This is a genomic window from Streptomyces sp. NPDC004065, assembly GCF_044903565.1.
In the GTDB taxonomy this organism is placed as follows: Bacteria; Actinomycetota; Actinomycetes; order Streptomycetales; family Streptomycetaceae; genus Streptomyces.
The window spans coordinates 62,877-118,439 of record NZ_JBJDQT010000019.1 but is presented as its reverse complement, the minus strand read 5'-3'; the positions used below and the strand labels follow the sequence as shown (position 1 = coordinate 118,439).

53 protein-coding genes (2 of these 53 running past the window's edge) are annotated in these 55,563 nt (G+C 74.5%); 18 read left to right on the top strand and 35 right to left on the bottom strand.

All coding sequences use genetic code 11. From position 1 onward, the window contains the following. The 5 genes in view from ACI2LW_RS20825 to ACI2LW_RS20805 are tightly spaced (at most 59 nt apart) and all read left to right on the top strand, a layout consistent with a single transcriptional unit that may run on beyond the window. Positions 1–299, top strand: the 3' portion of a protein-coding gene (locus tag ACI2LW_RS20825) for a ferric reductase-like transmembrane domain-containing protein (RefSeq protein ID WP_404732684.1). It extends 1,057 nt beyond the left edge of the window; the window shows 299 of its 1,356 coding nt (coding positions 1,058–1,356); its start codon lies beyond the left edge, outside the window; it ends in the stop codon at positions 297–299. A gap of 43 nt (positions 300–342) precedes the next feature. Next, a complete protein-coding gene (locus ACI2LW_RS20820) occupies positions 343–864 on the top strand; it encodes an FMN-binding protein (protein WP_404732683.1) in 522 nt (173 codons plus the stop codon). A gap of 59 nt (positions 865–923) precedes the next feature. Further along, positions 924–2,306 carry a ferric reductase-like transmembrane domain-containing protein gene (locus ACI2LW_RS20815; protein ID WP_404732682.1) on the top strand — a complete coding sequence of 461 codons (1,383 nt, stop codon included), beginning with the start codon at positions 924–926 and terminating at the stop codon, positions 2,304–2,306. Between the two features lie 28 nt (positions 2,307–2,334). Then, the gene (locus ACI2LW_RS20810; RefSeq protein ID WP_404732681.1) at positions 2,335–3,135 is read left to right on the top strand and encodes an FMN-binding protein; all 801 of its coding nucleotides are present in this window, start codon (positions 2,335–2,337) and stop codon (positions 3,133–3,135) included. A 55-nt stretch (positions 3,136–3,190) separates the two neighbouring features. Next, positions 3,191–3,928: an FAD:protein FMN transferase gene (locus tag ACI2LW_RS20805; protein WP_404732723.1), complete on the top strand. Its 738-nt coding sequence runs from the start codon at positions 3,191–3,193 to the stop codon at positions 3,926–3,928. A 132-nt stretch (positions 3,929–4,060) separates the two neighbouring features. Here the strand turns inward: ACI2LW_RS20805 and ACI2LW_RS20800 are convergent, their stop codons facing one another. From ACI2LW_RS20800 to argC, 5 genes are read right to left on the bottom strand one after another with little or no spacing between them, the layout of a single operon-like run. After that, a complete protein-coding gene (locus tag ACI2LW_RS20800) occupies positions 4,061–4,612 on the bottom strand; it encodes an arginine repressor (RefSeq protein WP_404732680.1) in 552 nt (183 codons plus the stop codon). Positions 4,613–4,619: 7 nt separating this feature from the next. Beyond that, positions 4,620–5,816: an acetylornithine transaminase gene (locus ACI2LW_RS20795; RefSeq protein WP_404732679.1), complete on the bottom strand. Its 1,197-nt coding sequence runs from the start codon at positions 5,814–5,816 to the stop codon at positions 4,620–4,622. Further along, positions 5,813–6,721, bottom strand: coding sequence for an acetylglutamate kinase (gene argB, locus ACI2LW_RS20790; protein WP_404732678.1), 909 nt, complete (start codon positions 6,719–6,721; stop codon positions 5,813–5,815). The genes ACI2LW_RS20795 and argB overlap by 4 nt, the downstream gene beginning before the upstream one ends. Further along, positions 6,718–7,872 (bottom strand): bifunctional glutamate N-acetyltransferase/amino-acid acetyltransferase ArgJ, encoded by a 1,155-nt coding sequence (argJ, locus tag ACI2LW_RS20785; RefSeq protein ID WP_404732677.1) that lies wholly within the window; start codon positions 7,870–7,872, stop codon positions 6,718–6,720. The genes argB and argJ overlap by 4 nt, the downstream gene beginning before the upstream one ends. Continuing rightward, positions 7,869–8,897 carry an N-acetyl-gamma-glutamyl-phosphate reductase gene (gene argC, locus ACI2LW_RS20780; protein WP_404732676.1) on the bottom strand — a complete coding sequence of 343 codons (1,029 nt, stop codon included), beginning with the start codon at positions 8,895–8,897 and terminating at the stop codon, positions 7,869–7,871. Before argC ends, argJ begins: the two co-directional genes overlap by 4 nt. Before the next feature lie 246 nt (positions 8,898–9,143). Here argC and ACI2LW_RS20775 point away from each other — a divergent pair, with 246 nt between their 5' ends. Then, positions 9,144–9,587, top strand: a complete 444-nt coding sequence (locus ACI2LW_RS20775; protein ID WP_404732675.1) for a DUF6314 family protein — start codon at positions 9,144–9,146, stop codon at positions 9,585–9,587. Here ACI2LW_RS20775 and ACI2LW_RS20770 read toward each other — a convergent pair. From ACI2LW_RS20770 to ACI2LW_RS20760, 3 genes are all read right to left on the bottom strand, one after another. Then, entirely contained in the window at positions 9,569–10,162 is a 594-nt protein-coding gene (locus ACI2LW_RS20770) for a histidine phosphatase family protein (RefSeq protein ID WP_404732674.1), read from the bottom strand. The two genes, ACI2LW_RS20775 and ACI2LW_RS20770, sit on opposite strands and share 19 nt — an antisense overlap. Positions 10,163–10,277: 115 nt before the next feature. Continuing rightward, positions 10,278–10,715 (bottom strand): GNAT family N-acetyltransferase, encoded by a 438-nt coding sequence (locus ACI2LW_RS20765; protein WP_404732673.1) that lies wholly within the window; start codon positions 10,713–10,715, stop codon positions 10,278–10,280. 133 nt (positions 10,716–10,848) lie between these two features. Then, positions 10,849–12,294: a PLP-dependent aminotransferase family protein gene (locus ACI2LW_RS20760; RefSeq protein ID WP_404732672.1), complete on the bottom strand. Its 1,446-nt coding sequence runs from the start codon at positions 12,292–12,294 to the stop codon at positions 10,849–10,851. On the opposite strand from ACI2LW_RS20760, the gene ACI2LW_RS20755 reads away from it, so the two are divergent. Together ACI2LW_RS20755 and ACI2LW_RS20750 are read left to right on the top strand one after the other, a co-directional pair. Continuing rightward, positions 12,293–13,330: a DMT family transporter gene (locus tag ACI2LW_RS20755; protein WP_404732671.1), complete on the top strand. Its 1,038-nt coding sequence runs from the start codon at positions 12,293–12,295 to the stop codon at positions 13,328–13,330. The genes ACI2LW_RS20760 and ACI2LW_RS20755 overlap by 2 nt on opposite strands. Positions 13,331–13,447: 117 nt before the next feature. Beyond that, on the top strand, positions 13,448–13,660 hold the full coding sequence (locus ACI2LW_RS20750) for a DUF1918 domain-containing protein (RefSeq protein ID WP_404732670.1): 213 nt from the start codon (positions 13,448–13,450) through the stop codon (positions 13,658–13,660). Between the two features lie 276 nt (positions 13,661–13,936). On the opposite strand, the gene ACI2LW_RS20745 is transcribed toward ACI2LW_RS20750, so the two are convergent. Then, positions 13,937–15,271, bottom strand: a complete 1,335-nt coding sequence (locus ACI2LW_RS20745) for a glycoside hydrolase family 10 protein (RefSeq protein WP_404732669.1) — start codon at positions 15,269–15,271, stop codon at positions 13,937–13,939. Positions 15,272–15,441: 170 nt separating this feature from the next. Between ACI2LW_RS20745 and ACI2LW_RS20740 the strand changes: the two genes are divergently transcribed. Then, on the top strand, positions 15,442–16,302 hold the full coding sequence (locus tag ACI2LW_RS20740) for a 3-hydroxybutyryl-CoA dehydrogenase (protein ID WP_404732668.1): 861 nt from the start codon (positions 15,442–15,444) through the stop codon (positions 16,300–16,302). A 176-nt stretch (positions 16,303–16,478) separates the two neighbouring features. Here the strand turns inward: ACI2LW_RS20740 and ACI2LW_RS20735 are convergent, their stop codons facing one another. From ACI2LW_RS20735 to infC, 9 genes are all read right to left on the bottom strand, one after another. Further along, entirely contained in the window at positions 16,479–17,009 is a 531-nt protein-coding gene (locus tag ACI2LW_RS20735; RefSeq protein ID WP_404732667.1) for an NUDIX hydrolase, read from the bottom strand. A 95-nt stretch (positions 17,010–17,104) separates the two neighbouring features. Next, positions 17,105–18,445 carry a transcriptional regulator gene (locus tag ACI2LW_RS20730; protein ID WP_404732666.1) on the bottom strand — a complete coding sequence of 447 codons (1,341 nt, stop codon included), beginning with the start codon at positions 18,443–18,445 and terminating at the stop codon, positions 17,105–17,107. Positions 18,446–18,800: 355 nt separating this feature from the next. Next, positions 18,801–21,305, bottom strand: coding sequence for a phenylalanine--tRNA ligase subunit beta (gene pheT, locus ACI2LW_RS20725; protein ID WP_404732665.1), 2,505 nt, complete (start codon positions 21,303–21,305; stop codon positions 18,801–18,803). Then, a complete protein-coding gene (gene pheS / locus ACI2LW_RS20720; protein WP_404732664.1) occupies positions 21,305–22,426 on the bottom strand; it encodes a phenylalanine--tRNA ligase subunit alpha in 1,122 nt (373 codons plus the stop codon). The genes pheT and pheS overlap by 1 nt, the downstream gene beginning before the upstream one ends. A gap of 174 nt (positions 22,427–22,600) precedes the next feature. Further along, on the bottom strand, positions 22,601–23,737 hold the full coding sequence (locus ACI2LW_RS20715) for an ATP-binding protein (RefSeq protein WP_404732663.1): 1,137 nt from the start codon (positions 23,735–23,737) through the stop codon (positions 22,601–22,603). A 50-nt stretch (positions 23,738–23,787) separates the two neighbouring features. Then, on the bottom strand, positions 23,788–24,651 hold the full coding sequence (locus ACI2LW_RS20710; protein WP_404732662.1) for a TrmH family RNA methyltransferase: 864 nt from the start codon (positions 24,649–24,651) through the stop codon (positions 23,788–23,790). Between the two features lie 171 nt (positions 24,652–24,822). Then, a complete protein-coding gene (gene rplT / locus ACI2LW_RS20705; protein ID WP_006141703.1) occupies positions 24,823–25,206 on the bottom strand; it encodes a 50S ribosomal protein L20 in 384 nt (127 codons plus the stop codon). Between the two features lie 113 nt (positions 25,207–25,319). After that, entirely contained in the window at positions 25,320–25,514 is a 195-nt protein-coding gene (gene rpmI / locus ACI2LW_RS20700; RefSeq protein ID WP_007829094.1) for a 50S ribosomal protein L35, read from the bottom strand. 108 nt (positions 25,515–25,622) lie between these two features. Then, positions 25,623–26,279, bottom strand: coding sequence for a translation initiation factor IF-3 (gene infC / locus ACI2LW_RS20695; protein WP_404732722.1), 657 nt, complete (start codon positions 26,277–26,279; stop codon positions 25,623–25,625). A gap of 450 nt (positions 26,280–26,729) precedes the next feature. Between infC and ACI2LW_RS20690 the strand changes: the two genes are divergently transcribed. Next, entirely contained in the window at positions 26,730–27,125 is a 396-nt protein-coding gene (locus tag ACI2LW_RS20690) for a DUF1844 domain-containing protein (RefSeq protein WP_404732661.1), read from the top strand. 38 nt (positions 27,126–27,163) lie between these two features. On the opposite strand, the gene ACI2LW_RS20685 is transcribed toward ACI2LW_RS20690, so the two are convergent. Continuing rightward, positions 27,164–27,919, bottom strand: coding sequence for an SseB family protein (locus ACI2LW_RS20685; RefSeq protein WP_404732660.1), 756 nt, complete (start codon positions 27,917–27,919; stop codon positions 27,164–27,166). Between the two features lie 375 nt (positions 27,920–28,294). Between ACI2LW_RS20685 and ACI2LW_RS20680 the strand changes: the two genes are divergently transcribed. Next, positions 28,295–29,119: a serine hydrolase gene (locus tag ACI2LW_RS20680; protein ID WP_404732659.1), complete on the top strand. Its 825-nt coding sequence runs from the start codon at positions 28,295–28,297 to the stop codon at positions 29,117–29,119. Here ACI2LW_RS20680 and mycP read toward each other — a convergent pair. Both mycP and ACI2LW_RS20670 read right to left on the bottom strand, forming a co-directional pair. Beyond that, positions 29,112–30,281, bottom strand: a complete 1,170-nt coding sequence (gene mycP / locus ACI2LW_RS20675) for a type VII secretion-associated serine protease mycosin (RefSeq protein ID WP_404732658.1) — start codon at positions 30,279–30,281, stop codon at positions 29,112–29,114. The two genes, ACI2LW_RS20680 and mycP, sit on opposite strands and share 8 nt — an antisense overlap. Beyond that, positions 30,278–31,234, bottom strand: a complete 957-nt coding sequence (locus tag ACI2LW_RS20670; RefSeq protein ID WP_404732657.1) for a hypothetical protein — start codon at positions 31,232–31,234, stop codon at positions 30,278–30,280. The genes mycP and ACI2LW_RS20670 overlap by 4 nt, the downstream gene beginning before the upstream one ends. 1,083 nt (positions 31,235–32,317) lie before the next feature. Between ACI2LW_RS20670 and ACI2LW_RS20665 the strand changes: the two genes are divergently transcribed. Further along, positions 32,318–33,520 (top strand): amino acid deaminase/aldolase, encoded by a 1,203-nt coding sequence (locus ACI2LW_RS20665; RefSeq protein WP_404732656.1) that lies wholly within the window; start codon positions 32,318–32,320, stop codon positions 33,518–33,520. A 155-nt stretch (positions 33,521–33,675) separates the two neighbouring features. Here ACI2LW_RS20665 and ACI2LW_RS20660 read toward each other — a convergent pair whose 3' ends face one another. The 4 genes from ACI2LW_RS20660 to ACI2LW_RS20645 form a co-directional block, all read right to left on the bottom strand. After that, on the bottom strand, positions 33,676–34,653 hold the full coding sequence (locus ACI2LW_RS20660; protein WP_404732655.1) for a DUF2510 domain-containing protein: 978 nt from the start codon (positions 34,651–34,653) through the stop codon (positions 33,676–33,678). Between the two features lie 41 nt (positions 34,654–34,694). Further along, complete coding sequence (locus tag ACI2LW_RS20655) at positions 34,695–35,486, bottom strand: 3-oxoacyl-ACP reductase (RefSeq protein ID WP_404732654.1); 792 nt, start codon at positions 35,484–35,486, stop codon at positions 34,695–34,697. Then, a complete protein-coding gene (locus ACI2LW_RS20650; protein WP_404732721.1) occupies positions 35,483–36,838 on the bottom strand; it encodes an aldehyde dehydrogenase family protein in 1,356 nt (451 codons plus the stop codon). Before ACI2LW_RS20650 ends, ACI2LW_RS20655 begins: the two co-directional genes overlap by 4 nt. Positions 36,839–37,095: 257 nt before the next feature. Further along, positions 37,096–38,466, bottom strand: a complete 1,371-nt coding sequence (locus ACI2LW_RS20645) for a glutamine synthetase family protein (protein WP_404732653.1) — start codon at positions 38,464–38,466, stop codon at positions 37,096–37,098. Between the two features lie 112 nt (positions 38,467–38,578). Between ACI2LW_RS20645 and ACI2LW_RS20640 the strand changes: the two genes are divergently transcribed. Next, positions 38,579–39,316 carry a FadR/GntR family transcriptional regulator gene (locus ACI2LW_RS20640; RefSeq protein ID WP_404732652.1) on the top strand — a complete coding sequence of 246 codons (738 nt, stop codon included), beginning with the start codon at positions 38,579–38,581 and terminating at the stop codon, positions 39,314–39,316. Positions 39,317–39,454: 138 nt separating this feature from the next. Then, positions 39,455–40,195 (top strand): gamma-glutamyl-gamma-aminobutyrate hydrolase family protein, encoded by a 741-nt coding sequence (locus ACI2LW_RS20635; RefSeq protein ID WP_404732651.1) that lies wholly within the window; start codon positions 39,455–39,457, stop codon positions 40,193–40,195. Between the two features lie 7 nt (positions 40,196–40,202). On the opposite strand, the gene ACI2LW_RS20630 is transcribed toward ACI2LW_RS20635, so the two are convergent. Then, positions 40,203–41,153 carry a LysR family transcriptional regulator gene (locus ACI2LW_RS20630; protein WP_404732650.1) on the bottom strand — a complete coding sequence of 317 codons (951 nt, stop codon included), beginning with the start codon at positions 41,151–41,153 and terminating at the stop codon, positions 40,203–40,205. 70 nt (positions 41,154–41,223) lie between these two features. Between ACI2LW_RS20630 and ACI2LW_RS20625 the strand changes: the two genes are divergently transcribed. Continuing rightward, entirely contained in the window at positions 41,224–42,420 is a 1,197-nt protein-coding gene (locus tag ACI2LW_RS20625; protein ID WP_404732649.1) for a TDT family transporter, read from the top strand. Here ACI2LW_RS20625 and ACI2LW_RS20620 read toward each other — a convergent pair. From ACI2LW_RS20620 to ACI2LW_RS20605, 4 genes are all read right to left on the bottom strand, one after another. Continuing rightward, entirely contained in the window at positions 42,332–43,108 is a 777-nt protein-coding gene (locus tag ACI2LW_RS20620) for a helical backbone metal receptor (RefSeq protein ID WP_404732648.1), read from the bottom strand. The two genes, ACI2LW_RS20625 and ACI2LW_RS20620, sit on opposite strands and share 89 nt — an antisense overlap. Continuing rightward, positions 43,108–43,674, bottom strand: coding sequence for a helix-turn-helix domain-containing protein (locus ACI2LW_RS20615; protein WP_404732647.1), 567 nt, complete (start codon positions 43,672–43,674; stop codon positions 43,108–43,110). Before ACI2LW_RS20615 ends, ACI2LW_RS20620 begins: the two co-directional genes overlap by 1 nt. A gap of 566 nt (positions 43,675–44,240) precedes the next feature. Beyond that, positions 44,241–46,067: an ABC transporter permease/substrate binding protein gene (locus ACI2LW_RS20610; RefSeq protein WP_404732646.1), complete on the bottom strand. Its 1,827-nt coding sequence runs from the start codon at positions 46,065–46,067 to the stop codon at positions 44,241–44,243. Next, positions 46,060–47,145: a glycine betaine/L-proline ABC transporter ATP-binding protein gene (locus ACI2LW_RS20605; RefSeq protein ID WP_404732645.1), complete on the bottom strand. Its 1,086-nt coding sequence runs from the start codon at positions 47,143–47,145 to the stop codon at positions 46,060–46,062. The genes ACI2LW_RS20610 and ACI2LW_RS20605 overlap by 8 nt, the downstream gene beginning before the upstream one ends. 193 nt (positions 47,146–47,338) lie before the next feature. Here ACI2LW_RS20605 and ACI2LW_RS20600 point away from each other — a divergent pair, with 193 nt between their 5' ends. Continuing rightward, positions 47,339–48,268 (top strand): 5'-3' exonuclease H3TH domain-containing protein, encoded by a 930-nt coding sequence (locus ACI2LW_RS20600; protein ID WP_404732720.1) that lies wholly within the window; start codon positions 47,339–47,341, stop codon positions 48,266–48,268. A gap of 118 nt (positions 48,269–48,386) precedes the next feature. Further along, a complete protein-coding gene (locus ACI2LW_RS20595; RefSeq protein ID WP_404732644.1) occupies positions 48,387–49,232 on the top strand; it encodes a siderophore-interacting protein in 846 nt (281 codons plus the stop codon). Between the two features lie 352 nt (positions 49,233–49,584). Here the strand turns inward: ACI2LW_RS20595 and ACI2LW_RS20590 are convergent, their stop codons facing one another. The 3 genes from ACI2LW_RS20590 to ACI2LW_RS20580 form a co-directional block, all read right to left on the bottom strand. Then, positions 49,585–50,361 (bottom strand): ABC transporter permease, encoded by a 777-nt coding sequence (locus ACI2LW_RS20590; RefSeq protein ID WP_404732643.1) that lies wholly within the window; start codon positions 50,359–50,361, stop codon positions 49,585–49,587. Further along, a complete protein-coding gene (locus tag ACI2LW_RS20585) occupies positions 50,358–51,452 on the bottom strand; it encodes an ABC transporter ATP-binding protein (RefSeq protein ID WP_404732642.1) in 1,095 nt (364 codons plus the stop codon). Before ACI2LW_RS20585 ends, ACI2LW_RS20590 begins: the two co-directional genes overlap by 4 nt. Positions 51,453–51,681: 229 nt before the next feature. Further along, positions 51,682–52,329 carry a PadR family transcriptional regulator gene (locus ACI2LW_RS20580; RefSeq protein WP_404732641.1) on the bottom strand — a complete coding sequence of 216 codons (648 nt, stop codon included), beginning with the start codon at positions 52,327–52,329 and terminating at the stop codon, positions 51,682–51,684. 134 nt (positions 52,330–52,463) lie between these two features. Here ACI2LW_RS20580 and ACI2LW_RS20575 point away from each other — a divergent pair, with 134 nt between their 5' ends. Then, positions 52,464–53,414, top strand: a complete 951-nt coding sequence (locus ACI2LW_RS20575; protein WP_404732640.1) for a pseudouridine synthase — start codon at positions 52,464–52,466, stop codon at positions 53,412–53,414. A 73-nt stretch (positions 53,415–53,487) separates the two neighbouring features. Here the strand turns inward: ACI2LW_RS20575 and ACI2LW_RS20570 are convergent, their stop codons facing one another. Then, the gene (locus tag ACI2LW_RS20570) at positions 53,488–55,044 is read right to left on the bottom strand and encodes a cytochrome P450 (RefSeq protein ID WP_404732639.1); all 1,557 of its coding nucleotides are present in this window, start codon (positions 55,042–55,044) and stop codon (positions 53,488–53,490) included. Between the two features lie 165 nt (positions 55,045–55,209). Then, positions 55,210–55,563, bottom strand: partial view of a GTP-binding protein gene (locus tag ACI2LW_RS20565; RefSeq protein WP_404732638.1) — the 3' portion only. It continues 267 nt past the right edge of the window; 354 of the gene's 621 nt are visible here — the last part of the coding sequence; its start codon lies off the right edge, out of view; its stop codon occupies positions 55,210–55,212.

Genomic DNA, 55,563 nt, shown 5'->3' with positions numbered 1-55,563 from the left:
CCCTGCCCGGCCGGGTCACCCTGCTGTACCGGGCGCGCACGGCGCGGGACCTGGCGCTCGGCGGGGAGTTGGAGGCCATCGCGCGCCGGCGCGGGGAGCGGGTGCTGTACGCGCTCGACGGCCCGCGCGGGGAGCGTCCGCGGTTCACCGCCGAGTCGCTGCGCGCCGCCGTGCCGGACCTGGCCGGGCACGACGTGTACCTGTGCGGCCCGCACTCCTTCGCCCAGGACCTGTACGAGGTGCTGCGCGCCGCCGGGGTGCCCGACCGCCGTATCCACCACGAGTCGTTCGAACTGTGAGGACCGCGAGGATGGTCGGGACTGTGAGGACTGTGAGGAAGCCGTGCACGCGCTGAGCAAGCGGAGCCCGCTGCGCCGGGCGGTCCTGGCGGGCGCGGCCACCGTCTCCGGGCTGGTGATGCTGCTGTCGCTGAAGCCGCACACCCCGCCGGAGACCACCGCCGCGCCCGCGCCCGTCCCCTCCAGCGGTCCGGGCGCCATCACCGGGTCCGGCGGCTCCACCGGGCCGGCCGGACCGGGCGGTGCGCAGGGTCCGGGCGGTTCGTCCTCCGGTGGGAAGGCGAGGGTCAGCGGCACGTACACGGGGGAGACGGCGCAGACCCGGTGGGGCCCCGTGCAGGTGCGGATCACCGTCGAGAAGGGGAGGATCACCGACGTCACCGCGGTCGCCTACCCGACGGGCAACCCACGCGACCAGGAGATCAACGGCTACGCGGTACCCCGGCTGCGCGGCGAGGCGCTGACGGCGCAGAGCGCCGGCATCGACGCGGTGTCCGGGGCGACGTACACAAGTGACGGGTACAAGCGGTCGCTTCAGTCCGCGCTGGACTCGGCGGGGCTCTGAACACGCGGCGCATCCGGCGCGTATCTGTGGGCCAAGGGTCAAATCCCGACGGAGGAACCGTGACCACCACGCTCGCAGGAGGCCGCGCCGCCCGGCGCCAGACGATGCGGCGCATCCGGCCGCGCCGCTCCCCCGCCGTCCCGTTGCTGCTCGCCGTCTGGGCGGGCGCGGCGGCCGTCATCTGGCTGTGGTGGATGAACACCCCGTCCATCGCCGACACCAACGGGAAGATCCTGAACGCGGGCCGGATCACGGGTCTGCTGGCGGGCTATCTGATGGCGCTGGTGGTGCTGCAGATGGCGCGCGTGCCCGCGCTGGAGCGGCGGGTCGGCTCCGACCGGGTGGCCCGCTGGCACGCGATGAGCGGCCGCTACACCCTCTGCCTGGTCCTCGCGCACGTCTTCCTGATCATGTGGGGCTACGCGCTGCAGGCCGGCAAGTCGCTCGGCGACATCGTGCAGCAGACGATCGACTCCATCAATCAGCTGCCCGACATGGGCAAGGCGGCCGTCGGCACCGGCCTGTTCGTCGTGATCGGGCTGGTCTCGATCGGCCCGGTGCGCCGCCGGATGCCGTACGACACCTGGTACCACGTGCACCTGTTCACGTACGTCGCGGTGTTCCTGACGTTCTGGCACCAGATCACCACCGGCAACGACTTCGCGGTCGAGCCGATGGCCAAGACCTTCTGGTACGGCCTGTACGGCGCGGTCACCGCGATGGTGCTCTGGTACCGCGTCATCACCCCGGTCCGGCTGAACCTCCGGCACCGGATGCGGGTCGAGGCGGTCATCGAGGAGACGCCGGGCATCGTGTCGGTGCTGATCGGCGGCCGCAGGCTGCACCGGATCGGCGCGGAGGCCGGGCAGTTCTTCCGCTGGCGGTTCCTGGCGCCGGGGATGCGGTTCAGCTCGCACCCGTACTCGCTGTCGGCGGCGCCCCGCCCGGATCTGCTGCGCATCACGGTGAAGGCGATCGGCGACCACAGCGCGCGGCTGCGCGAACTGACGCCCGGCACCCGGGTGTGGGCGGAGGGCCCGTACGGCGCGCTGACCGCCGCCCGGCGCAGCCGCGGCAAGGTGCTGCTGGTGGCGGGCGGGGTCGGCATCACCCCGATGCGGGCGCTGTTCGAGACGCTGCCCGGCGCGGCCGGCGACATCACGCTGCTGTACCGGGCCAACAGCACCCAGGACCTGGCGCTGTGGGACGAGCTGGCGAAGATCGCCGACGAGCGCGGCGCCCGGCTGATGTACGCGGTCAACAGCCCGGACGGCGAGCGCCCCGACATCTCCGCCGAGTCCCTCAAGCGGAAGATCGCCGACATCGACCGCCACGACGTCTTCATGTGCGGCCCGCCCGGTTTCGCGCAGTCGGTGTACGAGGCACTGCGCGGCGCGGGAGTCCCCGCCCGCCGTATCCATCACGAGTCGTTCGAGATGTGAGCGACGGGACTTCAGGAGATCCGAAGCGATGAGGAAGAGCCACCCCATCCGGCGTGCGGTGCTGGCGGGTGCCGCCACGGTGTCCGGGATCGTGCTGCTGCTGTCGTTGAAGCCGGCCTCGGACCCGGCCGCCGCGTCGGCGGCCGGAGCGGCTCCGCAGCAGACGGCGGCGGCCCAGGACGCGCCGCAGGGAGGCAGCGGGGCGCAGAAGACGGGCACGCGGACGGTCACCGGTGACGCGGCCGCGACCCAGTACGGCGCCGTGCAGGTCCGGCTGACCGTGAGCGACGGCAAGGTCGTCAAGGCGGAGGCGGTGCAGGCGCCCAAGGGCGGGCTCAGCGACCAGAAGACCGCCCAGGCCGTGCCCAAGCTCAACCAGGAGGCCGTGGCGGCCGGCAGCGCCGACATCGACGCCGTCTCCGGGGCCACCTACACCAGCGAGGGCTACAAGAAGTCGCTGCAGTCGGCGCTGGACAAGGTGAAGGCGTCCGCCGGTGCCGGCGGTTCCGGTTCCGGTTCCGGCGGGGCGAACCCGGGCGGCTCCGGCGCCGCGCAGGCGCGCACCGTGACCGGCAAGGCCGCGCAGACCCAGTACGGGCCGGTCCAGGTACGGATCACGGTCGACGGTGGCAAGATCGTCAAGGCGGAGGCGGTGCGGGCGCCCAAGGGCGGACTCAGCGACCAGAAGACCGCCCAGGCCGTGCCCAAGCTCAACCAGGAGGCCGTGGCGGCCGGCAGCGCCGACATCGACGCCGTCTCCGGAGCCACCTACACCAGCAACGGCTACCGCCAGTCGCTCCAGTCGGCGCTGGACCAGGCCGGTGGCTGAAGCGGTGGCCGAGCCGGCACAGGCTCCCGCCGCGGTGCGGCACGCGGAGGAGGTCATGGGGACCGTCTTCTCCTTCGACGTCCGCGGCGGGGATCCGGACGCGGTCCAGGCGGCGCTGCGCGAGGCGGTGGGCCAACTGCACCGCGTCAACGAGGTGTTCAGCACCTACCGCGACGACAGCCAGGTCTCCCGGCTGGCCCGTGGCGAGCTGGCCGTCGTGGAGTGCGACCCGGAGGTCGCCGAGGTGCTCGAGCTGGGCGCCGAGGCGGAGCGGGCCAGCGACGGCTGGTTCAGCCTGCGCTACCAGGGGGAGCTGGACCCCACGGGCGTCGTCAAGGGCTGGGCGGCCGAGCGGGCGGCCCGGCTGATCGCGGCGGCCGGGGTGAGCGGCGTCAGCGTCAACGGCGGCGGCGACGTACAGCTGATCGGCGCCCCGCAGGCGCAGCGGCCGTGGCGGGTCGGGGTGTCGGACCCGTTGCGGCCGGGCGGGCTGGCGGCGGTGATCTCCTCGGCGGGCGCCTCGGAGCTGGCGGTGGCCACCTCGGGCACGGCCGAGCGCGGCGCCCATGTCGTCGATCCGCGCACGAGGCGCTCGGCGGTCACCGACCTGGTGTCGGTCACGGTGGTCGCGCCCCGTCTGACCTGGGCGGACTGCTGGGCGACGGCCGCGTTCGCGATGGGAGCCCGCGAGGGGCTCGCCTGGCTGGAGTCGCTGCCGGACGTGGAGGGCCTGCTGATCACGGCGGGCGACGAGGTGCGGTGCACCGGGGGGCTGGCCCGGCGGCTGGGCTGAACGACCGCCCGGAAACGACCGCCGGCACCCGGCGGCCGGGTCTCCCCCGGGTGCCGGGTTCCGGGTGCCGTGTGCCCGGTGCCGGAAGGTTCCGGGCGCTCGGGCCGCCGTCAGGGCCGTTCCGGGCCGCCGTCAGTGGCCGTTCTGGGCCAGTCTCAGCAGGTGGTCCGCGAGGGCCTGCCCCCCGCTGGGGTCCCGGCTGATCAGCAGCAGGGTGTCGTCGCCGGCGATCGTGCCGAGGATGTCGTGCAGTTCGGCCTGGTCGATGGCGGAGGCCAGGAACTGCGCCGCCCCCGGAGGGGTGCGCAGGACCACGAGGTTCGCCGACGCCTCCGCGGAGATCAGCAGCTCCTGCGACAGCCGCCGCATCCGCTCCTCCTTGGCGGACTCCCCGAGCGGCGCGCGCGGGGTGCGGAAGCCGCCCTCGCTCGGTACCGCGTAGATGAGGTCGCCGTCGGTGTTGCGGATCTTGACCGCGTTCAGCTCGTCCAGGTCCCGGGAGAGCGTCGCCTGGGTGACGCTCAGCCCGTCGTCGGCCAGCAGCTTCGCCAACTGGCTCTGCGAGCGCACCGGTTGCCGGTTGAGGATGTCCACGATCCGGCGGTGGCGTGCGGTGCGGGTCTGCGGCACGGCGGGCCCGGAGGCCGCGGCGTCGGTGTGCCCGTGGTCCTGCGCCTGACTCATCGTCGTCTCATTCTCCGGATCGTCCGTCCCCGTGGGCCACGTCCAGGACGCCGGGCAGCGCTGCGAGGAAGGCGTCCACCAGGTCGTCGCCGAGGTTCAGCGGCGGCATCAGCCGTACGACGTCCGGGGCGGGCGCGTTCACCAGGAAGCCGGCCTCCTGAGCCGCCTGCTGCACCCGTGCGGCCAGCGGCTCGGTGAGCACGATACCCAGGAGCAGTCCGGCGCCACGGACATGGTCGGCCAAGGGGTGGCCGATCGCCTCGATTCCGTCGCGCAGCCGCTCGCCCTGCCGCTTGACGTTGTCCAGCAGGCCCTCGTCCGCGATGGTGTCCAGGACCGCCAGTCCCGCGGCGCAGGCGACCGGGTTGCCGCCGAAGGTGGTGCCGTGCTGGCCGGGCCGCAGCAGTCCGGCGGCCCGGCCGAAGGCGACGGTGGCGCCGAGCGGCAGGCCGCCGCCCAGGCCCTTGGCGAGCGTGACGACGTCCGGCAGGACGCCCTCGTGGGCCTGGTACTCGAACCAGGAGCCGGTACGGCCGATGCCGGTCTGCACCTCGTCGAGGACCAGCAGCGATCCGGTGGCCGCGGTGATGGCCCGGGCCGCCTTCAGATAGCCGGCCGGGGGCACCACGACCCCGTTCTCGCCCTGGATCGGCTCGATGATCACCAGGGCGGTCTCCTCGGTCACGGCGGCGGCGAGCGCCTGGGCGTCGCCGTAGGGCACATGCGTGACCTCGCCGGGCAGCGGCAGGAACGGCTCCTGCTTGCCGGGCTGGCCGGTCAGCGCGAGGGCCCCCATCGTACGGCCGTGGAAGCCGCCGTCGGTGGCGACCATACGGGTCCGCCCGGTGAGCCGGCCGATCTTGAAGGCGCCCTCGTTGGCCTCGGCGCCGGAGTTGCAGAAGAACACCCTGCCGTCGCGGCCGAAGAGCTGCAGCAGGCGTTCGGCGAGGGCGACCGGCGGTTCGGCGATGAACAGGTTGGAGACATGGCCGAGGGAGGCGATCTGCCGGCTCACGGCCTCCACGACCGCCGGGTGGGCGTGGCCGAGGGCGTTGACCGCGATGCCGCCGACGAAGTCGGCGTACTCCTTGCCGTCGGCGTCCCACAGCCGGGCGCCCTGGCCACGCACCAGGGGCAGGCGCGGAGTGCCGTAGTTGTCCATGAGCGCGCCCTGCCAGCGCGCGGTCAGTTCCCGGTTGCTCATGACTCCCCCTGTTCGTCCGGCACCACCATGGTGCCGATGCCCTCGTCGGTGAAGATCTCCAGCAGGATGGAGTGCTGGACGCGCCCGTCGATGACGCGGGCGGTGGTGACGCCGTTGCGCACGGCGTGCAGGCAGCCCTCCATCTTCGGGACCATGCCGGAGGACAGCTCCGGCAGCAGCTTCTCCAGCTGGCTCGCGGTCAGACGGCTGATCACCTCGTCGGAGTTCGGCCAGTCCTCGTAGAGGCCCTCGACGTCGGTGAGGACCATGAGGGTCTCGGCGCCCAGTGCCGCAGCGAGTGCCGCGGCAGCCGTATCGGCATTGACGTTGTAGACATGTCCGTCGTCCTGGGAGCGGGCGATAGAGGAGACGACCGGGATGCGGCCGTCGGCGAGCAGGGCCTCGATGGCGCCGGTGTCGATCTCGGTGATCTCCCCCACCCGCCCGATGTCGACCGGCTCGCCGTCGATCTCGGGGGTGTGCTTGGTGGCGGTGATGGTGCGCGCGTCCTCGCCGGTCAGGCCCACGGCGAGCGGCCCGTGCCGGTTGAGCAGTCCGACCAGCTCCCGCTGGACCTGCCCGGCCAGCACCATCCGTACGACGTCCATGGCGTCCTCGGTGGTGACGCGCAGGCCGGCCTTGAACTCGCTGACGATGCCGTGCCGGTCCAGGGCCGCGCTGATCTGCGGGCCGCCGCCGTGCACGACGACCGGCTTGAGCCCGGCGTGCCGCAGGAAGACGACGTCCTGGGCGAAGGCGGCCTTGAGGTCGTCGTCCACCATGGCGTTGCCGCCGAACTTGATGACCACGGTCCTGCCGTGGTGCCGCGTCAGCCAGGGCAGCGCCTCGATGAGGATCTGGGCCTTGGGGAGCGCGGTGTGCTTGCGCGTGGTTCCGGTGCTCATGAGGAGTAGGCGCTGTTCTCGTGGACGTAGTCGGCGGTCAGGTCGTTGGTCCAGATGGTGGCGGTCTCGTCGCCCGCGGCGAGGTCGGCCACGATGTGGACCTCCCGGTAGCGCATGTCGACCTGGTCGCGGTCCTCGCCGACCCCTCCGTTCTTGCACACCCACACGCCGTTGATGGCGACGTTCAGCCGGTCCGGCTCGAAGGCGGCGGAGGTGGTGCCGATCGCGGACAGGACGCGGCCCCAGTTGGGGTCCTCGCCGTGGATGGCGCACTTGAGGAGGTTGTTGCGGGCGATGGAGCGGCCCACCTCCACCGCGTCGTCCTCGGTCGCGGCGTTGACCACCTCGATCCTGATGTCCTTGCTCGCGCCCTCGGCGTCCCGGACGAGCTGCTGTCCGAGGTCGTCGCACACGGCCCGGACCGCCTCGGCGAACTCCTCGTACCGCGGGGTGACGCCGGAGGAGCCCGAGGCGAGCAGCAGCACCGTGTCGTTGGTGGACATGCAGCCGTCGGAGTCGACGCGGTCGAAGGTGACCCGGGTGGCGGCGCGCAGGGCCTTGTCGAGCACGCCGGCCTCGACGTCGGCGTCGGTGGTGAGGACGACGAGCATGGTGGCCAGGCCCGGCGCGAGCATGCCGGCGCCCTTGGCCATGCCGCCCACCGTCCAGCCCGCCGCGGAGGTCACGACGGAGGTCTTGTGCACGGTGTCGGTGGTCTTGATGGCGATGGCGGCCTTCTCGCCGCCGTGCTCGGAGAGCCGCTCCGCGGCCGTCGCGATGCCGGGCAGCAGCTTGTCCATCGGGAGCAGCACGCCGATGAGGCCGGTCGAGCACACGGCGACCTCGATGGGGGCGAGGCCGAGCACCTCGGCGGCCTTCTCGGCGGTGGCGTGGGTGTCCTGGAAGCCCTTGGGCCCGGTGCAGGCGTTGGCGCCGCCGGAGTTGAGGACCACCGCGGACAGCGCGCCCGTCTTGAGGACCTGCTGCGACCACTGCACGGGGGCGGCCTTGACGCGGTTGGAGGTGAAGACGCCGGCGGCGGCGCGGCGGGGCCCGGTGTTGACCACGAGGGCCAGGTCCGGGTTGCCGTTCTCCTTGATCCCGGCGGCGATGCCCGCCGCCTGGAATCCCTTGGCTGCCGTGACGCTCACGGTGCGACTCCGATCGTGGAAAGTCCGGTGGTCTCGTCGAGCCCGAGGGCGATGTTCATGCTCTGCACGGCACCGCCCGCGGTGCCCTTGGTCAGGTTGTCGAGGGCGCTGATCGCGACGACGCGGTGCGCGGCCGGGTCGAGGGCCACCTGGATCTGGACCGCGTTGGAGCCGTACACGGAGGCGGTGGCGGGCCACTGCCCCTCGGGCAGCAGGCGGACGAACGGCTCGTCGGCGTAGGCCTTCTCGTAGGCGGCGCGCACGGACTCGGCGGTGACGGACGGCCGGGCCCTGGCGCTGCACGTGGCGAGGATGCCGCGGGGCATCGGCGCGAGGGTCGGGGTGAAGGAGACGGTGACGGGCTCGCCGGCCGCGGCGCTGAGGTTCTGCACCATCTCGGGGGTGTGCCGGTGGCCGCCGCCGACGCCGTAGGGGGTCATGGAGCCCATGACCTCGGAGCCCAGCAGGTGCGGCTTGGGCGCCTTGCCGGCGCCGGAGGTGCCGGAGGCGGCGACGATCACGGCCTCGTTCTCGACGAGTCCGGCCGCGTAGGCCGGGGCTAGCGCGAGGGAGGCGGCCGTCGGGTAGCAACCGGGCACCGCGATGCGCTTGGACCCCTCCAGCGCAGCGCGGGCACCCGGCAGTTCGGGGAGGCCGTAGGGCCAGGTGCCGGCGTGCGGGGAGCCGTAGAAGCGCTCCCAGTCGGCCGGGTCCCGCAGCCGGAAGTCGGCGCCCATGTCGATGACGAGGACGTCCGGGCCGAGCCGCTCGGCGACGGCCGCGGACTGGCCGTGCGGCAGCGCGAGGAAGACGACGTCGTGCCCGGCGAGGGCGTCCGCGGTGGTCTCGGTGAGCACCCGGCCGGCCAGCGGCGGCAGGTGCGGCTGGAGCGCGCCGAGCCGCTGCCCGGCGTTGGAGTTGCCGGTCAGGGCGCCGATCTCGGCCTCGGGGTGCGTCAGCAGCAGGCGCAGCACTTCCCCGCCCGCGTACCCACTCGCTCCGGCGACCGCCACACGTACAGCCATGGACCCTCCTCCTCGATGGCATGACTATACGTATCGCTGCACGTTTATGCAATCTTTTATGCGGTGTCCGCCGGAGGGAGCACGACCCGGGCGGGGCGGGGTGGGGCGCGGCGCGGGGGCGGGCGCGCGGCGGGCGGGGCCGCGAGCAGGGACGGCCGCGTTCTGGGGCAGGATGGCCAGGGACGGTCACGCCGGCCGGGCGTGCGGTCGCGGGGGTGAGGGAGCGGGTGTGAGGGAGCGGGTGCGATGAGCGGGTTCTGGCCGGTGCCGGACGTGCTCGGGTTCCTGGCCGGGCGGTGGCGCGTGGAGCGCTCGGTACGTGATCTGGCGAGCGGCGAGGCCGGGAGCTTCACCGGGAGCACCGCCTTCACCGCGCTGGACGGCGGCGGTCTGCTGCACCGGGAGTCGGGCACCTTCGTCTGGCGGGGCGCCGCCCGGCCGGCCGGGCGCACGCTGCGCTTCCTGCCCGGGGCCGCGCCGGGCACGGCGGACGTGCGGTTCGCCGACGGGCGGCCCTTCCACGACCTGGACCTGCGCTCCGGACGGCACCTGGCCGGCCACCCCTGCGCGGCCGACCTCTACCGCGGCGAGTTCACCGTGCTGGACGCGGACCGCTGGCGCACGGTGTGGCGGGTGCGCGGTCCGGCCAAGGACCTCGTCCTGACCACGGACTACACCCGGGAGGGCTGAGCCGGCACGCCGTCCAGGCGGAGGTTCCAGCGGCCCGCCCGGCCGGTCAGGGCGATCGTCGACAGCGGACGCACGTCGATGTTCCAGTACGTCGACGGGGGCGCGTTGAGGGCGTAGACCAGCGCGGCGCGGATCACCGAGGGCTCGGCCACGGCGACGACGGCGCCGCCGTCCTCGACCGGCCGGGTGTCCAGCCAGCCGCCGACCCGGCCGATGAACGACAGCAGCGACTCCCCGCCGTGCGGGGTGCCCCGGGGGTCGGCGAGCCAGGAGTCCACGGCCTGCGGCTCGCGGGCCATGGCCTCGCCGAGGGTGAGCCCGCGCCAGCGTCCCATGTCGCAGTCGCGCAGCGCGAGCTGCGCGAGCGGGGCGTAGCCGAGGGCGTCACCGGTGGCGCGGCTGCGCGGGGTCGGCGAGCAGTAGCGCAGGTCCGCGGCGGCCAGTGGCAGCAGCTCGTGCGCCACCCGTCGCACCTCGTCCCAGCCCGCCTGGTCCAACGGCCGGTCGTCCTGGAAACGCTCGGCGAGCAGCGGTGAGCTGCGCGCGGCAGCGACGAACGTGACCCGAAGTGCCATGCGGCGATCGTGAGCCGCGCACGGGTGCGGGTCAAGGGGTGCCACCCACGGGTTACCCGTGGTACACGAAGTTTTACCCGCGGGCCGGGGTCCGGCGGGTGAGGAACCGGGCGCTTCACTCCATAACGAGCGCCATCCACTGCCCGGGCCGCTCCAGCGGACGGAAGCCCAGCTTCTCGTACACGCCGTGCGCGTCGTGGGTGGCGAGCATGATCCGCCGCAGCCCGCAGGGCCGCAGGTGCTCGCGCACGGCGCCGACGAGGGCCGTGCCGAGCCCCTTGCCGCGTACCGCCGGGTCGACGTAGACGTCGCACAGCCAGGCGAAGGTGGCGTGGTCGGTCACCACCCGCGCGTACGCCACCTGCTCGCCGGAGAGCGTGTCGAACACCCCGAAGTTGAGCGATCCCTCCATGGCCCGGCGCTGCTTGCCCAGCGGCCTGCCGAGCGCCCAGTAGGCGTCCGTGGACAGCCAGCGGTGCACGCGGCCGGCGTCGATCCGGGCGGGGTCCGTGGAGATCTCGTATCCGTCGGCGAGGCGCGGGATGTCGGTCATGCCGGGAGACTGGCAGGCCGCGGTGATCGTTGTCGAGGCGGTTTCGCCGCCGACGGGCTCACGGCGGCCCCGTCGCGGGCCGCTCGCCGGGCAGGCCCACGGCGCCCCGTCGCGGGCCGCTCGCCGGGCAGGCTCACAGCACCTCGTCACAGGCCGCGCGCAGCCGGCGTACGCCCTCGGTGATCTCGGCCGTGCCGGCCACCGCGGCGAAGCTCAGGCGGAGGTGGGCGGCCGGGGGCTCGGCGCTGAAGTAGGGGCGGCCGGGGGTGAGCGCCACGCCGGCGCGCAGGGCGGCGGCGGTCAGGGCGGCCTCGTCGGTGCCGTCGGGCAGGCGCAGCCACAGGTGGTAGCCGCCGGAGGGGATGTGCGGGAGGGCGAGTTCGGGCAGCCGGTGGCGCAGCGCGCCGGTCATGGCGTTGCGGCGGGCGGTCAGCTCGGCCGACATGGAGCGCAGATGGCGGGGCCAGGCGGGCGAGCCGACCAGTTCCAGGGCCGCCTCCTGCAGCGGCCGGGGCACGAAGAAGGCGTCCACCACCTGGATCGCGCGCAGCCGCTGGAGCACCGGGCCGCGGGCGGCCAGCGCGCTCACCCGGAAGCTGGGCGAGGTCGCCTTGGTCAGCGAGCCGACGTGCACCACGACCCCGTCCTCGTCGTCGGCGGCCAGCGGCGGCGGGAGCGGCCCGGCGTCCTCGTGCACGAGGCGCCGTACGAAGTCGTCCTCGACGACGAAGGCGCCGGCCTCGCGGGCGGTGCGCAGTACCTCGGCCCGCCGCGCGGGGGCGAGCACCGCCCCCGTGGGGTTCTGGAACAGCGGCTGGCAGACGAACACCCGTGCCCCGGTCGCCCGGAAGGCGGCCGCCAGCAGGTCGGGCCGCACCCCGTCCGGGTCGACCGGCACCGGCACGGGCCGCAGTCCACCGGCCCGGGCGATGGCCAGCATGCCCGGATAGGTGGGCGACTCCACCAGCACCGGGGCGCCGGGCGGGGCCAGCGCACGCAGGGCGGTGGTCAGCGCGGACTGCCCGCCGGCCGCGATCAGCACCTCGGCGGCGGACAGTCCGCCGCCGGGCCCGCCGATGCGGCGGGCGAACCACTCGCGCAGCTCCGGCAACCCGTCCAGCGGCGGCCGGCCCCAGGCGCCGGGGCGGCGGCCGGCCCGGGCGAGCGCGGCGGCCATGGCCCGTTCGGGCTGCAGGGACGGGTGCAGATACCCGCCGTTGAACTCGATCACCCCGGGCGGCGGCGCGGCGAGCGAGACGACGACGCCGGAGGCGTCCACCGTGCGCGGGACGAGGTCGCCGGCGCCGTCGGCGCTGAGGGCGACCTCCTGCCAGGAGGTGTCGCCCGCCCGGGCGGCCGTCGCCGGATCCGGCTGCGCGCGGAACGCCCCCGCGCCGGGGCGGGTGACCACCAGCCCCTCGGCCGCGAGCCGCGCCAGGGCGCGGGAGACCGTCACCGGACTCACCCGGTACCGCTCCACCAGGGCCCGGCTGGACGGCAGCTTTCCGCCGGGTGAGTAGCGGTTGAGCTCCTTGCGCAGCTTTTCCGCGAGCTCGTTGACACTGCTACCCTGGTTCATGAGAGTACACAGTAGCGCTACTCCGCGCGCCGCGATAGCGGTGGGCACCCCGCCGGCCCCGTCGGATCCGCACGGCCGCACGGACCGCACTGACCCGACGGACCGCACGGAGCGCACGGACCACACCGGCCGGGCAGGGCGGTCCTGGCGGCGGTCCGGCGGTGCGGCCGCCGGACGGACCGGCCGTGCCGGGCTGTTCCAGGCCGCCCTCGGCGTGCTCGCCTTCTCGCTCACCTTCCCCGCCACCGCCTGGGGGCTGGAGAGCTTCGGGCCCTGGTCGCTGGTGGCCGTGCGCAGTGTGCTGGCCGCGGTCGTCGCGGGCGGCTGCCTGCTGGCGCTGCGCGTACCGCCGCCCGCCCGCCGTCACTGGCCGGGCCTCGCGGTGGTCGCCGCCGGGGTGGTGTTCGGCTTCCCGCTGCTGACCACGCTCGCCCTGCGCACCTCCACCACCGCGCACGCCGCCGTGGTCGTCGGTCTGCTGCCGCTCACCACGGCGCTGCTGTCCGCGCTGCGCGTCGGCGCCCGTCCCTCGCGCACCTTCTGGGTGGCCGCGGTGGCGGGAGCCGCGGCCGTGGCCGCCTTCACCGTCCGGCAGGGCGGCGGCGCGCTGACCGCCGCCGACGGATATCTCGTCGCGGCCCTGCTGGTCTGCGCCGCCGGGTACACCGAGGGCGGCCGGCTGGCCCGGGTCATGCCCGGCTGGCAGGTGATCGGCTGGGCGCTGGTGCTGTGCCTGCCGCTGGCCGTGCCCGGCGCCGCGCTCGCCCTGGCCCGGGAACCGGTGCACCTGACCGCGCACGGCGTGGCCGGGCTGCTGTGGGTGGCGGTGGGCTCGCAGTTCCTCGGGCTGGTCGTCTGGTACCGGGGTCTGGCGGCGGCCGGGATCGCCAGGGCCAGCCAGTTGCAGCTGGCACAGCCGCTGCTCACACTGGTGTGGTCGGTGCTGCTCCTCGGCGAGCACCTGACGCCGGCCGCCCCGCTGACGGCCGCCGCCGTTCTGGTGTGCATCGCCGTCACCCAGCGGGCACGGGGCTGAGCGGTGCGCCGCACCGGTCGCGACCGGGCGGTGCGCACACCGGGCCCGGCCGGGCCGCACGCCGTAGACTCGAAGCCGAGGACCGCTGCTCCCGCACATGGTGAGGAGGCTCCGCAGATGCGCGCATCCGTGGGCGACCAGCTTGTCCAGCACGGCAGGGTGGTCGGCCAGCACGACCAGGTCACCGAGGTCGTCGAAGTGATGGGCCCGGAGGGCAACCCGCCCTACCGCGTCCGCTTCTCCGACGGGCGCGAGGCCGTGATGTCCCCCGGACCCGACTGCCAGGTCCGTCACAAGGACGACCGCCGCAAGGAAATGGAACACCACTAGGGCGTTACACGCCCTGATCCGCCCTGGATCCCCTCCGGGTCCGTCACCGGCGGATCCGGACGTGCCGGCCGTCGGCCGGCTCCTGCAACCGCCCCGTGATCGGCCGGACGGCCGGCGTCTCGTCTCGCACGGCCCTCCGGCCGTCCGGACGAGACACCGCCCGGACCGGCCTTCGCGGTGTGTCCGGGCGGCGGCGGGTCGTGGCGGGCGTGCCGGGCGGCGTGTCCGGGCGGGCGTGCCGGGCGGCGTGTCCGGACGGGCGTGCCGGGCGGCGGATCAGCGCGGGGCGTGGGCGGGCCGACGGTAGTGGTCGGCGACCACCCGGGCCAGCGCGCCGGCCGGGTCGGACGCGACCTGACCGGCCGAGAAGTACACGTGTCCGCGCACCTCGGGACGGGCGCCGGCGAGGGTGAGGTGGCGGGAGAGCTCGCCGGGGTTCCGCCAGGCCGCCCCCTGGGCCGCGTCACCCGCCTTGTACAGCGCCTCCCCCACGTACAGCCGGGTACGGCTGCCCCGCGCCACCCGGGCCCACCAGTCGACCAGGGTCGCGTAGTCGGCGGCGGCGAAGCCGATGCTCCAGTACAGCTGCGGCACGACGTAGTCGATCCAGCCCTTCCGCACCCAGGTGCGGGTGTCCGCGTACAGGTCGTCGTACGTCTGCACGCCCGCCCGCGTGTCCGAGCCGCGCGGGTCGGTCGAGGCGTTGCGCCACACGCCGAAGGGGCTGATCCCGAACCGGGTGCCGGGGCGGACCCGCCGGACGCCGGCCGCCGTCTCACGGACCAGCCGGTCCACGTTGTCCCGGCGCCAGGCGGCCCGGCTCGGGAAGCCCCCGCCGTGACGGTCGTAGGAGACGTCGTCGTCGAAGGACTGCCCGGCCACCGGATAGGGGTAGAAGTAGTCGTCGAAGTGGACGCCGTCCACGGGGTACCGCTCCACCGCGTCGAGCATCGCCCGCTGGACGAAGGCCCGGACCTCGGGCAGTCCGGGGTCGTAGTAGAGCTTCCCGCCGTGGCGCACCACCCAGTCCGGGTGCCTGCGGGCCGGATGGGAGGCGGCCAGCCGGGCCGGGTCGGCGTGCAGGGCGATCCGGTACGGGTTGAACCAGGCGTGCAGCTGGAGCCCGCGGGCGTGGGCCTCCCGGACGGCGGTGCCGAGCGGGTCCCAGCCGGGATCGCGGCCCTGGGTCCCGGTCAGGTACTCCGACCAGGGCTCGTGGGGCGAGGGCCACAGCGCGTCGGCCGTCGGGCGCACCTGGAGGATCACCGTGTTCAGACGGTGGCGCACGGCCGCGTCCAGCAGCGCGGTCAGCTCCCGGCGCTGGCGGGCCGCGCTGAGCCCCGTGCGGGAGGGGAAGTCGTGGTTGGCCACGGTCGCCAGCCACATCCCGCGCATCTCGGTGACGGCGCGCCCGCCGCGCGCGCCGGTGAGGGGACGCGGGTCCGGCGCGCCGCCCGCCGCCGGCCGGTGCGCCGTGCCGCCGGCCGGGCGCGGGCGGGGTGTCGTCCCGGCCACGGGGCCGGGACGCCCGCGGGCTGCCGTCGCGTCCCCGGCCGCGGCCAGCGTGGACAGCGCGGCCACGGTGAACGCCCGTCGTGTCACTCGGTCCATCCGCGACCCCCGCACGCCCTGGATCCGCCCGGTCACGGATCGTGTACGGGGCCAGCATGCACGACCCGGACGATCGATCATCGTCACGACGGGGGTAACGTGCACGATCGGAGCAGGCACCACACCAACGGGCCGCCTGCCACAGCCGTAGATCAGCGAAAGAGGACGATGTGACCGACATCGAACGCGTCGGAGTGGTGGGCTGCGGCCAGATGGGTGCGGGCATCGCCGAGGTGTGCGCCCGGGCCGGCCTGGACGTGAGGGTCGCCGAGACCACCGGCGAGGCCCTGGAGATCGGCCGCACCCGGCTGTTCAACTCCCTGTCCAAGGCGGCCGAGCGCGGCAAGATCACCGAGGAGGAGCGGGACGCGACGCAGGCGCGGCTGAGCTTCACCACCGACCTCGGCGAGTTCGCCGACCGCGATCTCGTGATCGAGGCCGTGGTGGAGAACGAGCAGGTCAAGACCGAGATCTTCCAGGTCCTCGACCAGGTGGTGACCCGCCCGGACGCGATCCTCGCCTCCAACACCTCCTCGATCCCGCTGGTGAGGCTGGCCGTCGCCACCGCACGGCCCGACCAGGTCATCGGCGTCCACTTCTTCAACCCGGCCCCGGTGCAGAAGCTGGTCGAGCTGATCCCGGCGCTCACCACCTCCGAGGGCACGCTGAGCCGCGCGCAGCTGTTCGCCGAGAAGGTGCTGGGCAAGCACGCGATCCGCGCCCAGGACCGCTCCGGCTTCGTGGTGAACGCGCTGCTGATCCCGTACCTGCTCTCCGCCATCCGGATGTTCGAGTCGGGCATCGCCAGCCGCGAGGACATCGACAACGGCATGGAGCTGGGCTGCGCCCACCCGATGGGCCCGCTGAAGCTGTCCGACCTGATCGGCCTGGACACGGTCGCCTCGGTGGCGCAGAGCATGTACGAGGAGTACAAGGAGCCGCTGTACGCCGCGCCGCCGCTGCTCCAGCGGATGGTGGACGCGGGGCGGCTGGGCCGCAAGAGCGGCTCGGGCTTCTACACCTACGGCTGACCGGCCCCGCGGGGCGCGGCGCGCGTGCCCGGCACCGTGCGGCGGGGGACGGTGCCGGGACGGGTCGCCGGGCCGTGACGGTCCGGGGCGATCCGGGTGTACGGGCCGGTCCGGTTGCGGGCCGGTCCGGGTGCGGGCCGGTCCGGGTGTGCGGCCCGGTCCGGCCGGGCTCCCTCTCAGCCGAGCCTGAGGTGGTGCAGCAGGAGCAGCGCGGCGGCCATGTTCGCGGCCGGGACCTCGCCGCGGGCGATCATGTCGGGGACGAGCTTGAGGGGTACCCACTCGCGGCGGTCGGACTCGAAGTCGTCCACGGGGTGCCCGACGTACTCGCCCGCCTCCGTCCAGTAGATGTGGTGCCGGGCGTCGGTGAGACCGTTGGACGGTTCCACGGTCATGAGGTGGTGCAGGGGTCCGGGCCGCCAGCCGGTCTCCTCCTCCAGTTCCCTGGCCGCCGCGCGTGCGACGTCCTCGCCGTCCTCGACGACGCCGGCCGCGAGTTCCCACCCCCAGCTGTCGGTGATGAAGCGGTGCCGCCACAGCAGCAGGACCTCGTTGGACGCGTTGACCACCGTGGCCACGGCGACGGGCCGCAGCCGTATGAGGAAGTGGTCGAGGTGCCGGCCGTCCGGCAGCTCCACATCCGCGAGGTTGACGGTGAACCAGCGGTTTTCATACACAGTTTGTTCGTTCTGTTTCGTCCACTGCACGGTTCTGCCACCTTCCGTCGGGTCAGTGGCAATATCGCAGCCGCACGGGTCCGGCAGCAGGCGCACACTCGGCCGCGCACGGCGCGCGGCGGCCCTCACAGCGGCACGCGCAGCGCCCCGTCGATGAGTTCGGCCGCCTCCGCGGTGCCGGCGCAGCCGCTGCGCACCAGGTGCTCGCGCACCGCGCGCAGCCGGTCGCGCAGCCGCCGCGACTCCATCCCCCGCGCCTGCTCGGCCATCCGCACCGCGTTGGCCACCGCCTCCTCGGCGTTGCCCTGGCGCAGCTGGACCGTGCTGAGCATGGCCAGGCGGTGCACCCGGCCGCGGTCGTGCGCCGGGTTGTCCACGGCGGCGGTGGCGTGCTCGGCCGCCGCCGCCAGGTCGCCGAGGCTCAGCAGCGCCTCCGCCACCTGCACGTTCACCAGTCCGGGCTGGACATAGCCGGTCTCGTCGGGCTCGTGACCGCGCCGGATGCGTTCGGCGGACTGTTCGGCGCGCCGGATGCACGACAGCGCGCTCGTGCCGTCGCCGAGGTGGGCGTACGCCTTGGCCTGCATCGCGTACAGGTCGGTGGCCAGCGCGGGGGTGATGTGCCGGCCGGCGGCGCGCAGCGCGGCCTCCGCGAAGGCGACGGCCTGGCGGAACTCCCGCATGAACAGCGACTGGTTGACCAGCAGCGCTATCACGTACGCGCCCAGTCCGCGGTCCCCGCTGGCCTTGGCGAGCCGCAGCGCCTGGTGGAAGTAGCGCTGGGCCAGTCCGTGCGCGTCGGAGTCGTAGGCGCAGATGCCCGCGATGGCCACCAAGCCCCCCGTGGCGCGGTGGAGTTGGCGGCCGGTGGCGTCGGTGTAGCTGCCGCGCAGCAGCGGCGCGGCCTCGGCGTTGAGGAAGCCCACGACACGGCTGCGGGTCGCGATGCCGCCGGCCTTGCGGTACATCTGCTCGTAGTGGGTGCGGGCGGCCCGCAGCATCTCGAGGTCGGCGGGGGTCACCCGGTGCCGGCCGCCGCGGGAGACGTCGACGTCCTCGGGCGGGTTCTCCCACTCCCACACCGGCATCACCGCGGGCGTGCCGGTCACCGCGGGGGCGCCCAGGATGTGCGGGCGCTGCTGCTCGTCGGAGCGCCACAGGGCGGTGGCGCGCTCGACGAAGCCGGAGAGCGTGGTGCCGTGCGGGGCGGCGGGCTCGCCGGGCACGCCCAGGCCGATGTCGTCGAGCGTGACGGGCCGGTGCAGCCGGGCGGCGAGCACCTCGCAGATCAGGTCCGGCACCTGCCCGCGCGGGCGCTGGCCCTTCAACCACCGTGCCACGGCGGTGTGTTCGTACCTCAGCGCCAGTCCGCGTGCCCGCCCCGCCTGGTTGACGTGCGCGGCCAGGCCCGCGTGCGAGATGCCGGCCTCGTCCAGGATCGCGTCGAGCAGAGTGTTGGGCTGCATCCCAGGCCCCCCGGTGGATCGGTGCGCACAGAGTAGTGCGTCGCCCTTCACACGGGGTGTGAAGCGAGTGCGCGCATCCGCACCGTGTGCGCGCTGTCGCGGAGAGTTTCCAGCCGATTGACTGAGATGCCTCGTCAAGAGGCCGGACGGGCCGCCGGCTCCCCCTCGTACAGTGCGGCGGCCCGGGGCCGTGCCGTCCGCTCCGCCGCCTGCCCGACACTCCGTGGCGGGGCGGACGGCCGGCCGCCGGTGCCTCGCACACCGGACCGGGGCGGACGCCGGACAGGAGCGGACATCGGACAGGGGGGCGGAAGAATCCGCCCCCCTGTCCGCCGAACCGGCCGTGCCCTGTGAACTAGCCGCGCAGCTCCGCGCCCGTGCGCTCGGCGGCCAGCGCCACCGCCGCGTCCCGGGCCGCCGACGCCTCGTCGACCGTCAGCGTGCGGTCGGGGGCGCGGAAGCGCAGCGCGTACGCCAGCGACTTGCGGCCCTCGCCGAGCTGCTCGGCGTTCTCGTACACGTCGAACAGGCGCAGGGACTCCAGCAGTTCACCGGCGCCCTCGCGCAGCGCGGCCTCGACCTCGGCGGCCGGCACCGGCTTGCCGACGACGAGCGCGACGTCCTGCGTGGCGACCGGGAAGGTGGAGATGGACGGCGCCTGCGGGGTGTCGTCGCCGGCCTCCTCGAGGGCGTCCAGGTTCAGCTCCATCGCGCAGGTGCGCGCGGGCAGCCCCAGCGCCTTGACCACGCGCGGGTGCAGTTCGCCCGCGTGGCCCACGACCCGCTCGGCGCCGTCCACGGCGACCGCGAGCTCGGCGCAGCGGCCCGGGTGCCACGGCCCGTACCGGCCCTTGCGGACGATGAGTTCGGCCCCGGACTCGCGGGCGACGACGCGCGCGGCCTCGACGGCGTCGGCCCAGTCGGCGGGGCGGCCCTTGCCCCACCAGCCGGACTGCTCGCGGGCGCCCGCGAGGACCACGGCCACGTGCCGCGGCTGCTCGGGCAGCGCGGCGGTCAGCTCGGCGATCTCCTCGTCGGTGGGGCGCCGGTCGACGGGCAGGCGCGGCGCGGTCCGCTGCTCCTCGCGCGGGTGGAAGACCAGCCCCGTCTCGAACAGCGCCAGGTCGTGGCTGCCGCGGCCGTCGTTGCGGCGCAGCGCGGCGAGCAGGCCGGGCAGCAGCGTGGTGCGCAGCGCCGGCTCCTCGTCGCTGAGCGGGTTGGTCAGCCGCACCACGCGGCGGGCCGGGTCGCCGGCCTCCAGGCCGAGCTGGTCGAAGATCTGCTCGCCGACGAACGGGTAGGCGGGCGCCTCGACGTAGCCCGCGCCGGCCAGCGCGCGGCCGACCCGGCGGTGCAGCCGCTGACGGTGCGTCAGGCCGCGGCCGGAGGGCGGCTTGGGCAGGGTGGAGGGCAGGTTCTCGTAGCCCTCCAGCCGGATGACCTCTTCGGCGAGGTCGTTGGGGTCGGTCAGGTCGGGCCGCCAGGACGGAGGGGTGACGACCAGCTCGTCCACTCCCACGACGTCGCAGCCGACCTCCTGGAGCCGGCGCACGACGGTCTCGCGGCCGTACCGGACGCCCGCGACCTTGTCGGGGTGGTCCGCCGGGATGGTGATGGTGCGCGGCGCGGAGGGCGTGACGACCTCGGTGACGCCCGCGTCGGCCGTGCCGCCCGCGAGCAGCACCAGCAGGTCGACGGTGCGCTGGGCCGCGGCGGACGCGGCCTGCGGGTCGACGCCCCGCTCGAAGCGGCGGGAGGCCTCCGAGGACAGCTTGTGGCGGCGGGCGGTGCGCGCGATGGAGACCTGGTCGAAGTGGGCGGCCTCGATGACGACGTCGGTGGTGGTGCCCTCGGTGTCGTCGATCTCCGTGTGGGCGCCGCCCATCACGCCGGCCAGGCCGATCGGGCCCCGCTCGTCGGTGATGACCAGGTCCTCGGCGTGCAGGGTGCGCTTGACGCCGTCGAGGGTGGTGAACTTCTCGCCCTCCTCGGCCCGGCGCACGCCGATCGTGCCCTGGACGCGGGCGCGGTCGTAGGCGTGCAGGGGCTGGCCCAGTTCGAGCATCACGTAGTTGGTGACGTCGACGGCGAGCGAGATCGGGCGCATGCCGGCCTTCTGCAGGCGGCGCTGCAGCCAGATCGGGGAGCGTGCCTCGGGGTCCAGACCGCTGACGGTGCGGGCGGTGAAGCGGTCGCAGCCGAGCGGCTCGGAGATCTCCACCGGGTAGCCGAAGGCGTTCGGCGCGGGCACGTCGAGCAGCGCCGGGTCGCGCAGCGGCAGGCCGTAGGCGATGGCGGTCTCGCGGGCCACGCCGCGCATCGACAGGCAGTAGCCGCGGTCGGGGGTGACGGCGATGTCGAGGACCTCGTCGACCAGTTCGAGCAGCTCGATGGCGTCCTTGCCGACCTCGGTCTCCGGCGGCAGCACGATGATGCCGTGGCTGCCGTCGTCGCCCATGCCCAGCTCGTCGCTGGAGCAGATCATGCCGTGCGAGACCCTGCCGTAGGTCTTGCGGGCGCTGATCGCGAAGCCGCCGGGCAGCACTGCGCCGGGGAGGACCACGACGACCTTGTCGCCGACGGCGAAGTTGCGGGCGCCGCAGACGATCTCCTGGGGCTCGCCGGTGCCGTTGGCCTGCCCGACGTCGACGGTGCAGAAGCGGATCGGCTTCTTGAAGCCCTCCAGCTCCTCGATGGTCAGCACCTGGCCGACCACGAGGGGGCCCTTGAGGTCGGCGCCGAGCTGCTCGACCGTCTCCACCTCGAGACCGGCCGCAATGAGCTTGGCCTGGACGTCGCGCCCGGACTCCGTCGCCGGCAGGTCGACGTACTCCCGCAGCCAGGAAAGCGGGACCCGCATCAGATCTCCATCCCGAACGGCCGGGTGAACCGGACGTCACCCTCGACCATGTCTCTCATGTCCTCGACGTTGTGGCGGAACATCAGCATCCGCTCGATGCCGAACCCGAAGGCGAAGCCGCTGTACTTCTCCGGGTCGACGCCGCAGGCGACGAGCACCCGCGGGTTGACCATGCCGCAGCCGCCCAGCTCGATCCAGCCCTCGGAGGAGCAGGTGCGGCAGGGCCGGTCCGGGTTGCCGACGGACTCGCCCTTGCACACGTAGCAGAGCATGTCCATCTCGGCGCTCGGCTCGGTGAAGGGGAAGAAGTTCGGCCGCAGCCGGGTCTTCATGCCCTCACCGAACAGTGACTGGACCATGTGGTCCAGGGTGCCCTTGAGGTCGGCCATGGTCAGGCCCTCGTCCACGGCGAGCAGCTCGACCTGGTGAAAGACGGGCGTGTGGGTGGCGTCCAGCTCGTCGGTGCGGTACACGCGGCCGGGGCAGATCACGTAGACCGGCAGTTCGCGCTCCAGCAGGGAGCGGATCTGCACCGGCGAGGTGTGGGTGCGCAGGACGACGCCGGACTCGGTGCCGCCCTCGGGGCCCTGCACGAAGAAGGTGTCGGCCTCGCCGCGGGCCGGGTGGTCCGGGCCGATGTTGAGGGCGTCGAAGTTGAACCACTCCGCCTCGACCTGCGGGCCCTCGGCGACCTCGTAGCCCATGGCCACGAAGATGTCCTCGATGCGCTCCGACAGCGTGGTCAGCGGGTGCCGGGCGCCGGCCGGGACGCGGTCGTACGGCAGCGTGACGTCGACGTCCTCCTCCACCAGCACGCGGGCGTCCCGCTCCGCCTCCAGTTCGGCCTGGCGGGCGGCGAGGGCCTTGTTCACCGCGCCGCGGGCCATGCCGACGCGCTTGCCGGCGTCCGCCTTGGCGTGCGGGGGCAGGGCGCCGATCTCGCGGTTGGCGAGGGCCAGCGGGGAGGCGGGGCCGGTGTGGGCGACCTTGGCCTCGTGGAGCGCGTCGAGGGAGTCCGCGGCGGCGAAGGCGGCGAGCGCCTCGTCCCGCATGCGCTCGATCTCTTCCGGTTTCAACGCCTCGACCTCGACAGGGTCGTACGACTTATTGGGTGCCGACATCTCTTCCCGTGCTTCCGATTGTTCCCAGCCGACGCTGGGAGGTGGCCCCAGGCTGACAGTCCCCCGCACCGGCTCGTGGACGTTTCCGTCTCCAGTGGTGGGACACAAAGGTGCCAAAGGCCGAGTCTAACGGGGCTGGACCGAGCGAATGCGCCCGTGGGTGCGGCGCCGGGATCAGAGCAGGTGTGCCGGCGTGCCCACGGGCAGGGTAAATCGGAACCGCGCGCCGCCGCCGGGGGCGCGTCCGACCGTGATGGTGCCGCCGTGCGCCTCGACGATGCCCTTGACGATGTAGAGCCCGAGGCCGGTGCCGCCGCGTTTGCTGCCCCGCCAGAAGCGGGTGAAGACGCGGTTCATGGACTCCTCCGGGATGCCGGGCCCCTCGTCGCTCACCATGACCGACGTACCGGCGTGCTCCCCCTCACGGGGGGACGCCGCGGGCGCGATGTCAATGGTGACGGTTCCCTCGCCGTGCCGCACGGCATTTTCCAGGAGGTTGCTCAGCACCTGGTCGATCTTGTCCGGGTCCGCCCACAGCGCGGGCAGCGGCTGTTCGATGCGCAGCAGGAAGCGGTCGGCGGGCTGGCCGGCGGCGACGTACGCCTGGATGTGGCGGCCCACGGCGGCGCCGATGTCGACGAGCTGGCGGCGCACCTCGAGCCGGCCGGAGTCGATGCGGGAGATGTCGAGCAGTTCGGCGATCAGCCGGGTGACGCGGTCGGCGTCGGCGTCGACGGTCTCCAGCATCAGCCGCTTCTGGTCGTCGGTGAACCGTTCCCACTTGGCGAGCAGGGTCGCGGTGAAGCCCTTGACGGAGGTCAGGGGCGAGCGCAGCTCGTGGGCGACGGTGGCGATCAGCTCGGCGTGGGAGCGCTCGGTGCGCCGGCGGGCCTCGGTGTCCCGCAGGCTGACCACCACCCGGCGGACGGGCCCGGTGGGGTGCGCGCGCACGTACCGGGCCGACACGAGGACCTCGTGGCCGCCGTGCAGCAGCAGGTTGCGCTCGGGCTGCCCGACGCGGATGGCGAGCCCGCCGTAGGGGTCGGTCAGCTGCCACCAGCGCCGCCCCTCCAGGTCCTCCAGGGGCAGGGCCTTCTCCAGCGGCTGCCCGAGGGCCTGCTCGGCGGGGACGGCGGTGATGCGGGCGGCGGCGGCGTTGAAGCACACCACCCGGCCGTGCTCGTCGGCGATCACCAGGCCGTCGGGCAGGTCGTCGGGGTCGACGCCGGGCCCGGCCGGATCACCGTGCCGTGGCGCGGGCGGGCGGCGCGTGTCCCGTGTGCCCGGTGCGCTGCTCGTGCCGACACCCATCCCCGTACCCCACCTCTCCGACGCAGAGGGCCCCCGAGCTGGTCACCCTACTAGCTCTCGGTGACGGAGCGGCACCCTCCGGCGGCGCGCTGTGCACGCGCGGACGCGTAGAGACATACGGCGGCGGCCGTCGCGAGGTTCAGACTCTCGGCCTTTCCGTGGATCGGGACGCGTACGACGGCGTCGGCGAGCGCCCGGGTCTCCTCGGGCAGGCCCCAGGCCTCGTTGCCGAACACCCAGGCGGTGGGGCCGCCCATGGTGCCCTTGTCGAGCTCGTCGTCGAGGTCCTGCTCGCCCGCTCCGTCGGCGGCGAGGATGCGCACCCCGGCGTTCTTCAGGCCCTCCATCGCCCGCTCCACGGGGACGCCGACGGCGACGGGCAGGTGGAACAGCGAGCCGACGGAGGCGCGCACGGCCTTGGGGTTGTACAGGTCCACGGAGGCGTCGGTGAGCACCACGGCGTCCGCCCCGGCGGCGTCGGCGCAGCGCAGGACGGTCCCGGCGTTGCCGGGGTCGCGGACGTGCGCGAGGACGGCGACCAGGCGGGGGCGGGCGGAGAGGATCTCCTCGAACGGGGTGTCGAGGAAGCGGCAGACGCCGACCAGGCCCTGCGGGGTGACGGTGGTGGAGATGTCGGCGATGACGGCGTCCGCGGCGAGGTGGATGCGGGCGCCGGAGTCCCGGGCCCGCCGCACGATGTCGGCGTACCGCTCGGCGGCGTCGGGCGTCGCGAACAGCTCGGCGAGCGTGGCGCCGCCGCCGGCCGCGCGATGGGCGGTGGCCTCCCGCACGGCCTGCGGCCCCTCGGCGAGGAACAGCCGCTCCTTCCCCCGGAAGTTCCGCCTGGCCAGCCGGCGGGCGGCCTGCACCCGGGGCGAGCGGGGGGAGATCGGCTCGTGACCGGCGGGGAACATGCTTCACCTTCACAGACAACTCGGCGCGGGCTGCGACGCCCTCGGGGGCGCGGGATGGGCGCGACCGGTCACGGCGGACCCGCGGCCGGGGAACAGGGGCACCGGCAGCAGCAGGACCCGCAAGCCGGAGCTTGCGGGTCCTGCGGCGGTCGGCTCAGGGCCGGTGCGGTGTCACGCGGCCTTCGGCGCGTTGACGTCGCTCGGCAGGGCCTTCTGGGCGACCTCGACGAGCGCGGCGAACGCGTTCGCGTCGTTGACGGCCAGCTCGGCCAGGATCTTGCGGTCGACCTCGACGTTCGCGGCCTTCAGACCCTGGATGAAGCGGTTGTACGTGATGCCGTTGGCGCGGGCGGCGGCGTTGATGCGCTGGATCCACAGCTGCCGGAAGTCACCCTTGCGCTTCTTGCGGTCGTTGTAGTTGTAGACCAGCGAGTGGGTGACCTGCTCCTTGGCCTTGCGGTACAGGCGCGAGCGCTGACCGCGGTAGCCGGAGGCCTGCTCGAGGATCGCCCGGCGCTTCTTGTGGGCGTTGACTGCCCGCTTGACGCGTGCCACTTGTTAACTCCTTGTAGCGGGGCCGTGGGTGTCCTCACACGGCCCGGAAACGATTGGGTCCCGGTCCTGGCGTGCGGCGCGCGGCGACCTGGGTCCGGTCCCGCGCCGCCGCGTCACTTGCCGAGAAGCTTCTTGATCTTCTTGGCGTCGCCCGGGGCCATCTCGGCGTTGCCGGTGAGCCGACGCGTCAGACGGGACGACTTGTGCTCGAGCAGGTGGCGCTTGCCGGCGCGCTCACGGAGCACCTTGCCGGAGCCGGTGACCTTGAAGCGCTTGCTGGCACCGCTGTGCGACTTGTTCTTCGGCATAGCGCCGTTCTCTCCTCTGGGTGGCGCTCCGGTGCCCGGTCGCGAAAACCGGGCACGATGGTTGGAGCGTCGCTCTTGTATCGGTTACCTGGGACGTGCGTCCCGGGATCACGCCTCGGCGGAAGCCTCGGCAGGGGCCTCGGTCTCCGCGGCGTTCCCGGAGTCCGCGGCGTTCTGCGACTTGCCGGGGTTGGCCTTCGCTTCCGCCTTGCGGGCTTCCTGCGCCTGGCGGGCCTCGGCCATCGCCTCGGTCTTCTTCTTGTGCGGACCGAGAACCATGATCATGTTGCGGCCGTCCTGCTTCGGGTTCGACTCCACGAAACCGAGGTCCTGGACGTCCTCCGCGAGCCGCTGCAGCAGCCGGTAGCCCAGCTCGGGCCGGGACTGCTCGCGACCACGGAACATGATCGTGATCTTGACCTTGTCGCCCTGCTTGAGGAACCGGACGACGTGACCCTTCTTGGTGTCATAGTCGTGCGGGTCGATCTTCGGCCGGAGCTTCATCTCCTTGATGACCGTGTGCGCCTGGTTCTTGCGCGCCTCACGGGCCTTCATGGCCGACTCGTACTTGAACTTCCCGTAGTCCATGAGCTTGCACACGGGCGGACGGGCGTTCGCCGCGACCTCGACCAGGTCCAGGTCGTACTCCTGCGCAAGCTCCAGTGCCTTCGCGAGCGGCACGATGCCGACCTGCTCGCCACTGGGACCGACAAGTCGCACCTCGGGAACGCGAATCCGGTCGTTGATGCGGGGCTCGGCGCTGATGGATCCTCCTCGGTAGCACCATACGGTCGCCTGGCGGACGACCGCGTATGTCTGGATGACATGGTGACCAACCGCCGCGGCGCATGAAAAATGCCCCGGACGGAACACAGGCGGGACTCCGAACGTTCCGGAGCACCGCGCGATGATCCGCGGGGCGCACTTTCGGGCGACTCCACCGTCCGTACGGAACGGTGGTGGCCGCCTGACCGGTGACCCGCCGTCCCGGGGGACGGTCAGGTGGGAGATCGGAGCCTCCACTTGTGGGCCGGGCACATACATGTCCAGCCGGTCGTCCCACAAGGCTAGCAGCAACGAAGGACGACGGCCAATCGGGGCGGGCGGGGCCCGGTGGGGCTCGGCAGGGCTGGTGGAGCCCGGTGGGGGCTCCGTGGAGCCGGCTGCCCGGGGCTCGCTGGGGCGACGGGAGGCGCTGCCCCTATCGTGTGGGGCATGAGTGACACCTCCCCCTCGGAGTCCCCCGAGACCTCCGGGACCCCCGGCAACCCCGGCAACCCCGACTTCGACGCCATGGCCCGCGACATCGCGGAGGTCCCCGCCGTCGAGGTGATCGTGACGGTCGCCGTCAACCTGATGAGCGCCGCCGCCGTGAAGCTCGGTCTGACCGAGGAGGGCGACAAGTACAAGGACCTGGACGAGGCCCGCAAGCTGGTGACCGCCCTGGCCGGCCTGCTGGACGCGAGCGCGACCGAGATCAGCTCCTTCCACGCGGCGCCGCTGCGCGACGGCCTGAAGTCGCTGCAGCTGGCCTTCCGCGAGGCGTCGGTGGTCCCGGACGAGCCGGGCCAGGGCCCGGGCGAGAAGTACACCGGGCCGGTCTACGGCTGACCCGCTCCCGCCCGGTCCCCCGCCCCGCTCACCCCGCCTCACGTACCGGCGGCGGACCTCTCGTACAAGGGCTCGCCCGGCGGCGTGGCCCCGGCCGGCAGCAGTGCCAGGTCGAGGCCGCGCACCAGGCGGGCCCTCAGCGTCTCGCTGGCGGCCAGGCGCCCGGCGACGGCCCGGGCGGCGTCGGCCGGGGCCGCCCGGGCGGCCGGGTCGAGGACGAGGGCGAGGGTCCCGTCGGACCGTCCCGGCCCCAGATGGGCGCGCAGCACGGCCGGCTCGGCCGCCACGGCCTCCCGCACGGCGGTGAGGACGGCCGGGTCGGCGAGCGGGTCCGTCGTGGTGCGGCCCTCGGCGAGCGCGAGCAGCGCGGGCCCGGTCAGCTCGAACGGCACGGGGCCGGACATGTCCAGCACGACGGTGTCCGCCTTCTCGTGCGCGGCGGCCAGCAGCGCCTGCTCCAGGGGTACGGCGACGGGCCGGGCGCCCGGGTCCCACAGGGCCAGGGCGTGGGTGGAGGTGAAGGCGGGCAGCGCGGTGCGGCCGCCGGCCTTCAGGGTGGGTACGGCCATGTCGCTGGTCTTCTCGCGGCGCAGCCCGTTCTCGTCCTGCTCCACCTCGCCGAGCACGGCCACCACGGGCACCAGCAGCCGGGCGCCCTTGAGCGCCTCCAGCACCGGTCCGACGGCGGTGCGGTCCTCGGCCCAGGCGGCGAGGGCGGCGCTCAGCCGGGGGTCGGCGGAGCCGTCGTCGTCGGAGTAGCCGGGGTCGGGGATGGTCTTCTTCGCGTTCGCCACGGTGCCCGAGCCTAGCCCCGCCGGGTCCTTCAGAGTTTTCTCAGGGTGCCCTGACCTGGATCTCACACCGGTCCCACGGCGCGCACAGCCGGCGCCCGGAGCATCGCGGGCACACGGCCCGCGTCGCGGTCCTCGCCGCCCGGGGCGCGCCGGGGCCGCCGTCACGGCCGCCGTGCCCGTCCCTCCCGGTGCCGGGCGCTGCTGTGCGCCTTGCTCGCCACCGCGGCCGTGGCCGGCGGCACGGCCGCGGTGGCCGGGCACGGGGGGCGTGCGCACTCCGCCGGGCACGGCACCGGCGCCCTATCGTCGTCCCCGTCGGCACGCGCATCGGCGTCGGTGCCGGGATCGGCGTCGGGAACCGGCGGGAGGGCTTCGGTGGACAAGGGGACGGCGCGGGCCGCGGACCCGGCGGCGGCGCTGGCCGCGGCGATGCGGCCGGTGACGGCGGCGGACGGCGCCGCCGTGTCCGTGGCGGTGCTCCGCACCGGCACGGACACAGGCACCGGCACCGGCACCGGCACCGGCACGCGGGCGGTGTTCGGCGGCGGGTCGTTCGAGACGGCGAGCATCGTCAAGGTCGACATCCTGGCCGCGCTGCTGCTGCGGGCGCAGGACGCGGGCCGTCGGCCGACCGCCCGGGAGAGGGCGTACGCCACCGCGATGATCGAGCACAGCGACAACGACGCGGCGTCGGCCCTGTGGCGGGCCGTCGGCGGGGCGGCCGGGCTGGACGCGGCGAACCGGCGGTTCGGGCTGACGGCCACCTCGGGCGGCGACGGCGGGCTGTGGGGCCTGACCCGGACCACGGCGGCCGACCAGCTCACACTGCTCGAGCAGGTGTTCGGTGAGGACTCGCGGCTGACCCGGCGGTCGCGGGCGTACGTCGCCAGGCTGATGGAGCGGATCGCCGAGGACCAGGACTGGGGTGTGTCGGCCGCGGCCGACGGCTCGGCGTGGGCGCTGAAGAACGGCTGGCTGCCCCGGGACGCGACCGGCCTGTGGGTGGTCAACAGCGTCGGGCGCGTGACGGTCGGCGGCGAGGACTACCTGGTCGCCGCGCTGTCCCACGGCAACGAGACGAAGGACAAGGGCATCGCCCTGGTCGAGGCGGCGGCACGGGCGGCGGTGTCGGCGCTCACCCCCTCGGAGCAGCCCGGGGAGCACCTACGGCGGCGGTCCGCCCCGGGATCCGTCAGGTGAGGGTCCTGCGGTGGGGGCGCCCGCGCAGCAGGACGGTCGCGGCGGCCAGCAGGACCGCTCCGGTGCCGCCCGCGAGGGGGCCGGCCCAGTCGGAGGTGGTACCGCCGGAGTCCGGGGTGTCGGGGCCGGGGCCGAAGTACTTGTCGCCGTACGCCGCCGCGTGCAGGCCCCGCGGGGAGATGCGGTCGGCGGCCTTGATGGCGGCGACCGGGTCCACGAAGCCGAAGCCGCGGGAGTCGTCCCGGCCGCCGACGGGGGCGTTGCGGGCCGTGTCCTCCAGGAGCTTCTTGATCTGCGCGGGGGTCAGCCCGGGGTGGGCGGCCTTCACCAGGGCGACGGCGCCGGAGACGAAGGCGGAGGCGGCGCTCGTGCCCCAGCCCTCGTAGTACTTGTGGTCCGGGTCGGCGATGACCACGTCGACGCCGGGCGCGCTGATCGTGGCGTACCAGCGGCGGGTGGAGAAGGCGGCCCGGGTGCCGTAGCGGTCCACGGCGGTGGCGGCGATCACGCCCGGATAGGCGGCCGGGTAGGAGATGTGGTCGCCCTTGGCGCCGCCGTTGCCGGCCGAGGCGACCACGACGACGCCCTTGCGCAGCGCGTACTGGACCGCCTCGTCCTCGGAGGGTTCGGGGTGCGCGGAGGCCGAGTCGTCGCCCAGGGAGAGGTTGATGACGTCGGCGCCGTGGTCGGTGGCCCAGCGGATGCCGTCGGCGAGGGCGCTGCCGCGGCTGGTACGGGCCCGGCCGCGCGCGGAGTCGCCGTCCTCGAGGATCACCCGCACGGGCATGATCCGCGCCTCCGGGGCGACGCCCATGACCCCGTCCGCGTTCCCGGGTCCATGGCCGTGACCGGCGATGATGCCGGCCATGGCGGTGCCGTGGCGGGCCCAGGCGCGGTCCCCGGGGCCCGCGCCGAAGCCGATCATGTCCTTGCCCGGGAGGACGTTCCCGGCGAGGTCGGGGTGGTCGGCCTCGACTCCGGTGTCGAGCACGGCGACGGTGACGCCCTCGCCCTTGGTGACGCGCCACGCCTCCTGGGTGTGCAGGGCGTCCAGCGCCCACTGCTGGGCGCGTATCCCGTCGGCGACCGCGGCGGTGGACGGGACGAGGGCGAGACAGGCGGCGAGCAGCAGGCCCGCGCCCGCTCTGGCGACGGTTTTCACGACGGCTTCTCCGTGGCCGGGTCGGCGGTCCTGCGGAACGCTCTCTCGATGCGGTCGGCCAGGCCCTGGGCCTCGTTGCCGAGGCCCGCCTGGCCGGGGGCGGTGGTGGCGCCGGTCCGCGCCGCCTCGGCGGCGGGCTGCGGGCTGTCGACCGTACGGCCGTCGGCCCAGCCGGAGACCGCGTAGACGACCACGGGCGCCTCGGTGAGCACGGAGACGGTCCAGGAGGCGCGCTGCCGGTTCCCGAAGCCGGCGGCGGCGGTGCCCTTGGCCGCGTACGGCCGGGGCATCAGATCGGTGCGGCGGCCCAGGCCCTCGGTGCGGAAGCGGGCGGCGAGGGAGCGCATGGCGGGGGCGTCGCCCTTGGTGAACAGCAGGCCGACGGTGGTGACGTAGCTCTGGGTCGCGTCGGTGTAGGTGGCGCGCAGCAGGCGGGCGCAGCCGACGGGGGCGAGGGCCTTGCGCAGCAGCGGGTCGAAGGCGTCCGCGCAGCCGCTGTCCGGCGCGACCGCGATCCGGGTCCAGGTGCGGTCGGCCCCGCCGGGTCCGGCGCCGTCCCCCTGGACGACGGGCGGGAACAGCTGGTCGACGGGGACGCTGTGCCACAGGTCGCCGGCCGCGGCGAAGCTGCCGGCCGGGTCGCCGTGCGCCGGATCGCCGGTGAGCCAGCTCCCGGTGACGGCGCCGCCGATGAGTCCCAGGCCGAGGACCAGGCAGGCGGCCGCCGCGGCGGTCCGCGGCCCGACCCGGAGGCCGGGCGGCCACGCCCGGCCCCGCCGGCCGCGGACGTCGGGCTCGCCGAACGTCACCACGGGGCGGCCCGTGCCGGGAACGGGCACGGCTTCGGGCACGGCTTCGGGCCCGGGCGGCGCCATCGCGCTCCAGGAGAGCGCGGGGTCCGGGGAGGAGGGGGTGAACGCGGGGGCGGTGGTGGGGCGCGGTGGGGCGGCCACCGGCCGCGGCGGCACGTCCGGGGCCGCGGGGGGCCGGGGCGCGGAGACGGAGCGCAGGGGGCCGGTCGTCCCCGGCGTGCTTCCGGCCGGGCCGCCGGAGGCGGTGCCCGAGGTGCCCCGCCCGACTGTGGGCGCCGTGTCCGGGAACCGCGCCGAGGCCGGGGGCGGGGGTGCGGTCACCGGGCCCGTCACCGGGCCCGCGGTGCGCTGCGCGGGCGTACGCGGGCCCGGGTACGCGCCCGGGCCGCCGCCGCGCCACGGGCGTGCGCCCAGGTGTCCCCCGGGCGCGCCGGCCGGGGACGAGGTCCGCGGCGCATCGGCATCAGTGGCACGAGCGGCACCCGCGGCGGTGACACCAGCGGCAGTAGTGGCACCAGCGGCCCCGAGAACCCCGGAGACGCCAGGGGATGCCGCATCGGCCCCGGAGCCGCCGCGCACGGCGCCACCGGTTCCGAAGCCACCGGAGGAACCGCTCGCACCGGCGGTGTCGCGTGTGCCGGTCGCGGTCGAGGTCGCCGCGCCCCGGCGGCGGAAGTCGTAGCGGCCCGGGCCGCGTGAGGCGGCGGGGGCGCTGCCGGGGCCGCCCGCGGCCGGAGCCGGCGTCCCGCCGCCCGCGGCCGGAGCACCGCCCGGACCGGTGCCGCCGCCGTCGGGCCGCCCGGCCGCGCCGGGTCCCGGCGGGTCGGTGGCGGGCTCGCCGGACGTCGTGGTCGTGGGGTCACCGGAGCGGGGAGCGGGCGGCGTGAAGCGGGGCGGCCTCGGGGGGCGCGGAGGAATGGGGGCGTGGCGCGCTTCCGTGGTCATGCGCCCCCCGTTTCCTCGTGCCCGGGCCGTATCCGTGTACGTGGCCGTCCTCGTCGCCCGCCCGGCGCGAACTCGTCTTCACCGGGCACGCATACCCGTACGAGCGAATCGCCATCCCGGCTCAAGTCGGCGAGCGGGATCGTTCCACCGTTCGTCGCGCGGTGCGTGGCGTCACTCTACGGGCTGACCACGCCGGAAAGGGAACCGGTTCGCGAGCCCGGGGCTTTGGCCCGGATCGTCCCCCTACCCTGCGGTAATCCCGTCTGGCAGGCTTCGGCCATGACTGCGCGCGCCGCCGATCGGGCCCGTTACGACCGGGCCACCGCCCATCTCGACGCCCCTGTCGCGATCGTGGACCTGGACGCCTTCGACGCCAACGCCGACGACCTGGTCCGCCGGGCCGGCTCCAAGCCCGTCCGGGTCGCCAGCAAGTCCGTGCGCTGCCGGGCCCTGCTGGAACGGGTCCTGGCCAGGGACGGTTTCGCGGGCGTCATGTCGTTCACCCTCACCGAGTCGCTCTGGCTGGCCCGCTCCGGGTTCGACGACGTGCTGCTGGCCTACCCGTCCGCCGACCGCGCCGCCTTCGCCGAGCTCACCGCCGACCCGAAACTGGCCGCCGCCGTCACCGTCATGGCCGACGACCCGGCGCAGCTGGACCTGATCGACGCCTCGCGCGACGGCGGACGTGAAGTCGTCCGCGTCTGCCTGGAGTTGGACACCTCGCTGAAGCTGCTCGGCGGCCGGGTCCGGGTCGGCGCGCGCCGCTCGCCGCTGCACTCCCCCGCCCAGCTCGCCGAGATGGCCCGGACCGTGGCCCGCCGGCCCGGCTTCCGGCTGGTGGGGATCATGGCGTACGAGGGCCACATCGCGGGCGTGGGCGACGCGGTCGCCGGGCGGCCGTTGCGCTCGCGCGCGATCCGGCTGATGCAGGCCACCGCGCGCCGGGAACTGGCCGAGCGGCGGGCCGCCGCGGTGCGGGCGGTCCGTGCGGTGGCGCCGGAGCTGGAGTTCGTCAACGGCGGAGGCACGGGCAGCGTCCAGCACACCGCGGCGGAGGACGCCGTGACCGAGATCGCCGCCGGGTCCGGGCTGTACGTCCCGCGGCTCTTCGACAACTACACCGCCTTCCGGGGCCGCCCCGCGGCCCTGTTCGCCCAGCCCGTGGTCCGGCGCCCGGGGGTGGGCGTGGTGACGGTCCTGGGCGGCGGCTACCCCGCCTCGGGCGCGCCCGGCGCGGACCGGCTTCCGGTGCCGTATCTGCCGGAGGGGCTGCGCTACGACCCCCAGGAGGGTCCGGGTGAGGTGCAGACCCCGCTGCTCGGCGCGGCCGCGGACGATCTGCTGATCGGCGACAAGGTGTGGTTCCGGCACGCGAAGGCCGGCGAGCTGTGCGAGCGGTTCGAGGTGCTGCACCTGGTGGAGGGCGACCGGGTGACGGCGACCGTACCGACGTACCGGGGCGAGGGACGCACCTTCCTGTAGCCGCGCCGGACGCACGCTGCGGGACGATCGCCGCCGGACGCGCCCTGCCCGGACGCACGCTGCCGGACGCGCTCTGCCCGGACGCACGCCGCCGGACGCGCTCTGCCCGGACGATCGCCGCCGGACCGCCGCGCCGGCGGGTGTGGCGGCCGGGCTCAGTCCGGCGGGCCGATGCTGCTGCCGACGCCGCCGCCGGTGCCGGCGTCGCCGACGGGCCGTATGCCCTCGGTGATCTCGTCGACGTCGGACAGCGGCGGCCCGTCGGGGCCCGCGTCGACCACGAAGCGGACGACGACCGGGGCCTCGGTGCCGACGGTGGACGGGAAGGCCAGCGACTCCACGTACCCGCCCGGTCCGTTCGCGGTGCGCACCCGCCACCGCACGAAGTACCCGGCCCGGCCCGCGACCGCCACCTGGCCCGACTTCACCGCCCGGTGGGAGGTGATCCCGCCGTAGCGGCGCTCCCCGGCGGCGTCGCGTTCGTAGGCCAGGTCGGCCGCGTCCGCGACGTCCTTCAGGGCGATCGCGCGCGGCGAGGTCCCGGCGGCGGCGACGGCCGTGCGGGTGAGAACCAGGCCGTGCCGGCACACACCGGTGCCCGCGGGGCACTCGTACGTGCCGTGGGTGGTCATGACGACGTCGTCCTGGGCCACGTACTGGGGTCTCTCCCAGCCTTCGGGCAGCGGCAGGGTGATGCCGTTGAGCTCGTCGACGACCCGCGACGGGTCGTCCGTGACGGACGCGGAGGCCGGGGCGGACGCGGGGGCCGAGGGCGAGGAGGAGCCGGACGGCGCCTGCGCGGGGCGGGTGGCGGGCGGCGTCCTCGCCCGTGTGCCGCCCTCGTCGTCGCGGCCGGCCAGCACCGCTCCCGTCACGATCGCGGCGACCAGCACCGCCACCGCGCCGGTGAGCGCCACCGCCTTGGCGCGCCCGCCCGCCGCGCCTCCGCCACCCGCCGCGCCTCCGCCACCGGTCGGGCCGCCACCGGTCGCGCCTCCGACCGTCGCGCCTCCGTCCGCGCCCGTGGTGGCGGGCGCGCGCCGGTGTTCGGTCCAGGCCGTGCCGTCCCACCACCGCTCCAGGTGCGGGGCGGAGGGGTCGCGGTACCAGCCGGGCGGGGGTGTCGTGCTCACCCGGGCACTGTAGGGCGCGGCGGGGGCGGTTCGCGCGGCCTCTACAGCGGTGTGACGTACGCCCCCGAGATGCCGCCGTCCACCAGGAAGTCCGTGGCGTTGACGAAGGAGGAGTCGTCGCTGGCGAGGAAGGCGACGGCGGCGGCGATCTCCTCCGCCTCCGCGAACCGCCCGAGCGGGATGTGCACGAGCCGCCGCGCGGCCCGCTCCGGGTCCTTGGCGAACAGCTCCCGCAGCAACGGGGTGTTGACGGGGCCCGGGCACAACGCGTTGACGCGGATGCCCTCGCGGGCGAACTGCACGCCCAGCTCGCGGGACAGGGCCAGCACGCCGCCCTTGGAGGCCGTGTAGGAGATCTGCGAGGTGGCCGCGCCCATCCGGGCCACGAAGGACGCGGTGTTGATGATGGAGCCCCTGCGCCGGCGGAGCATGTAGGGCAGGGCGGCCTTGCAGCACAGGTAGACGGAGGTCAGGTTGACCTCCTGGACGCGCTTCCACGCCTCCAGGCCGGTCTCCAGGATGGAGTCGTCGTCGGGCGGCGAGATGCCGGCGTTGTTGAAGGCCACGTCGACGCTGCCGTAGGTGTCGTGGGCCGCCGCGAACAGCGCCTCGACCTGGTCCGGATCGGTGACGTCGACCTTCACGAACAGCCCGCCGGTCTCCTCGGCGGCGGCCTTGCCGCGGGCCTCGTCCACGTCCCCGCAGACGACGTGCGCGCCCTCGGAGGCGAGCCGGCGGGCACTGGCCAGGCCGATGCCGCTGCCGGCCCCGGTGACGACGGCGGTCCGGCCGGTCAGGCGGCGGCAGACGGTCTCGGGAGTCTGTGCGGTCACTGTGCGCGGCCCTCCGTGCTGATGAAGACGTTCTTGGTCTCGGTGAAGGCGGTCAGGGCGTCCGGGCCCAGCTCGCGGCCGAGACCGGACTGCTTGAAGCCGCCGAACGGGGTCCAGTAGCGGACGCTGGAATGGGAGTTGACGGACAGGTTGCCGGCCCGCACGGCCCGGGAGACGCGCAGGGCGCGGCCGATGTCCCGGGTCCACAGGGAGCCCGACAGGCCGTAGGGGGTGTCGTTGGCGAGGCGGACGGCGTCCTCCTCGTCCGTGAAGGGGAGCAGTACGGCCACCGGCCCGAAGATCTCCTCGCGGGCCGCGGCGCTGTCGGGCCGCTCCCCGGTGAGGACGGTCGGCGGGAACCAGAAGCCGGGCCCTTCCGGCGCGCTCCCGCGCAGCGCGGGAGCGTCGTCGGGCACGAACGACCGTACGCGCTCCACCTGCTGACGGGAGATCAGCGGACCCATGTGGGTGCCCTCGTCGGCCGGGTCGCCCACCACCACCGCCGCCAGCGCGTCGGCGAGGAGGGCGCGGGCCTCCTCGTACACCGGCTCCTGGACGAGGACGCGGGTGCGGGCGCAGCAGTCCTGGCCGGAGTTGTCCAGGAAGGAGAACGGGTCCAGGGCGGCCTTCAGGTCGGCGTCCGCGAACACGATGTTGGGGCTCTTGCCGCCGAGTTCGAGGGTGACCGGCTTGGTCTGCCGGGCGCAGCGCTCCATGATCTCGCGGCCGGTGCGGGTGGAGCCGGTGAAGCAGATCTTGGCGACGTCCGGGTGGTCGACGAGGGCGCGGCCCGCGGTGTGCCCGTGCCCCGGCACCGCCTGGAACAGATGCTCGGGCAGGCCCGCCTCCAGGGCCAGTTGGGCCAGCCGGAGGGCGGTGAGGGGGGTGGCCTCGGCCGGTTTGAGGACGACGGCGTTGCCCGCGGCGAGGGCCGGGAAGGAGCCCCAGGCGGCGATGGGCATGGGGAAGTTCCAGGGGGCGATCACGCCGACCACGCCGAGCGGTTCCTGGAAGGTGACGTTCCAGCCGCCGGGGACGGGGATCTGCCGGCCGAGCAGGCGTTCGGCGCCGCCGGCCGCGTACAGCAGCAGGTCGCGGGCGTTGCCGGCCTCCCAGCGGGCGTTGCCGAGGGTGTGCCCGGCCTCGCGGACCTCCAGGCGGGCCAGTTCCTCGAGGTGGGCGTCGACGGTGTCGGCGAAACGGCGCAGCAGCCGGGCGCGGTCCCCGGGTGCGAGGGCCGCCCAGGCCGGCTGGGCCCGCGCGGCCCGGGCGACGGCGCGGTCCACGTCGGCCGCGCCGGCGGCCGGGACCGTGGCGATCACCTCCTCCGTCGCGGGGTTGAGGACGCGCAGTTCGTGCTCCTCCCGGCCGGGCGCCCGGCGGGAGGACCGACCGGGTCCGGAGGACGGACGGGGTCCGGAGGACGGAAGGAGTTCGGAGGACGGAACGAGTTCGGAGGAGTGGTCGGGTACGGAGGACTGATCGGGTACGGACCCGGGCGGCTCGTCGGACAAGGAGGGACCCCTTTTGCCTGCGTTCTGCTCCGTGCGCGCCTGTGCGCCTGCGCGCGTCCGTCTGCGCGCGTCTGCTTGCGCACGTCTGCCTGCGTCTAGGTGCGTTCGAAGGAGCGGCGCAGCTCCCAGTCGGTGACCACGCTGTCGTAGGCGTCGAGTTCGACCTGCGCCATGTTGCGGTAGTGGTCGACGACCTCGTCGCCGAAGGCGGCCTTGGCGATCGGGCTGTTCTCCCACAGCTCGGCGGCCTCCCGCAGGGTGCCCGGGACGCGCTCGTACTCGGCCGCGTAGGCGTTGCCGGGGCAGGGCTCGGGCAGCGGCAGCCGCTGTTCCACGCCGTACAGGCCGGCCGCGACCAGTCCGGCGACGGCCAGGTACGGGTTGACGTCGCCGCCGGGCAGCCGGTTCTCGAAGCGCAGCGAGGGGCCGTGCCCCACGACGCGCAGGGCGCAGGTGCGGTTGTCGTGGCCCCAGGCGACGGCGGTCGGGGCGAAGGAGCCGGGGCGGAAGCGCTTGTAGGAGTTGATGCCCGGCGCGTACAGGAGGGCGAAGTCGCGCAGGGCGGCCAGTTGCCCGGCGAGGAAGTGGCGCATGACCTCGGACATGCCGTGCGGGTCGCCCGGGGCGCCCGCCATGACGCTGTTCCCGTCGGCGTCGGCGAGCGAGAGGTGGATGTGGCAGGAGTTGCCCTCGCGTTCGTTGTACTTGGCCATGAAGGTGATCGAGACGCCCTCCTGGGCGGCGATCTCCTTGGCGCCGGTCTTGTAGACGGCGTGCTGGTCGCAGGTGACGAGGGCCTCGTCGTAACGGAAGGCGATCTCGTGCTGGCCGGGGTTGCACTCGCCCTTGGCGGACTCGACGGTCAGTCCGGCGCCGGCCATCTCGTTGCGCAGCCGCCGCAGCAGGGGCTCGATGCGGCCGGTGCCGAGGATCGAGTAGTCCACGTTGTACTGGTTGACCGGGGTGAGCCCGCGGTAGCCGGCGTCCCAGGCCTGCTCGTAGGTGTCCCGGAAGACGATGAACTCCAGCTCGGTGCCGGCCCGCGCCGTCCAGCCGTGCTCCGCGAGCCGCTCCAGCTGGCGGCGCAGGATCCGGCGGGGGGCGGCGGCGACCGGGGTGCCGTCGCTCCAGGCGAGGTCGGCGACGGCGAGGGCGGTGCCCGGGTGCCAGGGGATGCGGCGCAGGGTGGCGAGGTCGGGGTGCATGGCGAAGTCGCCGTAGCCGCGGTCCCAGGAGGACATGGCGTATCCGTCGACGGTGTTCATGTCGGTGTCGACGGCGAGGAGGTAGTTGCAGCCCTCGGTGCCGTGGTGGAGGACCTCGTCGAGGAAGAAGCGGGCGGCGAACCGCTTGCCCTGGAGCCGGCCCTGCATGTCGGGGAAGGCCAGGACGACCGTGTCGATCTCGCCGGCGGCGACGAGGGCGTGCAGTTCCTCGACGCCGAGCGGTGGTGTGCGGTCTGCCACGGGAGAGCCTCCTTCGGCTCGGTGCTCCGGAGCCGTCACAGCCGGCACAGCCATGACTCGGTGGCCCTAAGGTATGGCTGGGGACCATTGCCTGGGAAGGGGGCGCGACGGGATGGCGCGGGACTCGGACGCGGGCGGGCCCGCCGACCGCCTCGCGCCGGTGCTGCGCCCGGTGCGGGCGGGCAACGGCTTCGAGGAGGCACTGGAGCAGATCCTCCAGGTGGTGCGGCTCGGGCTGGTGCCGGGCGGGCAGCGGCTGCCGGCCGAGCGGGATCTGGCGGAGCGGCTCGGCATCAGCCGGCTGACGCTGCGCGAGGTGCTCCGGGTGCTCCAGGACCAGGGTCTGGTGGAGGCGCGGCGCGGGCGGTACGGGGGCACGTTCGTGCTGCCGCGCGGGGACGCGGGCGGTGAGGAGGAGCTGCGGCGGCGGATCGCCGGGACCGACCTGGAGGACGTGCTGCGCTTCCGGGAGGTGCTGGAGGTGGGGGCGGCCGGACTGTGCGCGGCGCAGGGGCTCTCGGACGGGCAGGCGGCGCGGCTGCGCGAGGCGCTGGACCGCACCGGCGACGCCCCGCCGGAGGAGTACCGGCGGCGGGACACCCTGTTCCACCTGACCCTCGCCGGGCTGTGCGGCTCCCCCACGCTGACCGCGCAGTACGCGGGGGTGCGGGCCACGGTCAACGGCCTGCTCGACTGCATCCCGCTGCTGGTGCGCAACCTGGAGCACTCGCAGCGGCAGCACGGCGCGCTGGTGGAGGCGGTCCTGGACGGCGACGCGGACGGCGCACGCCGGATCATGCGCGAGCACTGCGCGGGGACGGCGGCGCTGCTGCGGGGCTTCCTGGCCTGAGGCCGCGGCCCGGCGGTGCGGCCGGGCCGGCCGCCCGGGGTCCGGAGGGCTTGCCCCGGTGGGTGGGGTTCGTCGAAGGTGGTGCGCGGGGGCCACGAAAGGTAGTCGAGCGCACCATTGCGCGCCGAGGAGGACCGTGTGACCGGACGACCGCTGATCGGCATCAGTACGTATCTGGAGTCCGGCGCGCGCTGGGGCGTGTGGGAGCTGGAGGCGGCGCTGCTGCCGGCGGGCTATCCGCGCCTGGTGCAGCGGGCGGGCGGGCTGGCCGCCATGCTGCCGCCGGACGCGCCGGAGCGGGCCGCGGGCACCGTGGCCCGTCTGGACGGGCTGGTGATCGCGGGCGGCCCGGACGTCGATCCGGCCCGCTACGGCGCCGAGCGCGATCCCCGGACGGGCCCGCCCGCCCCGGCCCGGGACGCCTGGGAGCTGGCGCTGATCGGGGCCGCGTTGTCGGCCGGCGTACCGCTGCTCGGCATCTGCCGCGGCATGCAACTGCTGAACGTCGCCCTCGGCGGCACCCTGGTGCAGCACCTGGACGGGCACGCCGAGGCCGTCGGCGTCTTCGGCGGCCACCCCGTCAAGCCGGTGCCCGGTACGCGCTGCGCCGCGGCCGTACCGGAGGAGACGACGGTGCCGACCTACCACCACCAGGCCGTCGACCGCCTGGGCGCGGGTCTGGTGCCCTCGGCCCACGCCGCGGACGGGACCGTGGAGGCCGTGGAGCTGCCGCCCTCGCGGGGCTGGGCGCTGGGTGTGCAGTGGCACCCGGAGATGGGTGAGGACCTGCGGCTGATGCGCGCCCTCGTGGAGGCCGCGTCGCCGTCCGCGTCCGCGACCCCGTCCGCGTCGCCGTCCGCGTCCGCGACCGCGTACTGAGGTCTCCTCAGCCGGCCGGGCCCGGCCTGGCGCGGGTCAGGGACAGCAGGTCGCGGGCCGGGCCCACCGGGCGGTGGCCCGTGGGCCAGACCGCGCGCAGGTCGCGTTCCAGGGCCATTCCCGCCACGGGGACGCTCACCAGGCGGCGCAGGGACAGCTCCTCGCCCACGGCCAGTTCGCTCAGCACCGCGGGACCCGCCGCGCTCACGGCCGCGGCCTTCACCGCCGTGGTCGAGGACAGCTCGATCAGCGGGCGGGCCGGCCCGCCCAGCGCCGCGTCCAGCACCTGCCGGGTGCCGGAGCCGGTCTCCCGGAGGATGAGCGGGGTGGCGGCCAGCTCCTGCGGGTCCAGTGGGCGCCGGCGGCGGGCCCACGGGTGGGCCGGGGCCGTCACCACGACCAGCCGGTCGTGGGCGATCACCACGGAGTCCAGTCCGGACGGCACCGACACCCCCTCCACGAAGCCCAGGTCGGCCTCGTCGGCCAGCAGCCGCCGGGCCACCGTCGCCGAGTTGCCGGCATGCAGCGACACCGCCGTGTCGGGGCGGTGCGTCCGCAGGGCGATCAGCCAGCCCGGCAGCAGGTACTCCGCGATCGTCATGCTCGCCGCCACCCGCAGCCGCGAGTCCCGCCGGTCGCGCAGCGCCTGCGCCCCCGCGTCGAAGGCCTCGGCCGCCTCCACCACCCGCCGCGCCCAGTCGGTGACCAGCGCGCCGGCGTCCGTCAGCCGTGAGCCGCGCGGTGAGCGGTCCACCAGGGCCACGCCCAGCTGCCGCTCCATGGAGCGGATCCGGCTGCTGGCCGCCGGCTGGGTGATGCCGAGCTCCCGCGCCGCCCCGCCGAGGCTGCCCAGCCGTGCCACGGCCAGCAGCAGCTCCAGCGCGCCCAGGTCGGGCACCCGGTGGGCGAGCGACCCGCCCGCCGGCCGTCGTTCTTCGCTCTCCCGCGGCCTCGTCATAAAGCCAGCTTATGCCCCGATAGACACAAACCCTCTGGCCGGGACGAAGGGCGGCCGGAACGCTGACTCCATGGTCATCCCAGCCCGTATTCCGTCCGCACCGGCCGCACCCCGGCCGCGGGTTCCGTCCCCACCCCGGCCGCGCGTCCCGGCCGTCCGCCACCTCGGGCCGAACTGGTACGCCGCCGTCATGGGCACCGCCGCCGTCGCCACCGCGGGCGCCGCCCTGCCGCCGCACCTGCCCGGCCTGCGCGGGGTGTGCGCCGCGGTGTGGGCGCTGTCCCTGGTGCTGCTGGTGGCGCTGCTCGGCGCCCGCGCCCTGCACTGGGCCCACCACCGCGACCAGGCCCGCGCCCATCTCCTCGACGCGGCCGTCGCGCCGTTCTACGGCTGTCTGTCCATGGCGCTGCTGGCCGTCGGCGGCGGCGCGGTCACGGCCGGCCGGGACTGGATCGGCGCCCGGGCCGCGGTGGCCCTCGACGCCGTGCTGTTCACCGCCGGTACGGCCGTCGGACTGGCCGCCGCGGTCGCGGTGCCGTACCTGATGGCCGTGCACCACCGTGCCGGGCCCGCGCAGGCCACTCCGGTGTGGCTGCTGCCGCTGGTGGCGCCGATGGTCTCGGCCGCGCTCGGACCCGCCCTGGTGCCGCACCTGCCGGCCGGCCAGGCGCGGCAGACCCTGCTGCTTGCGTGTGTCGCGATGTTCGGGCTGAGCCTGCTGGCGACGCTGGCCATGCTGCCGGTGATCCTCGCCCGGCTGCTCACGGGCGGTCCGCTGCCGCTCGCGCTCACCCCGACGCTGTTCCTGGTGCTCGGGCCGCTCGGGCAGTCGACCACGGCCGTCGGCGCGTTCGCCGACGCGGCCCCGGGTACCGTCCCGGCCCCGTACGACCAGGGGTTCACGGTCCTCGCCGTGCTCTACGGCGTACCGGTCATGGGCTTCGCCCTGCTGTGGTTCCTGCTCGCCGCCGCCCATGTGCTGCGCGCCGCCCGGCACGGCATGGGCTTCGCCATGACCTGGTGGTCCTTCACCTTTCCGGTCGGCACCTGTGTCACCGGTGCCGCGGCCCTGGCCCGGCACACCCACCTCGCGGTGTACGGCGTGCTCGCGGCCGGGCTGTACGCCGTCCTCGTCGCCGCCTGGGCCGCCGCGGCCGCGCACACCGCCCGCGGGCTGGTCACCGGAGCGCTGCTCGCAGGGCCGCGCCCAGCACCCGCGGCGCCTCGGCCAGCGAGGGTCCGTACCACGTCAGGTGCCGCCCGCTGACCAGCGCGCACGGCAGCCCGGGGAACGCCTCGGGCCCGTCGCCGGCGGTGAAGCGGTAGGGCTCGTCGGGCAGCACGACCAGGTCCGGGGCCGCCGCCCGCAGCTCGTCGAGCGGGACGCGCGGATAGCGCTCGGCGTGGTGCGCGTACAGGTGGTCCACGCCGAGGCGGGCCAGCACGTCGCCCGCGAAGGTGTCCCGGCCCAGCACCATCCAGGGCCGCCGCCAGATCGGCACGACCGCGGCCGGACGGCGCCCTTCGCCCGTGCCGGGCACGGCGGTGACGGGCTGCCCGGCGGTCGTGGGGAGCCCGGGGACCCGGGCCGGCGCGGACCACGCCTCCCGCGCCTCCGCCAGCCACCGCGGGCGGTCCGTCGCCCCGCAGGCCGCCAGCACCCGTTCCAGCTCCCGGAAGGCGCCCGGCACGTCCCGCACCTCGGTCACCAGGACCTCCAGGCCCGCGGCGCGCAGGGCGTCCAGGTCGGCGGGGCGGTTCTCCTCCTCGTTGGCGACGACCAGATCGGGGGCGAGGGCGGCGATCCGGTCCGTCCGCGGGTTCTTGGTGCCGCCGACGCGGACGACGTCCAGGTCGGCGGGGTGGGTGCACCAGTCCGTGGCACCGGCCAGGACGCCGGGCAGCGACACCGCCACCGCCTCGGTGAGCGAGGGCACCAGGGAGACGACCCGCATCAGCGGGTCCGGTCCTGCACCGCCTCGATGTGCTCGGCCACCGCGACCACCACCACGCGGGTGTCGGCCACCGTCGCCCGCCAGCGGTGGCGGACCCCGCCGGTCAGGTACATGGTGTCGCCGCGCGCCAGCCGGTAGGCGCGGCCCTCCGCCTCGATCTCCACGGCGCCGTCGGCGACGTACATCAACTCGTCGTTGCGGTGCTGGAACTCGCGGCCCGCGTCGTGGTCGCCGGTGAACTCCGAGGCGTGCAGCTGATGGTGGCCGCGGACCAGGGAGCGCACCCGGGGCTCGGGCCCCGGCTCGGTCAGCTCGGCCCGCACGACGTCGACGCTGCACGCCGGGTCGGCCGCCGCCAGCAGTTCCACCGCGGTGGTGCGCAGGGCGTCGGCGACCTTCTCCAGGGAGCTCCTGCTGGGACGGGCCCGGTCGTTCTCGACCTGGCTCAGGAAGGGGACCGACAGGCCGCTGCGCTCGGCCACGACGGCGAGGGTGAGGTCCAGCGCGCGACGCCGCCGCCGTACGGCCGCGCCCACCCGCAGCGGCTGCTCTTTGTTGTCGCCCATCGCTCCGGCTCCCTCCTTCGCTCGTCGCTTGGCCGGTCCTGCCCCCGCGTCCGGGCGCACCTCTCCTGATGACTTCTCTGCACCCTACGCATGTTCGGCAAACCGTTTCACGCGGCCGTCACATCCCTGTCAGGTTCGCGCGCGGCCGACCTCATGGTTCGCGCCAGTGCATCAGTCTTGCGCACCTGCCGGGAGAGGGCTTCCCGTACGGCCCGATCGCGTGCGCGACCGTCCGCCGCGGGGGCGCGACGGCGCGGGGATCACCGCTCGTGAGGCGGCCCGCCGGCCGCCCGCACGGAGCCGGCCACGGGACGGGTTCCGGGCGGCGGGCCCGGCACGGCGGCGGGCGGCCGTCGCACTCCGTGGTTGGCCGGAACCTTTTCGTAGGCGCATGCCCGGCGCATGAGGCGCACACCCGGGACGCGACAGGGGTGGGCTCCACCGGCGCGCGCCGTCGGCGCGTGCGGCGGTGCCCACCCCTCGGGCCGACCCCTCGGGCCGACCCCTCGGGCGCCCAGCCCTCGGGCCGCGCCCGCGCCTCTCGGGCGGCGGCCGGGCCGGTCAGGTCATCCCGCCGCCTGACTGCTCACGCCCTGCCCGCCGGCCGGCGCCCACTTGTCGGCCAGGCCCGGGTTGTGCTTCAGCCAGGTGCGCACGGCCTGCTGCTCCTTGCCCTTGCCGGCCTTCTGGATCTGCGCCTCCAGGCCGGTGAGCTGCTTCTCGGTCATCGAGAAGTCCTTGAGCCAGGCGCCGGCCTCGGGGTTGTCGGCGGCGAAGCCCTTGCGGGCCAGAGCGTGCACGCCGTCGCCGGTCCCCCAGGCGCCCTTGGGGTCCTTCAGCTTCTTCAGGCCGTACTCGCTGTACGCCCAGTGCGGGGACCACAGGGTGACCACCACGGGCTGCTTCCTGGCGTACGCCCGCTGGAGTTCGGCCAGCATGGCGGGGGTCGAGCCGTCGACGACCCGGTAGGCGCCCTCGAGGCCGTACTGCTTGAGGACCTTGTCCTTGAGCATGCCCATCATGCCCGCGCTCGGCTCGATGCCGACGATCCTCCCGCCGAACTCGGAGGCGTGCGCCTTGAGGTCCGCCAGCGAGTTAACGTCCTTGACGTACGACGGGACGGTCAGCTCCAGGGAGGTGGGGCCGTACCACTTGCCGAGGTCGTCGAGCCGGTCGCCGTACTTCTTCCAGTACTCGGCGTGGGTGGTGGGCAGCCAGGCGTCCGTCTGGAAGTCGACCTGGCCGGTGGCCAGGCCGGTGTACAGCGGTCCCGCCGCGTACTGGGTGGTGGTGACCTCGAAGCCGCGGCGCTCCAGCAGCTCCTTCCACAGGAAGGTGGAGGCGATGCCCTCGTCCCAGGGGATGTAGCCGATCCTGATGTGCTTGCCCTTGCCGATGTCGGAGCCGGACGCCTCGTTGCTGCCGGAGACCGGGCCGAACAGGCCCATGCCGCCGGCGACCAGGGCGAGGACGACCACGCCGACGACCGCGACCGCCGGGCGCGGGCGGTGGGCCCACAGCCGGGCGCCGGCGCCGGCGGGGGTCCGGGCGGCGGCCCGGCGGCCCAGCGGCGACAGCCGGGTGCCGAGGGCGCCGGTGACCCGGTCCAGGTAGATGGCGAGGACGACGATGCCGACGCCCGCCTCGAAGCCGAAGCCGATGTCGAGCTGTCCGATGGCCTCGTTGACCGCTCCGCCCAGGCCGCCGGTGCCGACCATGCCGGCGATCACGACCATGGACAGACCCAGCATGATCACCTGGTTGACGCCGGCCATGATCGTCGGCAGGGCCAGGGGCAGCTGGACGCGCAGCAGGGTGTCGCGTGGGCTGGTGCCGAACGCCTCGGCGGCCTCGACCAGATCCGCGTCCACCTGGCGGATGCCCAGCTCGGTCATGCGGACACCGGGGGCCAGCGCGAAGATCAGGGTGGCGACGACCCCGGCGGAGGTGCCCAGGCCGAAGAAGAGGATGGCCGGGATCAGCAGCACCATCGACGGCATGGTCTGGAGCAGGTCCAGGACGGGCCGTACGGCGGCGCTGACCGCCCGGGAGCGGGCCGCCCAGATGCCGAGCGGTATCGAGATCACCAGCGCGATGAGGGTGGCGACCAGCACCAGGGCCAGGGTGGACATGGCCCGGTCCCACAGGCCGAGGGAGTCGACGAGGGCGAACCCGGCGAAGGCGAGGACGCCGCCGGCCAGGCCGCGCAGCCACCAGGCGAGCACCGCGAGGATGCCGGCGAGCAGCAGGGGCTCGGGGGCGGTGAGGACGGTGTCGAGGCCGTCGTACATGCCCTCCACCACGGCCCGGACCGCGTCGAAGAGCCAGGAGAGATGGGCGAGGAGCCAGTCGACGCCGGAGTCGACCCAGTCGCCGAGGTGCAGCCTAGGCACGGGCGCTCACCTCCTTGGCGGCGTCGCCCGGCCGGTCGCAGGGGCGGGGGCCGCCCGTCTCGTCGCCGAGGAAGCCCACCAGCCGCTGCCGGGGCACCACCCCCAGCAGCCGGTCGCCGTCCCCGACGACCGCGACGGGGTGGGACAGCCGGGCGCTGATCGCGCACAGCTCGGCGAAGGGCGTCTCCGGGCGGGCGGTCTCGCAGCCGCAGCCGGGCCCGTCGCCGGTGACCGAGGTGTCCATGACGGCGCCGGCCGTCAGCACCCGGGAGCGGTCCACGTCCTGGATGAAGGAGGCGACGTAGTCGTCGGCCGGGCGCAGCAGGATGTCCTCGGCGGTGCCGGTCTGCACGATGCGGCCGTCGCGCATGACGGCGATGCGGTCGCCCAGGCGCATGGCCTCGTTCAGGTCGTGGGTGATGAAGACGATGGTCTTCCGCAGGGTCTGCTGCAGCTGGAGCAGCTGGTCCTGCATGTCCCGGCGGATCAGCGGGTCCAGGGCGCTGAAGGACTCGTCCATCAGCAGCAGGTCGGCGTCGGTGGCCAGGGCACGGGCGAGGCCCACGCGCTGCTGCATGCCGCCGGAGAGCTCGTCGGGCCAGGACTTCTCCCAGCCGGCCAGGCCGCACAGGGCGAGCGCCTCGTCGGCGCGGCGTTCGCGCTCGGCGCGGGGCACGCCCTGCACTTCCAGGCCGTAGGCGGCGTTCTCCCGGACGCTGCGGTGCGGGAAGAGCGCGAAGTGCTGGAAGACCATGCTGATCCTGCGCGCGCGGACCTCGCGCAGTTCGCGGCCGGTGAGCGCGGTCAGGTCCTGGCCGTCGAAGCGGACCCGGCCCGCGGTGGGCTCCAGCAGCCCGTTGAGCATCCGCAGCAGGGTGGACTTGCCGGAGCCGGACAGCCCCATGACGACGAAGATGCGGCCCCGTTCCACGGTGAGACAGGCGTCGATCACGGCGGCGGTGGCGCCGTCGGCGCGCAGTTCCTCGCGGCCGGCGCCCTGCCGGAGTCTGTCCACCGCTTCGTCCGGGCGTCTGCCGAACACCTTGTACAGGTGCTCGGCCTCGAGCATGGCTGACACACGTACCTCTCTCCGTCGGGGGCATGGCGGCGGCCCGAGGGGAAAACCAGCAGCTGAACGACGCGGTCACCTACGGGCCGAGCGGCCCCTGCCCACCTTTGCACGGGGCAAACGGACACGTGGGACGGCTCACCCGGGGCGCGCAGACCGCAACTCGTTGCGCGCGGGACCACTGTCGGTGGGGTACGGCATGATGCGAGGCGTGACCGGACGACTGATGCTGCTCGACACCGCCTCCCTGTACTTCCGTGCCTACTTCGGCGTCCCGGAGTCGGTCAGGGCCCCGGACGGCACCCCGGTGAACGCGGTGCGCGGGCTGCTCGACTTCATCGACCGGCTGGTCCGCGACCACCGCCCCGACCACCTGGTGGCCTGCATGGACGCGGACTGGCGGCCGAAGTGGCGGGTGGAGCTGATCCCGTCCTACAAGGCGCACCGCGTGGCCGAGGAGCACGAGGCGGGTCCGGACGAGGAGGAGGTGCCGGACACCCTGTCCCCGCAGGTGCCGGTCATCGAGGCGGTCCTCGACGCGGTCGGCATCGCGCGCGTGGGCGTGGCGGGCTACGAGGCGGACGACGTGATCGGCGCCTTCACCGCCCGCGCGGCCGGCCCGGTCGACATCGTCACCGGGGACCGGGACCTGTACCAGCTGGTGGACGACGCGCGCGGGGTGCGGGTGCTGTACCCGGTCAAGGGCGTGGGCACGCTGCAGACCACCGACGAGGCGGTGCTGCGGGAGAAGTATGGGGTCGACGGCAGCGGGTACGCGGACCTGGCGCTGCTGCGCGGCGACCCGAGCGACGGACTGCCGGGGGTGCCGGGCATCGGGGAGAAGACGGCGGCCAGGCTGCTCGCCGCGTTCGGCGACCTGGCGGGGATCCTGGCGGCGGTCGACGACCCGAAGTCCAAGCTGACGCCGGCGCAGCGCAGGCGGCTGGCGGAGGCGCGGCCGTATCTCGCGGTGGCGCCGAAGGTCGTCCGGGTGGCCGCGGACGTCCCGCTGCCCCCGGTCGACACCGCGCTGCCGCGCGCCCCGCGCGATCCGGCGGCGCTGGAGGAGCTGGCCGGGCGCTGGGGCCTGGGCGGCTCCCTGCGGCGGCTGCTCACCACGCTGGCGGAGTGACCGGGCCCCTCGCCGCGCCACCCGGGGCATGCCCCGGAGGGAGGCCGGCCGGGGAGTCGCCGACCGGACGGAGATGCTAGGTTAGGTAACCCTAAGCATGGGGATGAGGGAGGCCGCCATGGCAGAACGTCCGGCGCGCAAGCCGCGGAGGGTGCACTCCGCGCGGGTCGTCCGCACCGAGCGGCTGACCCCGCACATGCAGCGCGTGGTGCTCGGCGGCGAGGGGCTGGCCGGCTTCTCGGCCGACACCTGCACGGACCACTACGTCAAGCTGCTCTTCCCGGCCGAGGGGGTCGCCTACCCCGAGCCCTTCGACCTGGACCGCGTCCGCCAGGAGTTCCCGCGCGAGCAGTGGCCGGTGACGCGGACCTACACCGTGCGCGCCTGGGACCCCGAGCACCGCGAGCTGACCCTGGACTTCGTGGTGCACGGCGACGAGGGTCTGGCCGGCCCCTGGTCGCTGCTGGCCGAGCCCGGCGAGACGGTGCGGTTCTTCGGCCCCGGCGGCGCCTACGCCCCGGACCCGGGCGCCGACTGGCATCTGCTGGCGGGCGACGAGAGCGCGCTGCCCGCGATCGCCCGCTCCCTCGAGGCGCTGCCCGAGGGCGCCAGGGCGCATGTCTTCGTCGAGGTGTCCGGCCCCGAGGAGGAGCAGAAGATCGACTCCCCGGTGCCGGTGGTCTGGCTGCACCGCGGCGGGCGGCCGGTCGGCCAGGCGCTGGTGGAGGCCGTGCGGGCGCTGGAGTTCCCCGAGGGCCGGGTGCACGCGTTCGTGCACGGCGAGGCCGGTTTCGTGAAGGAGCTGCGCCGGCTGCTGCGGGTCGAGCGGGGGATCCCGCGCGAGGACCTGTCGATCTCCGGCTACTGGCGGCTGGGGCACGACGAGGACGGCTGGCAGGCCTCCAAGCGGGAGTGGAACGCACGCATCGAGGCGGAGCAGGAGGGCTCGGCCCCGGCCGCGTGAGACAGGCACGGAGGAGCGGCGGCACCCGTCGGGGCGCCGCCGGTCCGGCGTACCGGGCGGCGCCGGTCGCTGCCGCGCCGCCCGAACCCCGCCCGGACACCCGCCCGCGCCAGGGCCGGCCGGCGCCGCACAACGGCAGCCACCCGGACCAGACCCCGCCCGGGCCGGCCGCCACCGACACCGACACCGACACCGACACCGACACCGACACCGCGCAACGGCCGCCGCCCCCACCGGTGTCACTGGACACAGCCGCCGCCACACCCCTGTCACCGGACGGCGGCCGCCCGCGGGGCGTATCCCGCGGGCGGCCGCCGGCCGGATGGCGCGGGCGGCCGCCGTGCGCCGGTGGTCAGACGGATCGCTGGTAGGCGCGGAAAGTTCTGATCGACAGCCACACCGCGGCCACCGCCAGGGCCAGCAGCGCGCCGCCGCGGCCGGCCACGACGCCCCAGTCGGGGTGCGCGGACATCGCCGAACGGCCCGCCAGCATGGCCCAGTCGACCGGGTTGAAGTCGGCGATGTGCCGCATCCAGGACGGCATCTGCGCCGGTGCCATGAAGGCGGAGGACAGGAAGGTGAGCGGCAGCAGCAGGAAGGTGTTGATCCCGATGATCGACTCCCGCTCCCGCACCAGCATCCCGAGCGCGTTGGACAGCGCCCCGAACACCGTGCCGAGCAGCACGGAGGCGAGCACGAGGACCGCGACGCCCCCGGCGCCGCCGGGGTAGTCGGCGCCGCCCAGCAGGCCGAGCAGCACGATGACCACCGACTGCAGGGCGGTGACCAGGCCGTTGTTGACCACGTTGCCGTTCATCAGGGCGGCGCGGCTGGCCGGGGTGGTCAGGAACCGGTTGAGGGTGCCGCGCTGGATCTCCTCCAGCGTGCCCATGCCGGCCCACAGGTTGGCGCTGAGCGCGCTCATCACCACCACGCCCGGGACCAGGTAGTCGAGGTAGGAGGTGGTGCCGAAGCCGCCCAGCTCGACGACCTTCCGGAACAGGCTGCCGAACAGGAACAGCCAGATCACCGGCTGGATGAGGGTGATGACCGCGTACGCGGGCTGGCGGGCGAACACCATGAGGTGCCGCTGCGTCATGTACCAGGTCTGGGTGATCGCCGCGCTCATCGGGCACCCCCCGCCAAAGCGAGGTCACCGGTGGCGCCGGCCGCGTCCGCCGCGGCGGCGGCCTCGGCCTCCGCGTAACGGCGTCCGGCGTAGCGGAGGTAGACGTCGTCGAGGGAGGGGCGGGCCACGGTCGCGGCGGACACGGCGACTCCGGCGCGTTCGAGGGCCGCGAGCAGCGCGGGCACGGCGGCGGCGCCGTCGTCGGCGCGGGCGCTGATCCGTCGCCCGTCGACCAGTGCCTCGTGCACTCCGGGCAGCGCGCCCAGGGCCCCGGTCAGCGGCGTACGGCCGGACTCGCCCACGGGTTCGCGCAGCTCCAGGTGGACCGCGTCGCCGCGCAGCTCGCCCTTGAGGGCGTCCGGGGTGCCCTCGACGACGACCCGGCCGCGGTCGACGATCGCGACGCGCCCGGCGAGCCGGTCGGCCTCCTCGAGGTAGTGCGTGGTGAGCAGGATCGTCAGGCCCTCCTCGCCGGCCAGCCTGCCGATCTCGTCCCACATCGCGCCGCGGGCCTCCGGATCGAGCCCGGTGGTGGGCTCGTCGAGGAAGAGCACCTCGGGCCGGTGCACCAGCCCGAGGGCCACGTCCAGGCGCCGGCGCATACCGCCGGAGTAGCCCTTGACCGGGCGCCGGGCGGCGTCGGACAGACGGAACCGCTCCAGCAGTTCGTCGACCCGGCGGTCCAGCGCGGCGCCCCTCACCCCGTAGAGCCGGCCCTGCAGCCGCAGGTTCTCCCGGCCGGTGGCCACGGGGTCGGCGCCGGAGTTCTGCGCGACCACGCCGATCGCGCGGCGCACCCGGTCCGGGTGGCGCAGCACGTCGTGGCCGGCCACCGTCGCCGAGCCGGAGTCGGGGCGGGCGAGGGTGGTGAGGATCTTGACGGTGGTGGACTTGCCGGCGCCGTTCGGGCCGAGCAGCCCGAACACGGTGCCCGGCTCGACGGTGATGTCCATGCCGCTGAGCGCGGTGACTCCGCCGGGATAGGTCTTGACCAACTGACGCGCCTCGACCGCGGGCGCACGGGTACCGCTCGTACCGCGCGTACTGCTCGTACTGCTCGTACTGCTCGTACTGCTCGTACCGCTCGTCATGGAGCTCTCCTGCTGCATGTCCGACGAATGATCGACACGGATCACGGGTGATCCGCGACGGATCCACGCGGGGAGCCCCGGGCTATTCTGGGTGTGCCGCACCTCGATGTGCCCGGAGGAAGCCTCACGGTGGATTCCGGTTCGGGGTTCGAGACCCTGGCGGGACTGCTGCAACAGTCCTGCCGGGGTCTTCTTTCACCGGGATGTCGCTCCCGGCTTCACTGGGATGTCACGTGCGGAAGTGGCGCTGCTCGATCTCCTTCAGCTCCGGGGGGAACTCCCCCGTCTCGTGGAACCGCCGCCAGCCCTCGACCTCGGGCAGGGAGCCGTCGCGGATGTCCCGGACGAAGCCGCGGACCCACTCCGCCTGGGCCGCGAGCATGTGCAACTGGTACTCGACCTCGACCAGGAACAGCCGCGGCAGCGTCTCGTAGCACTTCTCCAGCACCGCCCGCCCGCCCGCCAGCTGGACCTCCAGGGCGGCCAGCCGGTCCTCCAGCAGCCGCACCACGTCGTCCGGGGGCAGGGCGCCCAGCAGCGACAGCGCGGTCTCGAAGATCGGGTACTCCTTGGCCGGGACGGCGACGAGGTCCGACAGCCACCGCGTCATCTCCTCCCGTCCGGCCTCGGTGAGGGCGTAGATCGTGCGCTCGGGACGGTTGCCCCGCCGCTCCACGTCGACGACCTCGACGAAGCCGTACTTCTCGAGGTTCTGCACCACGGTGTAGAGCGAGCCGTAATTGACCTTCGTGCTGGCGTCCTTGCCCTGCCGGCGCAGGGTCTGGGCGATCTCGTAGGGGTGCATCGGCTTCTGCCACAGCGTGGTCATGACCGTCAGCGCGAGCGGATTGCCCGGCCTGCGGCGCCTGGCCGCCATCGTCGCCCCCCTACGTCCCCTGCACGACTTCGACTCCGAATACTCGCGGCCGAACATATCGCGACTCCGACGCACCGTCAACCCTCGCGATGTATCGTGTCGCGCGGTGGACGGCGAGCCGTAGGCTGTGCCCGATGAGACGCAGGACCCCCGCCCCGCCCTCCCCCCTGCCGCAGCGGCACGGGGTGGATCCCGTGCGGGTGCGGCTGCCCGCCGCCGGACCGTGGGCCACCGTGGGCGAGCACCTGGTGGAGCGGCTGTCGGGGGCGGGTCCCGGAGTGGTCGAGGCCATGCTGGCGCAGGGGCGGATCGTCGGGGCCGACGGCCGCGCGGTGGCGGCCGGGACGGCGTACGAGCCGGGGATGTACCTCTGGTTCCACCGGGAGCTGCCCGAGGAGGTGCCGGTGCCGTTCCCGCTCGAAGTCGTGCACCGCGACGAGCACCTGGTCGTCGCGGACAAGCCGCACTTCCTCGCCACGACCCCGCGCGGCGCGCACATCGCCGAGACGGCGCTCGCGCGGCTACGGCGGGAGCTGCGCCTGCCGGCCCTCTCCGCGGCGCACCGGCTGGACCGCCTCACCGCGGGGCTGGTGCTGTTCACGGTGCGGCCCGAGGAGCGCGGCGCGTACCAGACGCTGTTCCGCGACCGGCGGGTGCGCAAGGAATACGAGGCTGTCGCGCCGTACGACCCCGCGCTCGCCGCGGAGCGCACCGTGCGCAGCCGGATCGTGAAGGAGCGCGGGGTCCTGGCCGCCCGCGAGGTGCCGGGCGAGCCGAACGCCGTCACCCGCGTCCGGGTGGCCGAGCACCGCGCGGACGGCCTCGCCCGGTACCGGCTGGTGCCCGAGACCGGGCAGACCCACCAGCTGCGGGTGCACATGAACGCCCTGGGCGTGCCGATCCTGGGCGACCCGCTCTACCCGGTGGTGGCCGGCCCGGAGCCGGCCGGTGAGTTCCGGCGTCCGCTGCAACTGCTGGCGCGCACGCTGGAGTTCACCGATCCGGTCACCGGGGCCGAGCACCGCTTCCGCAGTGGCCGGGTGCTCGGGGCCTGGGCGTCGTATCCGGACTGGGCCGGTCGGTAGCCGGTGCGGCCGGTAGCCGGGGCCGGACGGCCACCGGGCCGGCCGTAGCCAGGCCGGCAGGTAGCCAGGCCGGTCAGTGGCCGCGCCACCACCGCAGCAGGCGCTGCCAGGCCCCCCGCGGGCGGCCCGTCCCGGCGGCCCGCCCGGCCCGCGGGGCGCGCGCCGCGACATCCGCGTCCGCGGCCCCGGCCCCGGCCCCGGCCTGCGGCGGCTCGGACGCGGCGCCGTCCCACCGCCGCGGTGCCTCGGCGGGCTCATCGACCGGTACGGTGCGCGGCGGTACGGGGCCGACGTCGAAGGAGATGCGCTGCCGCGGCATCGGCACCGGCGTGTGGCTGGGCGCCGCCGTCTCGTCCTGCTGCGGCCGCGGGGTGAACCGCACCGGAAGCTCCATCAGATGCCGTGAGGCGATCGACTCCGTGCGGCGCAGCATCTGTTCGTCGCAGTCGAGCCGGATGTCGGGCAACCGCATCAGCAGCGCGTCGACGCCGACGTCGGCGATGGCCCGCCCGATGTCCTGGCCGGGGCACTCGTGCGGTCCGCCGCCGAAGGCGAGGTGGGAACGGTTGCCCTGCATGTCGGCCTTCGGGTCGGGCCGCACCCGCGGGTCCACGTTGCCCGGCGCGACGCCGAACAGCAGCCCGTCGCCCCGCCGGATGCGCTGGCCGCCGAGTTCGGTGTCCTGTTTGGCGAAGTAGCCGAGCACGGTGCTGAACGGGGGCTCGTCCCACAGGGACTGCTCGACCGCCTCCGGCACCGTCATCTGGCCGCCGTTGAGCTGGGCGCGGAAACCGGGCTCGGTGAGCACCCGGCGGATGGTGTTGGCCAGGAGGTTGGCGGTGGCCTCGTAGGCGGCGATGAGCACCACGCGCAGGTGCTGGCCGATCTCGTCGTCGGTCAGCCCGGCCGGGTGGTTGATGAGGTGGCTGGTGAAGTCGTCCTCGGGCCGCTGACGGCGGCGGGCGGCCAGCCGCAGCAGGCAGCCCATGATGTACTCGTTGCTCGCGATGGCCGTCTCGGTGCCCTTCAGCATGTCGCGGGCGGCGTGCACGATCCGGTCGTTGTACTCCTCGGGCATGCCCAGGACGTGGCACATCACCGCCATCGGCAGATGCTCGGCGAACTGGTCCACGAGGTCGGCGCGGCCGCTCTCGCAGAACCGGTTGACCAGGCGCTGGGTGGCCCGGCCGATGTGCCGGCGCAGACCGCGGTGGTCGATGGTGGCCATGGCGCCGGTGACCGCGCCGCGCAGCCGCTTGTGCTCGTCGCCCTCGGCGTGCGAGCAGATCGGCTGCCAGGCGATGTGCGGCATGAGCGGGTGGTCCGGTTTGACCATGCCCTCCCGCAGCGGGGTCCAGATGCGGCTGTCCCGCGTGTACTGCGAGGGAGTGCGCACCATGTGCAGGTTCTCGGCGTGCCCGAGGACCACCCACATCGGCACGTCGTCGTGCAGCAGCACCGGAGCCACCGGGCCGTAGCGCTCGCGGAGGTCCTCGTACAGCGCTTCGAGGTCCCGCGCCTGGTGGAGCCGGTGCAGCCCGCCGGGCCCGGTGCCGTGCGCGGGGCAGCCGGGGGGCGGGTCGAGGGTGAGGTCGTCCGGACCGGTCAGGGGGTGGGATTCAGGCGTCACAGCGGTCGCTTTCGGGACGGATGGACGTTCTTGACGGACGGAGGAGACGGACGGGGAAGACGGACGGACGGAGGAGACGGACGGAGAAGACGGACGGACGGAGGAGGAAGAGGCTGAAGGAGAGCGCGGGCGGGGCGGCGAGGCGCGCGGGCGGCTCGCCGCCGGTCAGCCGCGCGAACCCGCCATGGCGAGGGAGTGCAGGAACCGCATCAGGGTCAGCAGCACGTCCCGGCTGGAGGCCCGGCGGCGCACGTCGCACTCGACCATCGGGATCTCCTCCGCCAGGTCGAGTGCCGTACGCAGCTCCGACATCGGGTAACGGGGCGCGTCCGGGAAGGAGTTGACGGCCACCACGAAGGGCACGCCGCGCTCCTCCAGGCGCCCCATGACGTCGAAGCTGACCTCCAGCCGGCGGGTGTCGACCAGGACGACCGCGCCCAGGGCGCCCTCGAACAGCCCGTTCCACAGGAACCAGAAGCGCTGCTGGCCCGGGGTGCCGAAGAGGTACAGCACGAGCTG

Coding starts and splice junctions, on each gene's coding strand:
- ACI2LW_RS20810 (WP_404732681.1), top strand. CDS start 2,335: ATGAGGAAGAGCCACCCCATCCGGCGTGCGGTGCTGGCGGGTGCCGCC.
- ACI2LW_RS20805 (WP_404732723.1), top strand. CDS start 3,191: ATGGGGACCGTCTTCTCCTTCGACGTCCGCGGCGGGGATCCGGACGCG.
- ACI2LW_RS20800 (WP_404732680.1), bottom strand. CDS start 4,612: ATGAGTCAGGCGCAGGACCACGGGCACACCGACGCCGCGGCCTCCGGG.
- ACI2LW_RS20795 (WP_404732679.1), bottom strand. CDS start 5,816: ATGAGCAACCGGGAACTGACCGCGCGCTGGCAGGGCGCGCTCATGGAC.
- argB (WP_404732678.1), bottom strand. CDS start 6,721: ATGAGCACCGGAACCACGCGCAAGCACACCGCGCTCCCCAAGGCCCAG.
- argC (WP_404732676.1), bottom strand. CDS start 8,897: ATGGCTGTACGTGTGGCGGTCGCCGGAGCGAGTGGGTACGCGGGCGGG.
- ACI2LW_RS20775 (WP_404732675.1), top strand. CDS start 9,144: ATGAGCGGGTTCTGGCCGGTGCCGGACGTGCTCGGGTTCCTGGCCGGG.
- ACI2LW_RS20770 (WP_404732674.1), bottom strand. CDS start 10,162: ATGGCACTTCGGGTCACGTTCGTCGCTGCCGCGCGCAGCTCACCGCTG.
- ACI2LW_RS20765 (WP_404732673.1), bottom strand. CDS start 10,715: ATGACCGACATCCCGCGCCTCGCCGACGGATACGAGATCTCCACGGAC.
- ACI2LW_RS20755 (WP_404732671.1), top strand. CDS start 12,293: ATGAGAGTACACAGTAGCGCTACTCCGCGCGCCGCGATAGCGGTGGGC.
- ACI2LW_RS20760 (WP_404732672.1), bottom strand. CDS start 12,294: ATGAACCAGGGTAGCAGTGTCAACGAGCTCGCGGAAAAGCTGCGCAAG.
- ACI2LW_RS20750 (WP_404732670.1), top strand. CDS start 13,448: ATGCGCGCATCCGTGGGCGACCAGCTTGTCCAGCACGGCAGGGTGGTC.
- ACI2LW_RS20745 (WP_404732669.1), bottom strand. CDS start 15,271: ATGGACCGAGTGACACGACGGGCGTTCACCGTGGCCGCGCTGTCCACG.
- ACI2LW_RS20730 (WP_404732666.1), bottom strand. CDS start 18,445: ATGCAGCCCAACACTCTGCTCGACGCGATCCTGGACGAGGCCGGCATC.
- pheT (WP_404732665.1), bottom strand. CDS start 21,305: ATGCGGGTCCCGCTTTCCTGGCTGCGGGAGTACGTCGACCTGCCGGCG.
- pheS (WP_404732664.1), bottom strand. CDS start 22,426: ATGTCGGCACCCAATAAGTCGTACGACCCTGTCGAGGTCGAGGCGTTG.
- ACI2LW_RS20715 (WP_404732663.1), bottom strand. CDS start 23,737: ATGGGTGTCGGCACGAGCAGCGCACCGGGCACACGGGACACGCGCCGC.
- ACI2LW_RS20710 (WP_404732662.1), bottom strand. CDS start 24,651: ATGTTCCCCGCCGGTCACGAGCCGATCTCCCCCCGCTCGCCCCGGGTG.
- rpmI (WP_007829094.1), bottom strand. CDS start 25,514: ATGCCGAAGAACAAGTCGCACAGCGGTGCCAGCAAGCGCTTCAAGGTC.
- ACI2LW_RS20690 (WP_404732661.1), top strand. CDS start 26,730: ATGAGTGACACCTCCCCCTCGGAGTCCCCCGAGACCTCCGGGACCCCC.
- ACI2LW_RS20665 (WP_404732656.1), top strand. CDS start 32,318: ATGACTGCGCGCGCCGCCGATCGGGCCCGTTACGACCGGGCCACCGCC.
- ACI2LW_RS20640 (WP_404732652.1), top strand. CDS start 38,579: ATGGCGCGGGACTCGGACGCGGGCGGGCCCGCCGACCGCCTCGCGCCG.
- ACI2LW_RS20630 (WP_404732650.1), bottom strand. CDS start 41,153: ATGACGAGGCCGCGGGAGAGCGAAGAACGACGGCCGGCGGGCGGGTCG.
- ACI2LW_RS20625 (WP_404732649.1), top strand. CDS start 41,224: ATGGTCATCCCAGCCCGTATTCCGTCCGCACCGGCCGCACCCCGGCCG.
- ACI2LW_RS20620 (WP_404732648.1), bottom strand. CDS start 43,108: ATGCGGGTCGTCTCCCTGGTGCCCTCGCTCACCGAGGCGGTGGCGGTG.
- ACI2LW_RS20615 (WP_404732647.1), bottom strand. CDS start 43,674: ATGGGCGACAACAAAGAGCAGCCGCTGCGGGTGGGCGCGGCCGTACGG.
- ACI2LW_RS20600 (WP_404732720.1), top strand. CDS start 47,339: ATGCGAGGCGTGACCGGACGACTGATGCTGCTCGACACCGCCTCCCTG.
- ACI2LW_RS20595 (WP_404732644.1), top strand. CDS start 48,387: ATGGCAGAACGTCCGGCGCGCAAGCCGCGGAGGGTGCACTCCGCGCGG.
- ACI2LW_RS20590 (WP_404732643.1), bottom strand. CDS start 50,361: ATGAGCGCGGCGATCACCCAGACCTGGTACATGACGCAGCGGCACCTC.
- ACI2LW_RS20585 (WP_404732642.1), bottom strand. CDS start 51,452: ATGACGAGCGGTACGAGCAGTACGAGCAGTACGAGCAGTACGAGCAGT.
- ACI2LW_RS20580 (WP_404732641.1), bottom strand. CDS start 52,329: ATGGCGGCCAGGCGCCGCAGGCCGGGCAATCCGCTCGCGCTGACGGTC.
- ACI2LW_RS20575 (WP_404732640.1), top strand. CDS start 52,464: ATGAGACGCAGGACCCCCGCCCCGCCCTCCCCCCTGCCGCAGCGGCAC.